The following is a 55,641-nucleotide window of genomic DNA, read 5'->3' as shown; positions in this document are numbered from 1 at the left end:
CCAGCTCGCCCTTGCGGGTCTTGGCCGTGCGAACGGTGACCTTGGTGACCGGGTCGGAGAACGCCGTGGCGTTGTCCAGCAGCTCGGCGATGAGGTGCACGAGGTCGTTGACCGCGCGCCCCTGGACGGTGAGCTCCGGGGTCTGGCCGACCTGCACGCGGGCGTACTGCTCGACCTCGGAGACCGCGGCGCCGAGCACCTCGGCGGCCGGGACGGGCCGGGTCAGGCGCCGCGAGAGGTCCGTGCCCGAGAGAACCAGCAGGTTCTCCGAGTTGCGGCGCATACGCGTGGCGAGGTGGTCCAGCTCGAACAGCGAGGCCAGCTGGTCCGGGTCCTGCTCGTCCTGCTCCAACCGGTCGATCAGGTTCAGCTGGCGTTCGACCAGGGCCTGCGACCGGCGCGACAGGTTGACGAACATCGCGTTGACGTTGTCACGCAGGAGGGCCTGCTGGGCGGCCAGTCGCACCGCTTCACCGTGCACCGCGTCGAACGCGCGCGCCACCTGACCGACCTCTTCACGCGTGTGCACCGGCACCGGCTCGACGGCGTGCTTCGCCGCCTCCTCCGGGTTCGGGTCCGCGAGGATGCGCTCGACCGCGTCGGGGAGTCCGTGGTCGGCGACGTCGAGGGCGGTGCGGCGCAGCGTGCGCAGCGGGTTGAGGATCGAGCGGGCGACGAACAGCGCCATCAGCAACGCGAGTGCGAGGAACGCGAGGACCAGGGCGGACGCGAGGTACGCCTGGGTCCTGGTGTCACCCGCGGTCTGGTCGGTCTTGTTCTGCAGCTGTTCGATCAGCAGGTTCTCGACGTCACGGGTCAGGTTGACCGTCAGCGTGGCGGCGATGTCCCACTTCTCGGACGTCAGCTGGGTGAAGTCCTTCTTGCCCGTGCTGGACTGCTGGTTGATCGCCGATTCCTGCATGTCGTTCGCGGTGTCGACGATGAGGCCGGTGACGGTGTCGTCGTAGATCTTGGCCTGGTCGGGCGTCGCGGACTTGCGGAAGTCGTTTCGAGCGGCCTGCAGCTCGGCGTCGGCTGCCTGCAGGGCACGCAGCTGGGCCGGCGTGAACGCCTTGCGCTGGAAGACGTCGAGGAGAATCGCCCGCTTGAGCGACTCCTCCTCCTTGATCCGCGCGATGGCGTTCGTGGTCAGGTGCAGTCGCACCAGCTCGGGGTCGTTGATGTCGGTGAGCGTCTGCTCGCCGAGGTTGATGAGCGTCTCGATGGACTCCGAGTAGGTGCGCTGGACGGCCTCGGCGGGGTACTGCGTGTCGCGCACCGAGTTGCGGAGGCTGTTCAGGCGGTTGAGCTGTTGGAACGCGACCTGGAACCGCTCGACGGCAGCCGGGTTCAGGTCGGAGCTCAGTTCGGCGATCCGGTTGTTGAACGCCTCGCTGGTGTCGTTCACGCGGCGCAGCTGGCGCTCGAGGACGACCCGGTCGACCTTCTTGTTCGACGCCACGTAGCTGACCGACAGGTCGCGCTCGCGCTGAAGCTGCTGAACCAGGTCCGCGACCGCTGTCTCCAGGCGGATCTGGTTCGCGAGGTTGTTGAGCTCCGTCGCGGCCTGGAGGTCGCTGCGCACGCGCAGGCCACCCAGGACAAGTGCACAGACCGTCGGGATCAGCAGAACGGCGAGCAGCTTCGTGCGCAACCTCCAGTTGCGCAGCCGCCATCCCGCTGAGCGGGCAGGTCCTGAACCGGGTCCGGTCCCCGTGTCGGTCTTCACCGGGTCCGGTGTCGCCGTCATGGTGCCGTTACCCAGCGCAGCCAGTCCGTCACCCGATTCGGGCCTTTCGGAGCGTGTGGTGTCACCCACGCCAAACTGGCTGGGACCTCTCTCACGTCGGGCCACTCTGGGCTTCCTCTTCCAGCAGCAGTGTCCCGGTCTCTCCCCAGGACCGAGCATGGACTCGTCAAACGGGCCGAATTGCAGCACAGAGGTTGTTCGCCCGGTGAGGCGCCCTACCCCGTCTGAAGACACGTTGGTCTACTACGACCTGTGCCACCCGGCGGGGAGCGTAATGGCCACCCCCTCCTCGGGGGAAGTCTCCAGAAGCACTCACCGTATCGAGACGGGGTGTCCTTTCATACGTTCAGGTGGTTAACATCCCCGGTCGTCGGCATCCCTCAAGTCTGTCCGAACTCCCAGTTGGGACTGCGAACGACCTGGTCTGTGTCGACACTCACTGATCAACTTGATGTTACTCAAGGCCTACCGGCGAGAGGTGCCATGGCTACCCGAGCCAAAGCTCTGCGGCTTGTCGCAGTGCTCATCACGTGTGTTCTGACCGCGAGCTGCGGCCTGTTCGGAAGTTCGTCGAACGGCGGCACGGCAGACGTCGAGAAGAACACCCTGCGCATCGGCGTGCTGCCGGTCGTCGACGTCGCCCCGCTGCGGATCGCGCTGAACGACAAGCTGTTCGAGAAGGCCGGTCTGCAGGTCACCCTGGTGACCCAGCCCAGCGAGGCAGAGGCCATCAAGCAGCTGGACACCACGCTGGACATCACGTGGGCCACGCACGTCAGCCTCTTCCGCTCCGTCGCCGAGGGCACGGAACTGCAGCTGCAGGGCGAGGCCTACCAGGCGGGTCAGAACTCGATGGCGCTGGTCACGGGCGCCAACTCGACCTACGACGACCCCGGCAAGAACGCGGCGCCGACCATCGCCGTGAACAGCGAGACCGACATCGGCGCGCTGACCACGCGTGCCGTGCTGGACACCGCCGCGGTCGAGAAGCAGAAGATCAAGTTCCGGCCGATGCCGTTCGCCGAGATGGAGAACGCGCTGAAGTCGAGCACGGTCGACGCCGCCTTCATGATCGAACCGTTCATCACGAAGGCGCAGCGCAGCATCGGTGCGAAGATCCTCACCGACACCGCGCGGGGTCCGACACTGGACTTCCCGATGTCCGGCTACGCGTCGTCGAAGAAGTTCGCCGAGGCGAACCCGAAGACGCTCAAGGTGTTCCGCGACGTGCTGCGCGAGGCCCAGCAGCGGGCGCAGGCCAACAAGCTCGCCGTGCAGGACTCGCTGACCAGCTACGCCGACGTCGACCAGCAGACCGCGGCCCTCGTGTCCGTGGGCACGTTCCCGCTGTCGCTGAACCCGATCCGGCTCCAGCGGGTCGCCGACATGATGGACACCGAGGACGTGCTCTCGGGCCGTCTGGACGTGCAGCAACTGCTACCGCCGGGCACCACGAACTAGCGCCGCGAAACCAGATGTTTCGAAAGTTTCCCGATCGCTTGTCATGAGACATGAGAAAGGCGGGCCGTCACCGGCCCGCCTTTGTCAGTTGCCCGTCACTTGCCCTCGACGGCGGTCACGCAGTACGTGATCCCCGGCGTCGGCTCGGCGTACGAGACCGCCGTGGCCTCACCGCACTCGGCGGTCGCGGCCTTGACGACCTTCTCGATCTTGAGGATCTTCTGGATGGCGAACTCGTTGGGCGCCTTCGGGCACTCGACGGCCTTCATGCCCTCCATGTTGATCTTGACGATCTCCTCCTGGTAGCACTTGCCCTCTTCGAGCTTCTCGACGAGGCAGAGCTTCAGCGAGGAGCTGCGGCGACCGGACTCGGTGTACTCGGCGTAGTCGTCGCTCGGGCACGCCTCGCTGGTCGAGTTCATGGCCTTGGCGATGAAGTAGTTCGCCTCGGTCGAACCGCAGTCGACCTTCTTGTACTTCGGGCTGATCGTGGTGCCCGTGACGCTCGCGCAGTCGCCGGCCTTGGCCGACGGCTCCGTGATGCTGCTCAGGCCACCGCTGATCAACATGCGCACCACGATGAACGCGCCGACCAGCACGACGACACCGACGATCGAGCCGATGATCTTGCCGGCGCCACCCTTCTTCGGCGGCGGGCCGTACGGCATCGGCTGGCCCATGGGTCCGCCGGGCGGCATCTGGCCGGGCGGCATCTGACCGGGCGGCGGGCCGTACTGACCGGGCTGACCCGGCTGCGCGTACGGGTCACCGGGCATACCCGGCTGACCGGGCTGGCCCTGCGGCTGGGCGTACGGGTCGGCGGGGTAGCCCTGCTGGGGCATTCCCTGCGACGGCGTGTAGGGCTGCGGCGGCTGCTGACCGTAGGGCTGCTGGGGCTGCCCACCGGGAGGCGGGCCGTAGGGCCCAGGCTGCTGCGGGTAGTTGGGGGTGGTCACTGGATTCCTCTCCGATGGGTCGTGCGAAAGACGCCGGAACCGAAGCCTTGGACGGGCTCCGGTTCCGGGAAGCTGTTGCCAGTCAGTCGTCGGCGCGCCTCTTGCCGTTTCGCACGCATGCTCCGAACGGCCCACGCCCCCCGACATGGCCGCAGGAGAGGTTGCCACGCGGCGAGGGAATCCGCCTGCGCTTTACAGAACCGTTACTGCCGCTTGGACCGGCTCACCGAGCTGCGATGCAGTAGGTCAACCTGACCTCGGGAAACGCCCGGATCTGCTCGCCCGTCGCGCACGCCGGCGCGGGCACCTCGGAGCTGACCCTGGTCACCCGGAACGTGTCGCCGCCGCAGTCGACCGCGTTGACGTCGTAGACCGGACTGGCCTCGTCGTAGCAGTCGTCCTCGTCGTACCGCGGGACCAGACAGAACCTGATCTTCGGGTCGATGAACCGCACGGGCACCCAGGCCGCGTCGGCGGGGTTCGGGCAGCTCTCGGTCCTGGCGACGGTCCCGGCGACCACGTAGTTCGCGTTGGGCGCCGCGCAGTCGACGGCGTTGTAGCGACCCTCGCCGACAGCACCGGTGAGGAACGCGCAGTCGCCCGCCTTCGGCTTCTGGATCGGGGTCAGGAACTCGGTCAGGCCGTAGATCACGACGGCCGCGACGACCAGGGTCACCCCGTAGGTCAGGACCCGCTTCCCCACGCTCGACCTCGGTGCGGCCGGACCGTCGTTCATCACGCGCAGAGAGTGCCATGTGGACGAACGGGCGGTGTCCGCAATGCGCCAGTACGGTCCGCATTGCACCAAACAGAGCAACCTTCGGAGAGTTGGCAATGCACAAAAAAGCCCGTGCACTTCTGCTGAGCACGTTCGCCCTGACGAGCCTGGTCGTCGTGACCGCGCCCGCCGCGCACGCGGACACCTTCTCGCAGGTGGGCTACGCAAGCGGGAGGGGCAGGCAGGTGTACCTGTGGCGCAACGACACGACCGGGTGCCTGCACGCGCAGGGGAAGAGCATGCGCAACGGCGACAGGGTGATGCTGCTGGCGAGCATGGGCGGAAACGTCTCCGCGCCAGCCAACGCCGACGGCGTCTCGGTCAACACGCCGTCCCGCTGCACGAAGGCCGGCACGGACTACAACGGTTACATCGACCTTCTCGGCAGTGAGGAAGGACCGATGACCGGGTCGTACCGGAACTTCTAGGGCTGGCGGTCGCCGCGCTGCAGGCAGAAGGTGACGGCGGGTTCCGGGAAGACCGCGGCGCGCGAATCTCCGCAGGCGGCGCCGTCGGTCTTGCCGGCGACCACCTTGGCGACCTTCACCGAGTCCTTGGTCGTGCAGTCGACCTTGGCGATGCCGGTGTCGGGGTTCTGGCCGTAGCAGGCGCCCTCGACGAAGTTCGGCATGAGGCAGAACGTGGAGTCGCCCGTGTAGGTCGAGTAGTCCATGCCGCCGTCGGGGCACTTGTGCTCGTTCCACTGCAGGATCTTGGCGATCTTGACGTTCGCCTGCTCCGACCCGCAGTCGAGGGCCTGGTACTTCGGGTTGTCGAGCGCGCCGGAGATGCGCGCGCAGTCACCGACCTGGGCGGTCTTGGCCACGCCGCCGAGCTGGTTCAGCACGAATCCGCCGAGCAGGGCGAGTGCGAGGACAACGGCGATACCCAGGCCGACCTTCTTCATGGCCTGGGTATCGGCGCCGGACGGTCATGAACTCAACCGAGTTCACCCGATCAGGAGTCTCCGTGCACGCCCATGCAGTAGACCGAGGCCGGTTCGCTGAACCGCAGCTCGCTCGACCCGTCGGGACAGACCGTGCCCTCCTCGGGCAGGCCGTCGACCTTCTTCACGATCTTCACCGGCGACTCGGTGCTGCAGGTCTCCTTCTTGAACGCACCGTCGTCACCGGAGGTGTAGCAGTTGCCCTCGGCGAGGTTCGGCATCAGGCACATCACGTCGCCGCCCGCGTTCACCGCCTCGTAGATGCCCTCGGCGGGACAGGGGTCCTCCGCGCTCTTCAGCACGGCCGCGACCCGGTGCGTGGCCGCTACGTCGCCGCAGCTCTTCGACGAGAGGTTCCACTCGCCGTCCGGCTTGTCGACGTCCTTCGGCGACGCGCTGACGCAGTCGCCGACCTTGGTGCCGTTGAGCGCGGTCAGCGCGTACACGCCGCCGCCGACCAGGATGACCGCCAGCACGGCCACGATGACCGGCTTCAGCCACTTGTTCTGCTTGGGCGACTCGTCGGTCTCGGTCTCCTCGGGAGCCGGTACCGCGGTTTCGGTCTCCTCGGGAGCCTCCACCTCGGTTTCGGTCTCCTCCGAAGCCGGCTCCACCTTGGCCGGTGGCTCGACGGGATCAGTCGACTCGGTGCTCATGCGCGAGAACGTACGACACGTCGTGTTGGCTGGGTGTGTCGCCTCTCACTTGTTATCGCCAGTTGACGCAGGTCGAACACGTTTGGCGTCGTCAGGGAGACTTGTACGCGTGACCGATGGCCCACTGATCGTCCAGTCGGACAAGACGCTGTTGCTCGAGGTCGACCACCCACTCGCGAACGACGCGCGGACATCCATCGCGCCGTTCGCCGAGTTGGAGCGGGCGCCTGAGCACGTGCACACGTATCGCGTGACGCCGCTGGCTTTGTGGAACGCCCGCGCGGCCGGGCACGACGCCGAGCAGGTGGTCGACGCGCTGGTGCGGTTCAGCCGCTACCCGGTGCCACAGCCGTTGCTGGTGGACGTGGTGGACACGATGAGCCGGTTCGGGCGGTTGGTGCTCGCCAACAACCCGGCGCACGGGCTCGTCCTGCACTCCAACGACCGCGCGGTCCTAGAAGAGGTGCTGCGCAACAAGAAGATCGCGCCGATGTTCGGGGCGCGGATCGACGACGACACGGTCGTCGTGCACCCCAGCGAGCGCGGGCGGCTCAAGCAGCTGCTGCTCAAGGTGGGCTGGCCGGCTGAGGACCACGCCGGGTACGTCGACGGCGAGGCGCACCCGATCGAGCTGGAGGAGAACGACTGGAAGCTGCGCGACTACCAGCGGCTCGCGGCGCAGGCGTTCTGGGCGGGCGGCAGTGGCGTCGTCGTGCTCCCCTGCGGCGCGGGCAAGACGCTGGTCGGCGCGGCGGCGATGGCCGAGGCGCAGGCGACCACGCTGATCCTGGTCACGAACACCGTCGCTGGCAGGCAGTGGAAGCGCGAGCTGATCGCGCGCACCTCGCTCACCGAGGAGGAGATCGGCGAGTACTCGGGTGAGCGCAAGGAGATCCGGCCGGTCACGATCGCGACCTACCAGGTGATCACCCGCAAGTCGAAGGGCGAGTACAAGCACCTGGAGCTGTTCGACTCGCGCGACTGGGGCCTGATCGTCTACGACGAGGTCCACCTGCTGCCCGCGCCGGTCTTCCGGATGACCGCGGACCTGCAGAGCCGCCGGCGGCTGGGGCTCACCGCGACGCTGGTGCGCGAGGACGGCCAGGAGGGCGACGTCTTCTCGTTGATCGGGCCGAAGCGGTACGACGTGCCGTGGCGCGACATCGAGGCTCAGGGCTGGATCGCTCCCGCCGAGTGCACCGAGGTCCGGGTGACGCTGACGGACAACGAGCGGCTGCAGTACGCGACGGCGGAGCCAGAGGAGCGCTACAAGCTCTGCTCGACCGCGCGGACGAAGATCCCGGTGGTCAAGCGGGTGCTCGACCAGCATCCCGACGAGCCGGCTCTGGTGATCGGTGCTTATCTGGACCAGCTCGACGAGCTCGGGGAGGAGCTGGACGCACCGGTGATCAAGGGATCGACGAAGAACAAGGAACGCGAGGAACTGTTCGACAAGTTCCGCAAGGGCGAGCTGCGCACGCTCGTCGTGTCCAAGGTCGCGAACTTCTCCATCGACCTGCCGGAGGCGTCCGTGGCCATCCAGGTGTCCGGCACGTTCGGGTCGCGGCAGGAGGAGGCCCAGCGGCTCGGCCGGATCCTGCGCCCCAAGGGCGACGGCCGGCAGGCGCACTTCTACTCGGTCGTCTCGCGCGACACGCTCGACACCGACTACGCGGCGCACCGGCAGCGGTTCCTGGCCGAGCAGGGTTACGCGTACAAGATCGTCGATGCGGACGACCTGGTCGGATGACGTTCTGGTGGATGTGGGACCCGGCTGGGACCGTGCCTGTGCGGCGGTTCCGGTCGGAGGAGTCGCTCGCCCGGTCGGCGCCGGACACGCAGGTCGTCCGGTCGGACGACTTCACCTGCCCTGATCAACGCCGCCGCGCCACCGCCGTGCGTGCGGACTTCCTCCGCGTGACCGGTGATCCGGTGCAGGTGGCGTTGGTCGAGCAACGGCTGTGGACGCTGCTCGTGGCGCTGCGCCGGGCTCAGCCGCTCCGCGACGCGCTGGCGACCGCCGTGCCCAAGGCGGGGCGGGCGGCGCTGGTCGCGGAGCCGTCCCGCGAACTGGCCGAGTTCGACCGGCGGTTCGACCGGTTCGCCGGGGCCCTCCAGGTCCTCATCACCGACCCGACCCCCGAGCAGCTGCGCCACACCGCCGCTCTGGATTAGGCGTCTGCAAGTACCGCCAACAGGGCGGCTGGTGGTACTTGCAGACGCCTTTAAGCCAGGTGCTTGACCTGCTGGCCGTAGCGGGCGCCCTGGTGCACCGTCACCGTGCCGTCCGTTGCGACCTCGCAGGGGTTGTTCGCCGTGCACTGCTCACCGTTGTCGTTGCCCGTGCTGTGCACACCGACGACGGTGACGCCGTCCTTGAGCACGATCGGTGAGCCCGAACCGCCGTGCGACGGCCCGCACGCGGGGTCGTACCTGTAGGCGTTGTCCTGCGTGTAGCCCTCTTCGCGGAGATGCGGGACCACGGCCTCGATCGTGCAGCTGAAGCGCTGGCCGTTGCCCGACGAGATGATGTCGACGCGTTCACCTGGCTGGGCGGACCTGTCGGCGAGCTTGAAGATCTTCACGCCCTTCGCGTACAGCTGCGCGTAGGTCTGGTCGAGGCGGAACAACGCGGTATCGGTGCCCGTCATGGTCGCGTAGACCAGCTTCGTCGTCCTGGCCTTCGCCTGGAGGTAGCCCTGGCGGTCGCCGATGGTCACCGGGAGCTCGATCGCCACGTCCCTCAGCGTCTGGCCTGGGGCCGGGCGTTCCGGGACGCAGTGGCCGTTGGTGAGCAACAGCGCCGGGTCGCTGAGCTTGCTGTGGCCGGTCCTGACCACGGACGCCGAGCAGATGCCTCCTGCCGACGCGGCGCCTTCGAGGTTCGGCACCGGGGTGTCCGGCGGGTTGACCTTGCCGGTGACGACGTCGTCGATCCAGCCCTTGAAGTAGTCGACGTCGGTGTACATGACCGGCCGGTCGTCGCCGCCGGAGCCGCTCACGAGGCCGGCGAGCACCCAGCGGTCACCGTCGCGAACGAGTCCGGGTCCGCCGGAGTCCATGTTCGTGGCGGCCACGCTGCCGTCGAGCGCCCCGATGCACAGTTCGCGATCAGCGTGAATGCCGTCGCAGGCCGGTGTGGGCTGGATGATCGTGTCGGCTTCGCGCAGCTTCTTCGGGTAGCACTCGGGTGCGCGGCGGTCACAGGTCATGCCCCAGCCGAGGATCCGCACCTTCGTGCCGTCGGCGGGCCGCGCCGACGGCAGTGCGACGGGCTTGGTCTTCGCGGGCTTCTTCAGCTTCAGCAGCCCGATGTCGCCGTCGTGGACCGGGTACTGGGTGTAGGTGATGAACCGCTCGACCGCGATCACCTCACCACCGCTGCCCGCGTCCGTCGTGCCGAGGCGGACCGTCCAGTCCCGCGGCCTGCCGACCTGGGCGCCGCTCGGGTTGTTCTTCGTGCAGTGACCGGCGGTGACGGCCCAGGTCGGCGCGACGAGGGTGACGCCGCAGGTGTGGCCGTCCTCGCGCGGTGAGTCGGGCCGCTGCAGAGAGCCGGAGAACGGGTAGGGCCGGGGAGCTTCGACGCCGCCGCGGATGGCCGACGCGGGGGCCACAGTGTTGATCATTGCGACGACCGCGAAGATCGCGGTCAGCAGTACTTTTCGCATGTCGCAGAGGGTTTCGAATCCGTGTGCGCGTCAGGTGATGGCTTCGCAACAACTGCGCACGGGTGGTCGTTACGCAACGATGACGTCGCAAGAACGTCCTCATGAGACCCGTCGGGAAGGCTGGAGGGCATGCCGCGCGTACTGCTGATCGAGGACGACGAGGCGGTCCGCGAGGGACTGTCGCTCGCCCTGACCTACCAGGGACACACCGTGGACGCGGTGCGCACGGGCGAGGAGGGCCTCGAGTTGCTGGGCAGCGTCGCACCCGACGTGGTGGTGCTGGACCTGATGCTGCCGGGCGTGGACGGGTTCGAGGTGTGCAGGCGCATCCGGGCGTCCGGCGACCTCCCGATCATCATGCTCACCGCGCGCAACGACGACATCGACGTCGTGGCCGGTCTGGAGGCCGGTGCCGACGACTACGTGGCCAAACCCGCGCAGGCCCGCGTGCTCGAGGCGCGGATCCGCGCGGTGCTGCGCCGCTCGTCCGTTTCCGTGCCCGAGGTCGTGGCCGAGCGGTACGGCGACCTGACGATCGACCGCGAGGGGCTCGTGGTGACGCGCCTCGGCCGGCCGGTGTCGTTGGCACCGACCGAACTGCGGTTGCTGCTGGAACTCTCGTCGTCGCCCGGCCGCGTGATGTCCCGGCAGCAGTTGCTGGAATCGGTGTGGGACCAGGGCTATCTCGGCGACTCGCGGCTCGTCGACGCGTGCGTGCAGCGGCTGCGTTCGAAGATCGAGGACGACCCGGCCGCGCCTCAGTACGTGCAGACCGTGCGGGGCTTCGGCTACCGCTTCGGACCACTGTGACCCTGCGGCTGCGGCTGCTGCTCGCGTTCGCGTTGCTGAGCATCGTGACCGCCGTGGCGGTGGCCGGCGTCGGCTACGTGCGAGCGCGTGACGCCGTCGTGCAGCGCGCCCAGGACAACGCCGTCATCGAGACCACGAACCGCGTCGAACAGCTCTACCCCCTGCCCGCCCGGCTCGACGCGGCCGCGCTGGAACGCATCGCCGGCCGGGTGTCCGGGCGGGAGGGAACGGCCCTGGCACAGGCACAGGGCGTGGTGGCGGGCTCGATGGACTCCTCGGTGATCACTACCGAGCTGCGTTCACTGGTCTCCACCGGACGCGTCGGCTGGCAGCGCGTGCCGTACCAGGGCGGGGTGTGGCTCGTGGTCGGCATGCAGCTGCGGGTGACGTCCGGCGGTTCGTCCGGTGTCGAGGTGTACGTGCTGCGGCCGTTCACCTCCGAGATCGAGTTCGTCGCCGAACTGGCCCGCAACGCGTGGCTGATCGGCGGCGCCGGCCTGTTGTTCGCGCTGGGCCTGGGCTTCCTGGCCGCACGCGGCGTGCTGCGCCCAGTCCGCGAACTGCAACTGGCGGCCTGGAAACTCGGCCAGGGCGACCTGACCGCACGGGTGCCGGTGCGCGGACGCGACGAGCTGGCGTCCGTCGCCTCGACCTTCAACAGCACAGCCTCGTCGTTGGAGCACTACGTAGGTGAGCTGCAACGGATGGAAGCGGACGCACGGCGGTTCGTCGCCGACGTGTCGCACGAACTGAGGACTCCCCTGGCCGCCATGACCGCCGTGACCGACGTGCTGGACGCCGAGACGGGCTCGCTGCCAGGCGTCGCCGGGCAGGCCGCGCGGCTGGTGAACCGGGAGACGCTGAACCTGACGCGGCTGGTGAACGACCTCATCGAGGTGACCCGGTTCGACTCGGGCACCGCGGCGCTGGCCCTGGACGACGTCGACGTGGCCGAGGTGATCCGCGCGTCCCTGCGGATGCGCGGCTTCACTGGCGTGACGACGACGCTGCCCACCGACGTGCGGGCGCGGCTGGACCCGCGGCGGCTCGACGTGATCGTGGCGAACCTGGTCGGCAACGCGCTGCGGCACGGCTCGCCACCGGTCTTCCTGACGCTGTGGATCGAGGGCTCGTCGTTGGTGATCTCGGTGGGCGACTCCGGCCCCGGCCTGCCCGACGCCGTCCTGCCGCACGTGTTCGCGCGGTTCTACAAGGCCGACTCGGCGCGCGGACGGTCCGAGGGCAGCGGCCTCGGCCTGGCGATCGCGTGGGAGAACGCGCGGCTGCACGGCGGCACGCTGGTCGCGGCGAACCGGCCGGGCGGCGGCGGGGCGCTGTTCACGCTGCGGCTGCCGCTGGGAGGTGAGCGGTGAGGCCGAAAACTGTCGGTGCTGCCTGGGACAATGAAAATAGGGGGACCCCCTGGAGGGGACCCCTGCGCGAGCTTGGCCTCGCGGTGCTCGTGCTGGCCGTCCTCACCGCGTGCGGCATCCGCACCACCGAACCCATCCCCGGCCTCGAAGCGCCCAGCGGCCCCGTCGAGAACACCTCGCCGTCGGTCTACTGGGTCGCCGGCGGCCAGGTCGTGCCGGTCAACCGCCCGCAGGCCAGCCTGAGCGGCTACGACGTCATCTCCCTGCTCGCCCAGGGCCCCACCGTCGCCGAGCAGAGCCGCGGCTTCACCACCGAGGTCCCGTTCGACGCGGCGCCCGCCACCGTCGACCGAGTGGTGAACGGCCTCGACGTCACCATTTCCAGCGACGTCTCGCAGCTCAGCCCCGCAGCCGTCCAACAGATCGTGTGCACCCTTCTCGGCGTGCAGCCCGTCGGCAACGTGAACCTGCGCGGCGGCGGCCATTCGCTGGAGTTCCAGAAGTGCGCTTGAATCGGCGCGTGCACGTCTACTCCATCCCGATGCGTTCCCGGTTCCGCGGCATCACGCAGCGCACCGGACTGCTGCTCGAAGGACCGGCCGGGTGGGGCGAGTTCTGCCCGTTCGAGGAGTACGACGACGACGAGTCCATGCCGTGGCTCGCCTGCGCGCTGGAGGCGGCTCACGACGGCTGGCCGACGCCGGTTCGTACCCGGATCCCGGTCAACTGCACAGTGCCGGTGGTCAGCCCCGAGAAGGCACACGCGATCGTGGTGCGCTCGGGATGTTCGACGGCGAAGGTGAAGGTCGCGGAGTCCACACTGGCCGAGGACTGCGCACGGCTAGAAGCGGTGCGGGACGCGTTGGGGCCTCACGGGTTCGTGCGGGTCGACGCGAACATGCTGTGGGACGTCGACACGGCCGTTGCGGCGATCAAGGCCATGGACAAGGCCGCTGGTGGTCTCCAGTACGTGGAACAGCCGTGTCACACGCTGGACGAGCTCGCGGAGGTCCGCCGGCGGGTCAGCGTGCCGATCGCGGCGGACGAGTCGATCCGCAAGGCCGAGGATCCGCTCAAGGTGGCGGTGTCGGGTGCCGCGGACATCGCGGTGATCAAGGTGGCGCCGCTCGGGGGCGTGCGGAAGGCGCTGGAGGTGGCCGAGGCGTGCGGGCTGCCGTGCGTGGTGTCGTCGGCGCTGGAGACGTCGGTGGGGATGGCGGCCGGGGTCGCGCTGGCGGCGGCGTTGCCCGAGCTCGACTACGCGTGCGGGCTCGCGACGCTGTCGTTGTTCGAGGGTGATGTCACGAGCGACTCACTCATGCCGGTGGACGGCTATCTGCCGGTGCTGGCGAAACCACCCGTGCCGGACCGCGTCGAGGGGTTCGAGAGCGATGCGCTCACGAAGGCCTGGACCGATCGGTACGACAGGGTGCTGAGCAAGCTCAATCAGCAGAGCTGATCGACGTCGATCGTCAACGGGAACGGATCAGTGGTCTTGTAGGCGACAGCTTCGGCCGGTGCTTCCTGATAGCCGAACGCACCCGCGAGATGCATGGCGGCCAGCGAAACCGGCTTTTCGACATCGATGATCCAGTAGTACGGAATGCCGGCGTCGGCGTACTCGTCGCGTTTGATCCTGTAATCGGTACGTTTGGAGCTCGGCGACAAGATCTCGACCACGAGCACCACCTCGGATGCGCGAAGCAAACCGCCTTCGCGGTCTACCCTGTCGATTTCGGCCTGACTGACCACGACGACGTCAGGCCGCCGCACGAAGCCAGGCTTGTCTGCTGGTGCCAGTTCCAGGTTGATGTCGATGTCAGGAATCACCCGGTGACCACTGGGCACCTGGACTCGAAGTTGAGCGAGCAGCTCGAGCAAGATGATATTGTGGCGCGGGTTGGGACTGGGGGTCACGATGAGACGGCCTTCAACCAATTCTGTATAGCCGTCTTCGGTTTCTCCGAGTGCGGCGTACTGAGCAACGGTCAGCAGACTCGTTGCAACAGCAGAAAGACGCCTCGGAGGCCTATCGGGTAGTGCGGTCACTGCGTCTCCTTCCGTCTCAGTCACCGTCGCACATGGAGACGCTCCAAACTGTCCCGCATTTCCACACCTTCGGCTGATCAGGGCTTGGCCCTCGCGAGTCCCTGCCCGTTCGCCCCCATGCTGAACACCACACCCTCGGTCCGGTTGATCGCCTCGGTCCGCCGCGCCGTGGCCGGCACCCGCGTCAGGTCCACCAGCCGGATCGGCGGCCCCAGCTCGACCAACGTCGGCGTGTAAGACGCCTCGACCACGGTCCACCCCTCGGCACGCTGCTCGAACTTGAACCGCGCGATCGCCCCCTCCTCGGTCACCCCACGAGGTTCGGCGTGCCGGGCGACCTCGTTGCCGAGCCCGTAGGCGACCCACTTGGTGCCGATCTTCTCGAACGGCTGCACCACGTGCACGTGCGTGCCGATGATCAGATCCAGGGCGGGGTCGGCCAGCAGTTGGCGGGCCAGGGCCTTCTGCTCCGCGGTCGCCTCGTGCTGGTACTCGTTGCCCCACTGCACGGACAGCACGACGACCTCGGCGCCGGCGGCACGGGCGGCGCGTGCGTCGGCGAGGATCTTTTCGGCGTTGATCTGGTTCGCGCGCCACGGCTGGGGCAGCGGGATGCCGTTGAAGCCGTAGGTGAACGACAGCTGGGCCACTCGTACGCCGCCCGCGTCCAGGATCAGCGGCGCCGCGGATTCCTCCTGGGTGCGGAACGAGCCGGTGTGCTTCAGGCCGACGGCGTCCATCGCGTCGAGAGTGCTCGTGATCGCCGAGACACCGCGGTCCAGCGTGTGGTTCGAGGCGGTCGAGCAGGAGTCGTAGCCCACGTCGACCAGGCCTTTCGCGACCTCGGGCGGGGCCAGGAAGGCGGGATAGCCGAAGAACGGGCCCTCTTTCGGCCCCAGCGGGACCTCCAGGTGGCACAACGAAAGATCGGCCTTCAGGGTGTCCTTGATACCGGACAGCAGGGGCTGGTAGTCGCGTCCCGCCGGACCCCCGTCGGCCACGGCCTGGTCGGTCAGCGCCGGGTGGATCAGGATGTCGCCGCCCGCGGTCAGCGTGAACGAGCGTGGCGGGGGCGGACCCGTGGAGGTCGGCGACGAAGGCGTCAGCGGCGCGGACGTGATGACGACGGGCGAGCCGGTGCACGCGGATAGCAGAAAGCCGGTGGCCAGCAGGAATGCCGACCACCGGGCCGCACGCCTCAGCGCTGCCGCCTGCGTCGCAGGACCACGAGCAGCACGACGGCCAGCACCGCGGCCGCAATGGGTAGCACGCGCTTCAACACCGGAACGCCTGCCGTGTCGATCAGATCGATCGGCTCGTCGGGGACCACTCGGAGATGCTGCTGTTGCGCCACCTCGTCAGGATCCACTGAACCCAGCGTGCTCGCCAGGCATTCCGCGAACTGGTCGACGAGCTTGCCGCTGACCTCGGAAATCAGTCCGCGGCCGAGCTGCGCCGGACGGCCCGTCACGCTCAGATCCGTCTCGACCTCCACCGTGTCACCCACTTGGAACGTGACAACAGCGGACGCCGTGCCGTTGCCGCGGGTGTCCTTGCCGGCGGCTTTCATGACGGCGCGGCGCAGCACGGGATCGATCTCCACGAACTCGCCGCTCCCCCGGTACAGCAGTTGCACCGGGCCGAGCTTCACCTTCACCTCCCCGCTGAACGTCTTGCCGTCGACCGAGGTCAGCGTGGCGCCGGGCAGGCACGGCGCCACGCGTTCCGGGTCGATCAGCGCCTCCCAGACCTCCTCGGCCGGGGCGGGCGCGACGAACGAGTGCGTCAGCTTCATCCCGCTACCGCCGCCGTCAGCGCGCGGTCGGTCAGCACCCGAGCCAGGTTGTCCTTGTAGCCGTCGCCCGAGGAGGCCCGCAACGCCGCATCGGAGATCACCGAGGCCGAAACAGGCTGTCCGACCAGCGCGGATTCCACGTCGACGGCACGCACCGGTCCGGAACCGACGTTGGTGAGACCCACCCTGGCAGCCGCGATCGTTCCGCCGCTGACCTGCACGGCCGCCGCGACCGCGACGATCGACCACGCCTGCGCGACGCGGTTGAGCTTCTCGTAGTGCGCGCCCCAGCCGGTGTACTTCGGCACGCGCACGTCGATCAGGATCTCGTCGGGCCCGAGCGCCGTCTCGAAGTAGTCGACGAAGAACTCCGCCGCGGGCACCTCCCGCCGGCCACCAGGGCCGGCGATGATCATCACCGCGTCCAGCGCCAGCGCCGGTGCCAGCAGGTCGCCCGCCGGGTCCGCGTGGCACAGCGAGCCGCCGAACGTGCCGCGGTGCCGCACCTGCGGGTCCGCCACGGTGTCCGTGACCAGCCTCAACAGCAACGCGTGGTCCTGGATCAGGTGATCGCGCTGCACCTCGTAGTGCGTGGTCATCGCACCGATGAGCAACGAGTCGCCGTCGTCGCGCACGCCCGTCAGCTCGGTCAGCCCGCCGATGTCGATCAACGCCGTGGGCGCCGCCAGCCGCATGCGCAGCACCGGCACGAGCGACTGCCCGCCCGCGATGATCTTCGCGTCCTCGCCCTCGTCGGCGAGCATCCGCACGGCTTCGTCCACAGAGGACGGGAACAGGTACCTGAACTCCGCCGGGATCACGACTGTCCTCCCTGCGCGTCGATCGAACCGAGCCCGCCCGCGGCCGGCGCCGAAGCGTCCGCGGCGCGGCCCTGCAGCGCGTTCCACACCCGCTCCGGCGAGCACGGCATCTCGATGTCCCGCACGCCCAGGTGCCGCACGGCGTCCAGCACGGCGTTCACCACCGCCGGTGTCGAGGCGATCGTGCCCGCCTCGCCGACTCCCTTGGCGCCCAACGGGTTGGACGTCGCCGGCGTCGAAGTGCGCGCCGTGATGAACCCGGGCAGGTCGGCCGCGGACGGCACCAGGTAGTCCGCGAACGTCGCCGTGGTCAGCGTGCCCATCTCGTCGTGCACGGCCTCTTCGAACAACGCCTGCGCGATGCCCTGCGCCAGGCCGCCGTGCACCTGACCGTCGACGATCAACGGGTTCACCACGGTTCCGACGTCGTCCACGGCCACGTACAACCGGATCTTCACCATGCCGGTCTGGGTGTCGACTTCCGTTGCGCACAAATGGGTTCCGTGCGGGAACGAGAAGTTGTCCGGGTCGAACGTGGCATCGGCGTCCATGCCGGGCTCCATGCCCTCGGGCAGGTCGTGCGCCACGTGCGCGGCCAACACGACGTCACCCAGCGTGCGAACCGTTGAGGTGCCACGCACCGAGAAGGATCCGGAGGCGAACTCCACGTCCGCCTCGTCGCACTCCATCATGTGCGCGGCCAACGTCCGTGCCTTGGCGAGCACCTTGTCCGCCGCGTGCACCAACGCGGTGCCACCCACGGCCAGCGAACGCGAGCCGTAACTGTCCATGCCCTTGTGCGACGACGCCGTGTCGCCGTGCAGCACCTCGACGTCCTCGAACGGCACGCCGAGCCGGTCCGCGACGATCTGCGACCACACCGTCTCGTGACCCTGTCCGTGCGGCGACGTTCCGGTGATCACCTCGACCTTGCCGGTGGGCAGCATCCGGATCGACGCGGTCTCCCAACCGCCTGCGCCATAACGCAAAGCGCCCAGCACCCTGGACGGAGCCAGGCCGCACATCTCGGTATAGGTGGAGATTCCGATGCCGAGCTGCACCGGATCACCAGAGGACCGCCGCCGTTGCTGTTCCTCCCGCAGCGATTCGTAGTCGAACAACTCCATCGCACGAGCCGTCGCGGCCTCGTAGTTGCCGGAGTCGTAGGTGAGCCCGGCGACCGTGTTGAACGGGAACTCCTCGTGCTTGATCCAGTTCATCTCGCGGATCTTCATCGGATCCATGCCCAGCTCGGTCGCGAGCTCGTCCATCATCCGCTCGATGGCGAACGTGGCTTCCGGCCGGCCGGCACCGCGATAGGCGTCCGTGGGCACCTTGTTCGTGAACACGTTGGTGCACACGAACCGGTAGGCCGCGAACTTGTAGATCGCGTTGAACATGAACGCGCCCAGGATCGGGATGCCCGGCGTGACCAGCCGCAGGTACGCGCCCATGTCGGCGAGCAGCTCGACCTTGAGCCCGGTGACGGTGCCGTCGCGGCGGGCGGACAGCGTGACCTTCTGGATCTGGTCGCGGCCGTGGTGCGCGGACAACATCGACTCGGTGCGCGATTCGGTCCACTTCACCGGACGGCCCATCCGCCGCGCGACCAGCAGGCACAGCAGCTCTTCCGGGGTGACCTGGAGCTTGCCGCCGAACCCGCCGCCGACGTCCGGCGCGATCACCCGGATCTTGTGCTCGGCGATGCCGCTGACGGCCGAGAGCATCCAGCGCAGGATGTGCGGGATCTGCGTGGCCGACCAGATCGTGAACATGTCCGCGCTCGGGTCCACGACGACCGACCGCGGTTCCATGAACGACGGGATCAGCCGCTGCTGCCGGAACGTCCGCTCGATCACGACCTCGGCCGAGGCGATCTCGTCCTCGACGTTGGTGCCGCTGCCGGCCTCGGCGGAGTCGAAGATCCACGTGGCGCTCTTGTTCGTGCCGAGATCCGAGTGCACCAGATCGTTGTCCCGCAAGGCTTCTTCCAGGTCGAGCACGACCGGCAGCTCGTCGTAGTCGACGTCGACCGCGGCCAGCGCGTCCGCGGCGTGGTAGGCGTTGTCGGCGATCACGAGCGCGACGGCCTCACCGGCGAAGTTGACCTGGTCCACGGCCAGCGCGGGCGCGGGAGGCGCCAACATGTCCTCGGTGATCGGCCAGGCGCACGGCAGCGAGCCCTGCTCGGCGGCGAAGTCCTCGCCGGTCAGCACGACGGCCACGCCGGGCATGGTGGTCGCCCGGCTGCAGTCGATGTTGCGGATGCGGGCGTGGGCGACGGGGCTGCGCAGCACGGCCATGTGCAGCATGCCGGTGAGCTGGATGTTGTCGGTCCACCTGGTCCGACCGGTGATCAGGCGCGCGTCCTCCTTGCGGAGCCGGGCTTTGCCGACTTCCGGTTCCGCTGTGGCGGTCACTCGCCACCTACCGGCTGCTTCGCCGCGACGGTCTCGTCGCTGTGCTGTTCGATCCTCGGGCCGGCACCCGGCTTCATCCGCTGGGCGGCGTCCTGCACCGCGCGGACGATGTTCTGGTAGCCCGTGCAGCGGCAGAGGTTGCCCTCCAGGCCCTTCCGCACGGTCTCGTCGTCGGGATCCGACTCGTCGGCGAGCAGGTCGATCGCCTGCATGATCATGCCGGGCGTGCAGAAACCGCACTGCAACGCGTGGTTGGCCCGGAACGCCTCCTGCACGGGGTGCAGCCGGCCGTCACGGGCGAGGCCTTCGATCGTCGTGACGTCGTGCCCGTTCGCCTGGACCGCGAACATCTGACACGACTTCACGCTGTGGCCGTCGAGGTGCACCGTGCAGGCGCCGCAGTTTCCGGTGTCGCAGCCGACGACGGTGCCGGTCTTGCCCAGACGCTCCCGCAGGTAGTGGACGAGCAGGAGCCGGGGTTCGACCTCGTCGGCGTACGTCACTCCGTCGACGTTGACCGAGATGTGCATGAAACCCTCCCGTGCTTTATCGAAACGGCGGTGGGCCTTCTTCTTTCTTAGTGACGAGGGTCACTTCAGCCTCCTCCCCGTTTGCGAGTTCAACAACCCGATCAGTGGTGGATCGGTTCACCAAGATCGACCAGACGACGGCCGGATCCCTTCCACCGCAAGGAAATGATCTCGGCGGCGATCGACACCGCGGTCTCCTCCGGCGTCCTGGCACCGAGATCCAGGCCGATCGGCGAGGCCAGAACCTCCAGCTCGCTCTCGGCCAACCCGGCTTCCCGCAACCGTTGCAGCCGATCTTCGTGCGTGCGCCGCGACCCCATGGCGCCGACGTAACCGACCTTGAGTCGCAGGGCGACCTCCAGCAGCGGCACGTCGAACTTCGGGTCGTGCGTGAGAACGGCGATGACGGTGCGTTCGTCGAGTTTGGCCGCCTCGCGCTCCAGGTAGCGGTGTGGCCAGTCCACAACGACCTCGTCCGCCTCCGGGAAACGGCTGTGCGTGGCGAACACTGGTCGCGCGTCGCAGACGGTCACGCGGTAGCCGAGGAACGCGCCGAGCCGTGCCATGGCGGCGGCGAAGTCGATCGCGCCGAACACCAGCATGCGCGGCGGCGGTTCGAACGAGTTCACGAACACGCTCATGCCCTCGCCGCGCCGCTGACCGTCCGGGCCGTACGTCAGCACACCGCTGCGTCCGCTGGCCAGCATGCCGCGTGCGTCGTCCGTGACGGCGTCGTCGATCCGTGAGCTGCCGAGACTGCCGGCCCGCCGATCCGGCCAGACGACCATGCGCCGGCCGATGCCGTCCGGGTGCTCGACGACTGTCGCGACCGCCACCGGTTCCTCGGCGCGGACCGTCTCCACCACCTCACCGAGCTGCGGAAACGTGTGGGCGTTGATCTTCTCGACGTAGATGTCGATGATCCCGCCGCAGGTGAGCCCGACCGCGAACGCGTCGTCGTCGCTCACCCCGTACCGCTGCAGGACCGGGTCGTCGCTGGACTGCGCCAGGTCGTACACAGCCCCTTCGACGCAGCCGCCGGACACGCTGCCGATCGCCTCGCCACCCTCGGTCACCAGCATCGCCGCCCCCGCCGGCCGCGGCGCCGAGCTGAAGGTCGCGACCACGGTCCCGACGCCGACGGTCTCGCCGTTCGCCACCCGTTCCGCGAGGTCGAACAGGACATCACGCATGGCGCACTTCCTTCAGCAGTTCTTCCAACGCGTGCACGCTGTGGCCGGCGACCATCCTGTCGACGTGCGGGAGCGCCGCCACCACGCCACCCTGCACCGGCCGGTAACCGGGCTTGCCCGCGTGCGGGTTGGCCCAGATGACCTTGTGGCTCACCCGTCTCAGCCTCACCATCTCGTTCGCCAGCAGCGTCGGGTCGCCACGTTCCCAGCCGTCGCTGAACAACACGACCACCGCACCTCGCTGCCGCCACTGCTGGTTGAACCGCCGCAACGCCTCACCGAGCCTGGTGCCGCCCTCGTAGTCCGGGATTGCCCTTCCCGCCGCTCGCAACGCACGTTCCGGATCGCGCTCGCGCAGCTGACGGGTCACCCTGGTGAGCCGCGTGCCGATCGTCCGGACCTCGACGGGCATGGCGTGCGCGATCACGTGCGCGAACCGCAGCAAAGCGTCGGAGTAGGCGGCCATCGAGCCGGACACGTCGATCAACAGCACCAGCCTGCGCGCCTTCACCCCACGACGGCGGTGCCGCGGCAGCGCGATCTCACCACCGATCTCGATCATCGCGCGGACCGTGCGGGCCAGGTCCATCCGGCCACGACGGGCCTTCTTCAGCCTGCGTGATCGTCTGCGCGGCGGAAGGGGCTTCAACCGCTGGATCAACGGTGCCGCGTTGAACTCGGAGATGTCCTTGTGGCGCAACACTTCCACTTCGGAGGCCGCCACACCGACCGTCATCGAGTCGAGCTCGACCGTCGAACGCGGCCGGGGCGGTGTGCCGCCGAAGTACGCGCGGTAGGCGGCGTCGTAGCGCGGCAGGTCGTCCGGGTCGGCGCACAACGTGAGGCGCCCGGCCCAGTACAGGTCGACGTGCGCGGTCGCCCGCAGGAACGCCTGGACGCGATCGGGCCCGCACTGGAGTCCCGCGCCCCGCAGGACGCGCGTGAACCCCACGCAGGCTTCCGTCACCCCACGATTGTGCTCCCGATCACGCGATCCGCGTCCTCCCGGTACTTCAGCACGGCTCCGAGCGTCGTCACGTCCGGTTCGGTGCGACCCAACGCCTGCAGCGCCCGCGCCCAGTCCAGCGACTCCGCGACACCGGGTGGCTTCAGCAGGTCGAGGCCGCGCATCTTCCGCACGGCCTCCGCGACCTGCTGCGCGAGCCGTTCGTCCAGGCCGGGCAGGGTGCGGCGGAGGATCGCGACTTCCCGTTCCAGGTCCGGGTGCTCCAGCCAGTGGTAGAGGCAGCGGCGCTTCAACGCGTCGTGCACCTCGCGGGTCCGGTTCGAGGTCAGCACGGTCAGCGGCGGCGTCGTGGCCCTGATCTCGCCGAACTCGGGGATGCTGACGGCGTTCTCGGACAGCACCTCCAGCAGGAACGCCTCGAACTCGTCGTCCGCCCGGTCGATCTCGTCGACGAGCAGCACGCACGGAGCGTTCTCCAGCGCCCGGAGCAGCGGCCGGGCGAGCAGGAACCGTCGCGTGTAGAGCGAGGCCTCGTCCACTTCGCCGCGGGTCTCCAGCACGCGCAGGTGCATCAGCTGACGCGGGTAGTCCCAGTCGTACAGGGCCTGGGTGGCGTCGATGCCCTCGTGGCACTGCAGCCGGATCAACGGCACGTCCAGCGTGGTGGCCAGCGCCAACGCCAGCGAGGTCTTGCCGGTGCCGGGTTCGCCTTCGAGGAACAGCGGCCGGCCCATCCGGACCGCGAGGAACGCCGCCGTGGCGATCCCACCGTCCGGCAGGTACCCGGCGCGGTCGAGCCCTGACGCCAGTTCCTCAGGGGACTGCATGCCCCACAGAGTAAGCCCCCTTTAAGGTGGGCTGATGGGGTCAGTGAAACAGGTCCAGGTCACGTTCGACTGCGCGGAACCCGTGCGCGTCGGCCGGTTCTGGTGCGAGGTGCTGGGGTACGTCGGACCGTCCGAGCACGACGACGACTCGTGGTTCGCCGCCGGCGATCCCTCCGGGGTCGGTCCGCGGCTGTTCTTCCAGCGCGTGCCCGAGGGCAAGATCGTCAAGAACCGGGTGCACCTCGACGTGCGGGTCGGCACCGGGCTGGTGGGCCAGGAACGCCTCGACGCGCTCGAGGCCGAGTGCTCCCGGCTGGTCGCGCTCGGAGCGGTGCGCGGGCAGCTGCTGCTCGCCGACGAGGACAACGAGTCGTGCCAGAACATGCAGGACGTCGAGGGCAACGAGTTCTGCCTCGACTGAACCCCTGAGAACCCGGCCCGGTTTCAGGGTCGGGTTCCGGGTGGTCACCGATGTGCCGGTGGTGGAATTCGGCGAATCTTGAGCCATGACGAACAACGTGCTCAACGAAGCCACTGACCAGGTCAAGAAGCTCCGCCGCAGCCGGAGCGACAAGATGATCGCCGGTGTCTGCGGCGGCATGGCCAAGATGATCGGCGTCGACGGCGCGATCCTGCGGATCATCCTGGTGGCGGCGACGCTGCTCGGGTTCGGCACCGGAGCGATCCTCTACATCGCCGCCTGGATCCTCATGCCCGAGGAAGACGTTGCGATGTGATCGACATGGACATCGGGAACACACAGGTAGCCGTTGGCAGGGGTGGGGGACGCCACCCCTGCTGATCAGCGCGGGAAGCCCGGTACACCGGGAAGCCGCTGCCACGGGAGTGGGCCGTCGAGGGGTCGGTACTCCACCCCCAGTGCGTCCAGCCTCGGGAGATGGTGCTCGGCGAGCCGCCGCACGAACTCCGGATCCTTCTCCGCCGGGGACCACATGACCTCGGCGAACGCGGCCAGCCTCGGGAACGCCGCGTAGTCCACCCGCCGGGCCGAGTCGAGGTGCTCGGTCCAGATGTTCGCCTGCGCGCCCAGCAACCGTCCGGGTTCGTCACCCGTGAGCTCGGCTGGCACCGGATCCCAGGCGTAGACGTCCTCCAGTGTGGTCACCGTCCCCACCGGAATCGGTTCGTCGGGCGACTCCGACTGCCGGTAGTCCAGATAAACGTGCTGTTCAGGGCACATCACCACGTCGTGGCCCTCACGCAGCGCCGTGACGCCGCCTTCGACACCGCGCCAGGAAGCGACGATCGTGCCGCCCGGCAACGGACCGGACTCCAGGATCTCGTCCCACCCGTACGGCCGCCGTCCACCGCGCACGATGTGCTTCGCGATCGCCCGGACCAGCTCGCCTTCGTGGCCGGGCGCCTCGTCGCCGCCGAGCCCGATGACCTCGGACGGGAACACGTCCATCAGTTCGTCGAACACGTTCCGATAGAAGTCCACTGTGGACTCCTCGGTGTTCAGCACGCGTTCGTTGACGCCCCAGTCGGTCCAGACACCGCCGCCGTGCACGCCGAGTTCCGGATAGGCCGCGATGGCCGCCTGCGAGTGGCCAGGGATGTCGATCTCGGGGACCACCACGATGTGCCGCGCCCGTGCGTACTCGACGATCTCCCGCAGGTCGTCCTGCGCATAGAAACCGCCGTGCGGACGCCCGGACATGCCGGCCGAACGCCGGTCGCCGAACCGCGAGTCCTCCCGCCACGACCCGACCTCGGTGAGCTTCGGGTAGCGCCTGCACTCGAAGCGCCAGCCCTGGTCGTCGGTCAGGTGCAGGTGCAGGACGTTGAGCTTGTGCGCGGAGAGCAGCTCGACATATCGCAGCACCTCCCGCTTGGGCAGGAAGTGCCGTGACACGTCGAGCATCACGCCGCGCCACGGGAACCGCGGGTGGTCGACGATCTCGCACGCGGGGATGACCGTCGGTTTCTCGCCCGCCGCCCGGAACGCCTGCGGCCCCAGCAACTGCCGCAGCGTCTGCAGCGCGTTCATCTCGCCGGCCTCGTCGTGCGCCTCGATCAGCACACCGTCCTCGCTCGACGACAGCCGATAACCGCCGGCCGGGCCGTCGACGAGAACCGTCTCCCAGCCCCGGTAGGCACAGAGTCTTCCGCCGTCCACGTAGGACACCGGACGCGGCAGGAGGTTCATCCCTTCACCGCCCCTGCCAAGCCGGACACCAGACGACGCTGCACGAGCACGAAGAAGATCAGCACAGGGATGGTCATCAGGGTGGAGCCCGCCATGATCGCGCCCCAATCGTTCTGGTCGGGTTTGACGAACACCTGAAGAGCCAGCGGCAGGGTCTGGTTCTCCACGGCCGAGATGATGAACGTCTTGGCGAACAGGAAGTCGTTCCAGGCGTGGATGAACGACAGCACCGACGTCGCCACCAGGCCGGGCGCGACGAGCGGGAACAGCACCTGCCAGAGGAACCGGAACCGCGAGGCGCCGTCCAGGGTGGCGGCCTCCTCCAGCTCCACCGGCACCGCGGCGACGAAGCCGCGCAGCATCCAGATCGCGAACGGCAGCCCGAACGCCAGGTGCACCAGCACGAGCGAGCCCAGGTGGTTCAGCCCGAACGCCGGAACGCTGTCGCCCACGGACCGCATCAGGAAGAACAGCGGCACGGTCAACGCCTCGACCGGCACCATCTGCACGACCAGCAGCATGATCAGCAACGTGGTGCGGCTGCGGAACCGGAACCGGGTCAGCGCGGTCGCGGCCAGGAACGAGATCAGGATGCTCAGCACCACCACGATCAGCGCGACGATCACGCTGTTCATGAAGTAGCGCCCGAAGTTCGCGACGGTCAGCGCGCGCGTGAAGCTGTCCAGCGTCGGCCTCGTCGTCCACGGCACCGGGTCGGCCGAGATGATCTCGTCCTCCGGCTTGAACGCGCTCAGCACCATCCAGAACAGCGGGAACGCGACGACTCCCGCGATGACGAGGACGAGGCCCTCGGTCAGCCGGCGCCTCACAAGACCTCCCCGGACCGCCGCAGCGCACGGAGGTAGAACATCGTGATCGCCAGCAGCAGCACGGTCATCACGACACCGATCGCCGCGCCCAGGCCGTACTCCGACGCCGCGAACGCCTGTTGGTAGGCATAGACGTTGAGCACGAGGTTGCGCCCGGCGATACCGCCGCCGTTGGTCATCACGTAGATCTGCGTGAACACCTTGAAGTCCCAGATGATCGACTGGATCGTCACCACGAGGATGATCGGCCGCAGCAACGGCAGGGTGACGCTCCAGGCCGTGCGGAACGCCGAGGCGCCGTCCAGTGCCGCCGCCTCCAGCACCTCGCCGGGGATCGCCTTGATGCCCGCGTAGAGCGTCACCATGACGAACGGGAACGAGCACCAGATCACCTGTGCCGCAACGAGTCCGAACGCCGTCCACTTGTCGAACGTCCAGGAGAAGCCCTGGATGCCCAGGACCTCGTTGACGAACCCGAAGTTCGCGTCGAACAGGAAGAGCCAGATCGTCGAGCCGGCGACCGCGGGCGTGGACCACGCGCCGAGCGCCGCCAGGAACAACGTCATCCGGACCCAGGTGCGGACCCTCGTGGCGAGGATCGCGAGAAAGGCGCCCACCAGCAGCGTGCCGACCACGCAGACCGCCGCGAACGCGACGGTCTGCCCGAGCACACCCCAGAACTGCTGGTCCCCCAACAGCTTCTGGTAGTTCCCGAGCCCCAGGAAGGTGAGCGGAGCTCCCCCGCTCACCTGCTCCTGGCCGTAGTCGTAGAGCGAGATGAGCACCAGCTGGTAGATCGGGTAGGCCAGCAGACCCCCGAGGACCAGCAGCGCTGGAGCCAGGTAGGCGAACGCGGTCCGCCCCTGGCCTTTGGCGGTCATGCTCACGAGGCGAAGGCCGCGTTCATCGTCTTGGCCGCGTCGGCGGTGGCCGTGTCGACGTTCTTCGCGCCGGTGACGACCTCCTGGATCATCGTCGGCACCACGGTCTGCGCCTCGATCTTCGCCCACGCCGGCGTGACGGGGACGAACTTCGTGCCGGACTGCAGGGTCTTGGTGAACGGCTCCAGGAACTTGTCGGAGTCGCTGACCTGCTTCTGCACATCGCTGAAGGTCGGCAGGTTGCCCATCGCCGTGTACATCTTCTGCTGGTACTTCTTCGACGCGAGCAGCTGCGTGAACTCGTTCGCGAGCGTCTTGCGCTGAGTGCCCTTCATGACCCCGAGCAGGTTGCCACCGGCGAACGCGGGCGCGATCGAACCCGCACTCTTGCCGGGCAACGGCACGACGCCGTACTTGCCCGCAGCGCTGCTGGCGTCGACGGACTTGCGGTTGAAGTCGCCGCCGATGGTCATCGCGGCCTTGCCCGCGCGGAACTGCTCGACGCTCGCGTCACCGCCGTTGCCCGCACAGGTGGCCGGCGGGCAGATGTCGTCCTTGATCAGCTCGGTGTACTTGGCGACGCCGGCCTTCGCCTCGGCGCTGTCGATGGTGGCGGTGAACTTGCCGCCGTCGGACTTGGCGATGTCACCGCCGTTCGCCCAGATGAACGGCAGCGCGGCGAACAGGTACTTGCCGCCGGCGGAGATGCCGATCAGCTCGGGCTTGCGCTGCCGGATCTGCCGGGCCAGCGGCGCGATCTCGTCGAGCGTCGCCGGCGGCTTGAGGCCGAGCTCGGTGAACACGTCGGTGCGGTAGTAGAGCGCGCGGACGCCGACGAACCACGGCACGCCGTACGTCTTGCCGTCGACCTTGGCCGTGTCGAGGATCGTCGGGACCAGATCCTTGGACTCGCTCCAAGAGCTCAGGTCGAGCTCCGAGAAGCCACCCGCGGAGACGTAGCCCGCGAGGTCGGTGTTGCCGAACTCGGCGACGTCCGGGGCGCTCTTGGGGTCGCTGAACGCGGCCTTGAAGCGTTCCGCCCGGCTGGACACCTGGATGTACTGGACATCGACGGTGACACCGCTGTGCCGGCCCTGGAACTCGGAGATCGCCTCCTTCACGACGGCTTCCTTCGGGCCGCGGTTGACCTCGTCGAACAGCCAGACCCGCAGCTGCCCGGTCTTCTCGTCCGTGCCTGAGCCGGTCGGCCCCGACTGCACCGGGGCGCAGGCGACCACCGCGCCCACGCCCAGCACAGCCACGATCGTCTTCAGCCTCATCGCGCCCTCCGATTGCACATGTTGCAACGGCCATTTCACAGGAAGCAACGTGACTGTAGAACGGTCCAGGGCAAGGGTCTAGACCAGACGATTGACCCATTCCCGGACCGAGGCGGAGTCGACCGGCGAATCCCACCCCGAAGGACGGACCGCGCTGCCAACGTGAAATCCGCTCACGCCCGCTGCCAGCAGTTCTTCGACGTGGCGCGTTTGCAGTCCGCCGCCGACGAGCAGCGCGGGAGGAGCCTGGGCGACCAGCTTCTTCAGGTTCTCGATGCCGTCCTCGACCCCCTTGGGGCTGCCGGCGGCCAGCACCGTGTCGCACCCGAGGGTCTGCGCGACCACCCAGGACCGGAACACGTCCGCGGAGTTGTCGAGCGCGCGGTGGAACGTCCAGGCGCAGCCCTCCAGTTCGGTGACCAGGTTGAGCGTGACGCCCTCGTCGATCTCCCCCTCGGCGTCGAGGAAGCCCAGGACGAACTCGGTGGCGCCCGCCTCCCTGAGCTCCCAGGCCTGCCGGCGCAGCTGCTTGAGGTTGCGGGGCGCGAACCCCTCCGCGTCCCTGAGCATCACGCGGACGGGCAGATCGGTCGCGTTCCGCACCTCCCTGAAGGTGGCGACGGACGGGGTCAGGCCGTCGGAGGCCATCTCGGCGACCAGTTCCAGCCGGTGCGCGCCGCCCGCCTGCGCAGCCTCGGCGTCCTTCGCGTTCAGTGCGATCACTTCGAGAATCGGCATGGTCTAGACCATAACGGCGATTCGGGAACACGGCCGCGACATGTGCTTTCGTGAATCCGGAGCGAGAATGGTGGTTCGTGCGTCTGAAGCGTTGTATCTGCTCGCCTGAGTTCCGCTCTTTTCCAGTGAGCGCTCAGTTCAGGCGTGGAGCACGTGTCGGTCGGTTCGAGGGGTGCCGGCCGGCACAGGCTCCCAACACTGGCGGCCCGTGACTCGGAGGGGGAATCACGGGCCGCTGGCGTACCCGGAGGAAGATGAGGTCCGACGTGGCGGTGATACTGCTCCATTCGAGTGAATTTGGTATCTACCGCCCAGTCAGCCCTTCATGAGTTGGCGGACGGCGCTGACAGGGCGGCCGATCGGAGGTGCTGCATGGACGAGCTGCACACGGCGGATGACCGTCCGCCGTGGGACGGGCTTGAGGGCACCGAACGGCACGCGGTGTGCGTGGCGGCCGCACGTGAGGGCAACCGTCACGCGCTGGACGTCCTCGTGACCGAGCTGACCCCACTGCTGTGGCACGTCGCCCGCGGCCAGGGCCTGGACAGGGCCGCCGCGGAAGACGTCGTGCAAACCGTGTGGCTCGCGTTCTTGAAGAACATCGAGAACATCAACGAGCCAAAAGCCCTGGTCGGCTACCTGGTGGTCACGACGAGGCGTGAAGCACGCCGAACCTGGACACCCAACAAGCGTGAAACGCACCTGTCCGACGAATTCGCCGAACAGCTCGAGTCCGACACCGGCCTGCCCGAGGACGTGACGCTGATGGACGACCGCGACCGCAGGTTGTGGCTCGCGTTCGGCCGCCTGACCACGAGGTGCCAGGAACTGCTTCGACTCACCGTGCTCGCGGGGCGCGCGGAGTACCGAGCAGTCGCCGAGGCCCTGGCCATGCCCCACGGCAGCATCGGTCCGACCAGGGGACGGTGTCTGACACTGCTGCGCAACTACCTGGAGACGGAAGGAGGATCGCGGTGAACGAGATCGACCCGCGCGACGACCGCAGGGGCCTTGAGGACACCGCCGTCCTCTCCGAACTGAACAGGCTCGTGGACGAACTGGACCCACCGCCCGCCGACCTGGTGGACCGGGTGAAGTTCGCGATCGCCTTGGAATCCCTGGACGTGGAAGTCGCCCGGTGGGAACGCGCGGGCTCGTTCGCCGGTGTGCGCGGCGGACAGACCGGCACGATCACGTTCACCGTCGACAACCTCACCCTGATGGTGAACTTCACCTCGACCGGGTCTCGCCATCGCATCGACGGGTGGCTGGTCCCGGCTGGGGAGCACGAGGTCGAGGTCAGAGTGGCCGACCACAAGTCCACGAGCACGCGCGCGGACGACGGCGGCCGCTTCGTGCTGCCGGACGTGCCGGCCGGGACCACGCAGATCCTGGTGCACTTGGTGAACTCGCGCGGCGAACCGGGCCGGACAGTGGTGACACCGACGATCATGCTTTAACAGCGGGAGAACTGGGGTTTCTGGGGTTTGAGGTCTTGGCGTGCCTCGGCAGCAGCAGCGGAGTGCCGAGCAGCAGCACGCCGGAAATGGTGATCGCGGCGAGCGGACTCGTGCACGTCGCGAGCACGCCCCACACCACCATCAACGCGGCCTGCGTGAGTTTGGTGGCGACGCTCCACGTGCTGAGAACCCTGGTGGCGTGGCCCGCGGGGGTCCGGTGCAGGCGCTCGGTCGCGTAGATCGGGTTGAAGACACCCATGCACGTGATCAACAGGCCCTCGACGACGATCACCGTGACGAGTCCGGGAACGCCGGGCTGGACGAACGCGAGCCCGAGCGGGAAGACCGACCGCAGCCAGCCGGACACGGCCATGACCCGCTGCCGGCCGTAGCGCCCGACCAGCCGCGCGGACAGCCTGGCGCCCGCGAGGCCGCCCAGTGCCGGGAGACCGAAGGCGAGGCCGTACTGCCACGCCGGGAACCCGTACTCGCCGAGCAGCAGTACCGCCATGAGCGGGGCCGTGGCCATGATCAGGCCGCCGACCGTCACGGAGTTCAGGAACAGCCGCAGCAACACGTGATCGCGGCGGATCAACCGCCAGCCGGCCAGCAGGTCGGTCCTGCCGGTGCTGGTAGTCGCGACATCGCTGCCCCGGATGCGCCGGACCGCGAACGCCGACAACAGGTAGCTGACGGCGTCGACGAGAACGGTGACGACAGGGCCGAGCAGCCCGATCAGCGCGCCACCGAGCGGCGGACCGGCCGCGGTCGCCGCCCAGCTCGTGCTCTCGAACCTCCCGTTCGCCGCGAGCAGCCGGTCCTTCGGGACGAGGTGCTTCAAGTACGCGCCGGACGCGGCGCTGAAGGCGATGTTGGCGGCGCCGCACACGACCGAGACGATCAGCAGCTGGCCGTACGTCAGCAGACCGGCGAAGTGCGCGATCGGCAGGCTCACCAGAGCGAAGAACCTGACGAGGTCCATCGCGACCATCACCGGACGCTTGGCCCTGCGCTCGCCCCACGGTCCGAGAGGGAACGCGACGAGCGCCGCGACCGCCAGGCCGGCCGCTTCCAGCAGCGAGACCTCGAACGCCGACACGTGCAGTACCTGCACCGCGATGAGCGGAAACGCCCCGAACGCGAGCCACGTGCCGTACGTGCTGATGGCGTAGGCGGACCAAAGCCAGCGGAACCCGGAAGTCACGCCTCAGATCCCACTCGCCGGCTCCAGGCAAGATCAAACAACCGTCTCCCGGCGCGCCACAACCATCGGTTGTCCGTGCTTAGGGTGGTTCGGTGGACTCCGAGGCAGTGCGTTCGTTCGTCGTGGCGGCCGAGCTGGGCCAGGTGCAGCGCACCGCCGACGAGCTGGGCGTGACCCAGCAGGCCGTCTCGAAGCGGATCGCCGCCCTGGAACGAGAACTGGAGGTCCGCCTCTTCGTCCGCACCGCACGCGGCGTGGAACTGACGCCCGACGGCAGGGCGTTCCTCCCGCACGCACGTACCGTCGTGGCAGGTGTCGACCGCGCGATCGCCGCGCTCCGGCCGCGGGCCCTGCGGATCGACGTACTCGGCTTGCGCAGCGCTCAGGCCGTGGTGCTGCACGAGTACTGGCGATCGAACCCCGGTGTCGAGCTGGACGTGACCTCGCTCCGGCTCAACGACCCGCACGAGGTGGCCGCCCAGGTCGCGGCGGGCAAGGTCGACGCGTCGTTCCGTTCCGTCGTCGATCCGGCCGCGCTGCCACCCGGCGTGCGGATGATCCACGCCTTCGACTCACCGGCCGAGTTGCTGGTCGGCCCGCACCACCCGCTCGCGTCGGCGCGCACGGTGACCCCGGCACAACTGGGCGAGTTCCGGATCTGGGTACCTGGCATCGCGCCGCGCAGCGAGTGGGCGGAGTTCTACGACGAGCTCGTCACGACGTTCGACCTCCGGGTCGACGCGGCCGGCCCGCACTTCGGGGACGAGGTGCTGCTCGACACCCTCGCGGAGTCCGCCGAGGTGGCGACCCTGGTCGGCTCGCGCGACCGGTACACCTGGCCTGCCGGGCACGACCTGCGGCGCATCCCGGTGGTGAATCCGACGATCGCGTACCCGATCTCGTTGATGTTGCCCAGCGCGAGCCCGCATCCGCGGCTGCGCGGGGTCATCGAGCATCTCGCGGGACTGCCGCCGCTCACCGGACCGGTGTGGCGGCCTTCCTGGGCGGTGGCGGCGAGGGCGTGACCCTGGGCGAAGCAGAAATGCCGAAGGGCCCGGCTCGCCGAAGCGAGCCGGGCCCTTCAGAGCAATCAAGCGGCGGGACTCAGAAGTCCATGCCACCGGCGTCCGGCGCGGCCGGAGCAGCGTTCTTCTCCGGCTTGTCCGCGACGACAGCCTCGGTCGTCAGGAACAGCGCGGCGATGGACGCGGCGTTCTGCAGCGCGGAACGCGTGACCTTGGCCGGGTCGATGATGCCCGCGGCGACCAGGTCCTTGTACTCGCCGGTCGCGGCGTCCAGGCCCTCGCCCGCAGGCAGGGACTTGACGCGCTCGACCACGACGCCACCCTCAAGGCCGGCGTTGATGGCGATCTGCTTCAGCGGAGCCTCGACCGCAACCTTCACGATGTTGGCACCGGTCGCCTCGTCACCGGTCAGACGCAGACCCGCGAAGGCAGCCTCGGCAGCCTGGAGCAGCGCGACGCCACCACCGGCGACGATGCCCTCCTCAACCGCGGCCTTGGCGTTGCGGACGGCGTCCTCGATGCGGTGCTTGCGCTCCTTGAGCTCGACCTCGGTGGCCGCGCCCGCCTTGATGACGGCGACGCCGCCGGCGAGCTTGGCGAGGCGCTCCTGGAGCTTCTCGCGGTCGTAGTCGGAGTCCGACTTGTCGATCTCGGCGCGGATCTGGTTGACGCGGCCCTGGATCTGCTCCGCGTCGCCCGAGCCCTCGACGATGGTCGTCTCGTCCTTGGTGACGACGACCTTGCGGGCCTTGCCCAGCAGCGAGATGTCGGCGTTCTCCAGCTTCAGGCCGACGTCCTCGGTGATGACCTGGCCACCGGTGAGGGTGGCGATGTCCTGGAGGATGGCCTTGCGGCGGTCACCGAAGCCAGGCGCCTTGACGGCGACGGACTTGAAGGTGCCACGGATCTTGTTCACGACCAGGGTCGCGAGGGCCTCGCCCTCGACGTCCTCGGAGATGATCAGCAGCGGCTTGCCGCCCTGCATGACCTTCTCCAGGAGCGGGAGCAGGTCCTTGACCGTGGAGATCTTGGAACCGAACAGCAGGATGTACGGGTCCTCGAGGACCGCTTCCTGACGCTCGGGGTCGGTCACGAAGTAACCGGAGATGTAGCCCTTGTCGAAGCGCATACCTTCGGTGAGCTCGAGCTCGAGACCGAGGGTGTTGCTCTCCTCGACGGTGATGACGCCTTCCTTGCCGACCTTGTCCATCGCCTCGGCGATGAGCTCGCCGATCGTGGCGTCAGCGGCGGAGATGGACGCGGTAGCAGCGATCTGCTCCTTCGTCTCGATCTCCTTGGCGTTCTTCAGCAGCTGCTCGGCGATGGCCTCGACGGCCTGCTCGATGCCGCGCTTGAGGCCCAGCGGGTTGGCGCCGGCGGCCACGTTGCGCAGACCCTCGCGCACCAGAGCCTGGGCGAGAACGGTCGCGGTGGTGGTGCCGTCACCGGCGACGTCGTCGGTCTTCTTCGCGACTTCCTTGACGAGCTCGGCCCCGATCTTCTCCCACGGGTCCTCGAGCTCGATCTCCTTCGCGATGGAGACGCCGTCGTTCGTGATCGTCGGCGCACCCCACTTCTTCTCGAGCACGACGTTGCGGCCCTTCGGGCCGAGCGTCACCTTGACGGCGTCAGCGAGGGTGTTCATACCCCGCTCGAGACCGCGGCGGGCGTCCTCGTCGAACGCAATCATCTTGGCCATTGCGGTGTGTTCCTCCGCCTTTGTGGATTCTTGGGCCACTGCGGGCCGGCAGAGCCCACAGCGGAACACGATGCGAGTGGCCAGGTTGGTGCCCGCGACGGACGACTCCCCCGTCGTTCAACGGAGTTGCCTCACCGCCCTAGCTCACTTCTCTGGCACTCGACCGAGCCGAGTGCTAGTTCGTGTTTAGCACTCGGACACGGCGAGTGCAAGCGAACCGGGGCCGAACTCAGCGGGAGGTGCGCACCGGCACAGAGGTCGGCAGCGGCTTCTTCGAGGTCGGCTCGTCGCCGATGTTCAGCGTCGGCGAGGAGTTCGTCTTGGGCTGGCGCGCGGGCTCGTCCCGAGGCGTCAGGATCAGGACCACGATGATGATCACCACGATCGCCACCGCGGCCGCGATGACCGGCGCCAACCAGGCCGGCCGTTCCTTCTTGCCCGACGTGAACGCGCTCACGCCCACCTGGTTCGGCGGGCGCAGCCGGACCGGGTCCTGCAACGGCTGCTGCTGGTAGCCGCCCTGGTACGGCCCCTGCTGCACGGGCATCGGCCCGGACTGCGGCGTCTGCACCGGGATCGAGCCGGACGCGGGTCCGAGTTGAGCGGGAGCCGAGCCCAATGCGACTCCGGCGAGAGCGACGCGCGCGGCGGCCACCAGCTCGGCGCAGTTCGCGTACCGCTGCGACGGGTCCTTCGAGGTGCCCTTGCGGATCACCTCGTCGATCGCCGGCGGCAACGCCACGAGCTGCGACAACGCCGGGACGACCTGGCCGAGGTGGCCGGCGATGACCTCCTGCACGCCGCCCTGGAACGGCGGACGGCCGGAGAGACACGCGAACAACATGCAGGCCAGCGCGTACTGGTCGGTGCGGCCGTCGACGGGCTCGCCGCGCAGGTGCTCCGGCGCCGCGTAGGTCGGCGAGCCGAGGAAATCACCCGTTCGAGTGCGGTGGCCGGTGGCGCCGCGACGGGTCAGGCCGAAGTCGGCGACGTAGACGTGCTCGCGCACGCCTTCCTTGGTGGTCACCAGGACGTTGGCCGGCTTCACGTCGAGGTGCACGAGGCCCTTGCCGTGCAGCATGTCGAGCGCTTCCGCGACCTGCGCGAGCAGCCTCAGCGTGCGCTCGGGGGTGAGCGGCCCCTCCTTGATGTGGCCGGCGAGGTCCTGGCCGTCCACGAGCCGCATGGCGATGTACAGCAGGCCGTCGACCTCGTCGAAGTCGTACAGCGGCACGATGTTCGCGTGGTCGATGGCGGAGGTGTTGCGCGCCTCGTCGACGAACCGCTCGCGGAACTCCGCGTCGGGTGCGAGGTGCTCACCGATGACCTTGAGCGCCACCTTGCGGCCAAGTCTCACGTCCGTGGCCCGGTAGGTCACGCTCATGCCACCGCGGCCGAGCACGCCGTCGATCCGGTAATGCGCGATCCGCCGCCCGCTCAGGTCCTCCGACACGCCAGGCAGCCTAACGTCCGGCGAGATCGACTTGCGGAGGGTTCGCCGAAGCTGTGATCAGGTCGTCGTCATCCGGCGCGGCGCACGTCCGAAGCCTGGCTGCGTCCGTCCCGTCCGGCCTGCACCTCGAACTCCACCCGGTCGCCCTCGGAGAGGGTCCGGAAACCTTCCATCTGGATCGCCGAGTAGTGCACGAACACGTCGGGCCCGCCGTCGGTTGCGATGAAGCCGTATCCCTTTTCGGAGTTGAACCACTTGACGGTACCGAGAGCCAAGGCGTCCTCCTTCAGATCACGCAAGCAGAACGCAACGCTAAGAGAAGAAAAGTCACGCGGATACCTCCTTACGGAGTCATGAACGCGAGCTGACTCCGTTGGCGCGCAACCAGGTGGTGAGTCGCCGGGGTCCCCGCGTCTGGGTCAGCACGGCACCGGGACCGGCAAAGTCGAACACCAAGCCCTCGCCGGTGGGAATCGATTGCGCGCCATCAGGTGCGGAAGGCCGGAGGCGGCATTGCACGGTGTCCGCGAACGCTACGACGTGATCGCTGCTGATGGTCACCGCCTCGCCCGCCTCGAGCGTCACGAGGTCCAGCGCGCCGTAACAGGCGAGCACCACCGCGCCCTTGCCGTGCGCGTAGTTCAGGAAGCCTTCGACACCGCCGAAGAGCGCTTTCATCGGCGGCGCCTCGGGGTTCATCGCCACCGTGCTGCTCGACGCGATCCAGCTCTGCCGGGCGAGGCACCAGCCGTGCGCGCCGTCGAGCTCGACGAGGTGCAGGTCGCCGGGCAGCACCGGGGCCGAGTCGATCCAGCCGCCCTCCGCGCCCGCCGTGCACAGCGCTACCGCCTTGTCGCCCGCGCCTTTCACCTCGACCGTGAGCCCGTAGCTCGTGGCCGCGATGGTCAGCGGGTCGACCAGCACCAGCTCGCCGGGTGCGAGGACGAGTCTCGCCACGCCGAACGTCGGTGTGTGCCTGGTCCGGACCTGCACGAACAACACCTCCACGGATGAACTGGGCCAAGCGATCGTCACGACCACGTGGACGTTGGCAGTATGCAGTCGTGTCTCCCACCACCGTCGCCGAACACCGCCAGCGCGTCGCGGAGCTCGTCGGGCTCATGCCCGTGCTGCAGCTACCGCTCGACGAATGCCTCGGACTGGTGCTCGCCGCCGACGTCATCGCGCCCGTCTCCCTGCCACCGTTCGACAACTCCGCGATGGACGGATACGCCGTGCGCGCGGCCGATCTCGCCGGGGAACTCCCGGTCCGGCTGCCGGTCGCCGACGACATCCCCGCCGGGCGCGTCGAGCTGAACCCGCTGGCACCCGGCACCGTGCAGCGGATCATGACCGGCGCCCCGGTGCCGCCCGGCGCGGACGCGGTGGTCCAGGTCGAGTGGACCGACGGCGGCACGGAGACGGTGACGATCAACCGGGCCGTCACGGCGGGCACGAACATCCGGACCGCGGGCGACGACGTGGAGAAGGGCGACGCGGTGCTGGTCGCGGGCACGGTGCTGCGCCCGTCCACGCTCGGCCTCGCCTCCGCGCTCGGCCACCCCGAGCTCCCGGTGCGCCGCCGGCCGCGGGTGCTGGTCCTGTCCACGGGATCCGAGCTGGTCGAGCCCGGCCAGCCGTTGCAGCCGGGTCAGATCTACGAGTCCAACGGCATGATGCTCGCCTCCGCCGTGCGGGACGCGGGAGGCGTCGCGGTGCGGCTGCGGTTCGTGCCGGACGACGTGGAGGAGTTCCACCGCGCGCTGGCGCCGTACCTGAGCTCGGTGGACGTGATCGTGACGTCCGGCGGGGTCAGCGCGGGCGCGTACGAGGTGGTCAAGGACGCCCTGGCCAGCCACGACGTGCGGTTCACCAAGGTCGCGATGCAGCCGGGCGGACCACAGGGCGCCGGCACGTACGAGGGCCTGCCGGTGCTGACGCTGCCGGGCAACCCGGTGAGCGCACAGGTGTCGTTCGAGGTGTTCGTGCGGCCCGCGCTGCTGGCGTCGATGGGGCACACACAGGCCGAACGCCCGACCGCGCGGGCAACCGTGTCGTCCCCGCTGACGTCTCCAGCGGGGAGGACGCAGTTCCGGCGTGGCCTGTACGACCCGTCGTCCGGCCAGGTCGTGACGCCGGTCGGCGGGCCGGGGTCGCACCTGCTGTCGGCGCTCGCGCTGTCGAACTGCCTGATCGAGGTGCCGGAGGACGTCACCGAACTGGCGGCGGGGGACGAAGTCACCATCAGACACCTGCAGTAGACGGAGGCCTGGGGGAATGAGAGCGGCACTCGCGCTGGTGATGCTCGCGGGATTCTTCGTGCTCGCGGTGGCGCTCGCGGGAGGCCTGACGGCGATCGCGATCTGGCGGTTCTCGATCGGCGATGCCGAGGGCGGCGTCTGGATGCTCGTCGTCGCGGTGGGGCTCGGCGGCCCCGCGCTCTGGGCGACGCTGCGGGCGTTCTTCGCACGGCCGGAGCCGAGCGGGTTCCGGATGGCCCGCGAGGCGCATCCCGAGCTGTGGCGGCACGTGGACGAACTGGCGCGGCTCGCCGGCACGCGCGGTCCCGACGACATCCGGCTGGTCGACGGCGCGAACGCGGCCGTGTGGGAACGCCGAGGTGTGCGCTACCTGGAACTGGGCCTGCCGCTGGTGGCCGGGTTGAGCGTCGGCGAGCTGAGGTCGGTGCTCGCCCACGAGTTCGGCCACTACGGCGGCGGCCACACCCAGCTGTCGGCGATGACCTACCGGGCGAAGCTGGCACTGCAGCTCTCCCTGCGCGGGGACCGCGTGTTCGGGCTGCTCAGCGCGTGGGCGCACCTCTACGCGCTGGTCGCCGCGTCGGAGAGCCGTGACCACGAGCGGTTCGCCGACGAGGTGGCCGTCGCCGCGGCGGGCCGGGACGCGGCGCGCAGGGCGTTGCTGCGCAGCGGACCGGTGGGTGAGGCGTGGAACGACTACCTCACGTCTTACGTGTCGCTCGCGCTCATCGCGGGACGCACGCCGCCGTTGCTCGAAGGCTTTCGCTCCTACCTCGACCACCCGCGCCGCGTGCACGAACTGCGCGAGCTGGAACGCCGGATGGCAGAGCTGGAGCCGACGTCGGTGTTCGACAGCCACCCGCCGATCCGCGAGCGGGTGGCCACGATGGCCTTGCTGAGCAGCGGAGACGCGCCGATCGACGACCGGCCGGGCTGGACGTTGCTCTCGGGCATCCCGCCGGAGGCGACGTCACAGCTGGTCGGCGTGGAGGGCCCGGCGGCGACGTGGGAGGAGCTCGTCGGGTTGAGCGGCGCCGCCCAGGTGCGCCGCTACGCCGACGCGCTGCGGCACGCGGGCCGGGTGAGCAAGGTCGGCGAGACCCTGGCGGGCGTGCTGGCGGCGTTGGAACGGGGTGAGCTGCACCAGCTCACCGGCCGGCCGGTCGACGCCTCGCTCACCGCCGAGCAGGTGCACGAGGCCGCCGTCGAAACCGTGACGGAACTGCTCGCCTGCACAGTCGCCGACCAGCTGGTCTCCGCTAACCGCGCGATGCTGGAACTCAACTGGGGCGGGATGTTCGTGCTGCGGCTGCCCGACGGAGCTGCGATCTACCCGGATGATCTCGTGGCACCCGCGGTCCGTGACGCTAATCGGGTCCCCGAAGTGCGACGCCAGCTGCAAGCCATTGGCATCAACGGACTGTGACGGAACGCTCACCCAGCGACGTTGTTCACCCCATGTGACGGGGATTACACTGGCTGCAGGTGCCGGTCGGCACGTGCATTCGTCGGGGGATGCACGAGCCGACCGGCCACTTGCTTTCCCGGCAGGGCTAGTGGGCGGTTTGGCGTGTTGGCGTAGCGTGATGCCGCCCGACATCCACGGAAGCTACGGAACCCACAGACACGATGAGCAGCGAGAAGCCCGTCTCTCACTTCCTCGAACTCGCCCGCGGCATGGTGCCGCCGATGCACCCGGCTGGACGCCCGTTCGTCGCCGGCGCGGCGATCGCGACCCTCCTCGTCCGGCTGCGCTTCAAGCGGCTGGGCGTCGTCCTCGCCCTGGTCACGGCGTGGGTGGCGTGGTTCTTCCGCGAGCCGAAGCGCGTGACGCCGACCCGCCCGAACCTCGCGGTGGCTCCGGCCGACGGCACGGTCTCGCACGTCGTCGACGCCGTCCCGCCGGCCGAGCTCGGTCTCGGCTCGCAGCCGATGACGCGCGTCAGCGTGTTCCTCTCGGTCTTCGACGTGCACGTGCAGCGCGTGCCCGCGGACGGCGAGGTCGTCCAGGTCTCGTACCACCCCGGCAAGTTCCTCTCGGCCGACCTCGACAAGGCGTCCGAGGAGAACGAGCGCAACACCGTGTGGCTGCGCACCGTCAACGGCCACGACCTCGTCGTCGTGCAGATCGCCGGCCTGGTCGCGCGTCGCATCGTGTGCGAGGTCGCCGAGGGCGAGAAGGTCACCGCGGGCCAGACGTACGGCCTGATCCGCTTCGGCTCGCGCGTGGACCTCTACGTGCCGCGCGGCAGCCGCGTCCTGGTCGAGGCCGGCCAGCGCACCATCGGCGGGGAGACCGTCCTCGCTGAGCTCCCGGAGGCCTGATGGCGCCCAGCGGGCCCGGCGTTCGCCTCCTGCCGAACGCGATCACGGTCCTCGCCATGTGCTCGGGCCTGTCCGCCGTGCACTTCGCGAACGTCGGCATGTGGGGCGCGGCCATCGCCTCGATCGCGGCAGCAGCCGTGTTCGACGGCCTCGACGGCCGCATCGCCCGCCTGCTGGACGCGACGTCGAAGATGGGCGCCGAGCTCGACTCGCTGGCCGACGCCATCTCGTTCGGCGTTGCGCCCGCCCTCGCGATCTACCTCTGGAAGTTCGAGGGCAACAGGGCAGGCTGGGTCATCGCGCTGATCTTCGCGGTCTGCATGGTGGTCCGCCTGGCCCGCTTCAACACGTTGCTGGAGAAGGAACAGCCGCCGTTCGCGAAGGAGTTCTTCGTCGGCGTCCCCGCTCCGGCAGGCGGCCTGTTGCTGCTGCTGCCCCTGATCATCGAGGAGCAGGTCCGCACCGACGGCTGGTGGAACGACCCGATCGTCGTCGGCGTGTGGACGGTCGTCGTCGCGATCCTGCTGGTGTCACGCATCCCGACCCTGTCCGTGAAGACCGTGAAGGTGCCGCCGCGCGCGGTGGCCCCTCTGCTGGTCCTCATCGGACTGCTGGCCGCCGCGGTCATCACGTACCCGTTGGTGGCGCTGATCATCGCGATGGTCGTGTACCTCGGGCACCTGCCGTACTCGGTGCGCCGGTACATGTGGCTGTCCAAGCACCCGGAAGCGTGGACCGTCACGGGCGTCGAGCGCCGCGCGATCAAGCGCGCGCACGGCGTGGCAGCCCGCCGGCTCGGCCTGCGCCAACCGCTGCACGGCCGTGTGGCCGGTGCCGCGATGCGCGCGGTGCGTCGCCCACGGCGTGACGCCTCCACGGCTGCGGCTGCGGAGGGTGCGGCGCCGACGGCCGGTAACCGCCGTCGGTCCTGGCGCCAGATCGGGCTTCGCCGGCACCACAAGCCGTAAAAGCTCGCGCTCCCGATCTTGTCGGTGGCGCGGAGCACGTTGAAACGCAGGGGTTCCCAGCTCAAGGCAGGGCCCCGGCAAAGTCCCGTCAGGCCATCCGCCTGGCTGGCGATGGCGTGTGCAAGTACCACCAACCCAACATCAACAAGCACTTTGCTACTACCAACTGGCCTCGTCGATCCAGCCGCCACACCGCGCCCGGCCCATCTGACGAACATGTTGGGTGTAGTTGGCGGCGATTTGATCAAGAGTTGGTAGTACTTGCAGACGCCCACCAGCAGAAACGACTTTGCCGGGGCCTTGCCCTGGAGGGGGACCCCTGCGTCAGCTTCGGAACCCGGTGATCAGCGCGGCGGTCTAGAGTCGTCGACGTGATCACGCTGACGGCTCGCCTGTCCCCGTCCGCACTGGACACCCGGCGCGGCGTCGTCCGCCTCCACCCCGAGGTGCTCGACGCCTTGGGGCTGCGAGCGTGGGACGCCGTGAAGCTGACCGGTGCCCGCGTGAGCGCCGCCCTGGCCGCCGCCGGCGAGCAGCCTCCCGGTGTGGTCCTGGTGGACGACGTCACGCTGACGAACCTGGGCGTGGTCGAGGGTTCCGAGATCGTCGTGGCTCCCGTGCAGGTGGCGGGCGCGCGCTCGATCACCGTGGCCGGCTCCCGGCTGGCCAGCACCGCCCTGACGCCCGACCACGTCCGGTTGGCGTTGACCGGCAAGGTTCTCACCGTCGGCGACAACGTGAGCCTGCTTCCCCAGGACCTCGCGCCGCCGCCCGGCGCCAACGTCTCCGAGACGCGCCGCAAGCTGTCCAACGCCATCGGCATGACGTGGACCAACGAGCTCATCACCATCACCTCGACCGACCCGGCGGGGCCGGTGGCCGTTCAGCCCTCCAGTGTCGTGGGCTGGCGTTCGGCCTCGGCTCCCGCGGCCGAGATGACCCCGGTCGTGGTGCAGGAGAAGCACGAAGCTCTTCCCCTCACCGACCTGGTGGGCCAGAAGGACCAGGCCCGGCGGTTGACCGAGTGGCTGGAACTGATGTTCCGGCAACCGGAACTGCTCACCAAGCTCGGCGCGTCCGCACGGCTGGCCGCCATGGTCAGCGGTCCGGAAGGCGTGGGCAAGGCGACGTTGGTCCGTGCGGTGACCCACTCGGTGGGCGCGTCGATCGTCGAGCTGGCCGCGCCGAGCATCGGGGTGCTGGAACCGGGCGCGATGGCCAAGCAACTGGGCGACGCGATCGCCGGGGTCCCGGCACAGCCGACCGTCCTGCTGCTCACCGACGTCGACGCGCTGCTTCCCTCGACGCCTCCCCCGGTCGCGACGGTCGTGCTCGACATCCTGCGCACCGCCGTGTCCCGCCCGAACCTGGCGCTGGTGGTCACCTCCGCCCGCGCGGAGTCGGTCGACGCCCGCCTGCGTGCGCCTGATCTGGTGGACCGCGAGCTGACCCTGCCCCTCCCGGACGGGGCTACGCGCACCGAGCTGCTGCGGGTGCTGCTGCGCGACGTCCCGCTTGAGTCCGAAGTGGACTTGGGCGCGGTGGCCGAACGCACGCCCGGGTTCGTGGCGGCCGACCTGTGCGCCCTGCGCCGTGAGGCCGCGGTGCGAGCGGCGCTGCGCCAACGTGACGTGGCAGAACCCCGTGTGGGACAAGAGGATCTGCTCGGCGCGCTCGGCACTGTCCGCCCGATCTCCATGTCCGCCTCGGACACCATCCAGACCGGCGGGCTGACGCTGGACGACGTGGGCGACATGAAGGAGGTCAAGCAGGCCCTGACCGAGGCCGCGCTCTGGCCGCTGCGCTACCCGGACTCCTTTGCCCGCCTGGGCGTGGCACCGCCGCGCGGCGTGCTGCTGTACGGGCCGCCGGGATGCGGCAAGACGTTCCTGGTGCGCGCGCTCGCGGGCTCTGGCCAGTTGAACGTCCTGACCGTCAAGGGCGCCGAGCTGATGGACAAGTTCGTGGGCGAGTCGGAACGCGCTGTGCGTGAGCTGTTCCGCCGGGCCGCCGACGCCGCGCCGGCGTTGGTGTTCCTCGACGAGGTGGACGCGCTGGCCCCGCGCCGCGGTCAGTCGTCCGACTCCGGTGTGGCGGACCGGGTCGTGGCCGCGTTGCTGACCGAACTGGACGGCGTCGAACCCCTGCGCGACGTCGTGGTGATCGCCGCGACCAACCGCCCGGAGCTGATCGACCCCGCACTGCTGCGGCCTGGCCGGTTGGAGCGCCTGGTGAACGTGCCGCCGCCGGACGCCGAGGCCCGCACCGAAATCCTCAAAGCCTCTTCCCGCAACACTCCGCTCGCGGGCGACGTGGACCTGGCCGCACTGGCCGCCGAGCTGGACATGTACTCGGCGGCGGACTGCGCGGCCCTGGTGCGCGAAGCGGCGCTGACGGCGATGCGGGAGTCGCTGGACGCCGCCGAGGTGACCCAGGCGCACCTGGCCAAGGCGCGGAAAGTCGTGCGGCCGTCGCTCGACCCGGCCCAGCTGGCGGCGCTGGCGGCCTACGCGGCGAACCGCTCCAGCTAGCGGGTCCGGCGGTGGATCCCCTCCACCGCCGGGCACTCACTTGCTCTTGGACGGGCCCTGGTAGTCGTTGGTGACGATCAGGATGATGCCCGCCGGCGACTTCTCGATCCCGGTGAACCGAGGCTCGACCCGAGCCCGCAGCGCCGCCGCCAGCTCCTTGGCCGAAGCCTCTTCATCGGTCCCGGGCCGGTAGTACACGGTCGTGGTGGGGATGGTCCCCTGCGAGTAGTTGCCGGTGTCGGCGACGGTCCACCCGCTGGCCCGCACCTCGTCCGAGGCCTTCGAAGCCAGCCCGGTGATCGTCGAGTTGTTGTAGACCCGGACAGGAACCTTCGCCGCACCCGGCTGAGTCACCGGCGGAGGCGGCGGCTGTTCAGCGGAAGAAGCCGGCGGAACCGTCGTGGTGGTGGCGGCCGGCGGCGCGGACGACGCCTCCGTCGGCACGGTGGTCGGCGACCCGGTGGTCGTATGGGGTGGCGGCGCGGTGGAACTGCCCTCGGCGGAAGGTGGTGTGTCGGACCCACCACCGAACAGGCTGACCACACCGATGATCAGGGCCACGGCGGCGACGCCGAGCAGGGCGAACCCGGCGGCCTTGGCCGGACGGGACGGGCTGGCGGACTCGGGGGAGGTCATCAGTCCTCGGTGCTCCTGGCGCGTGCGCGAACCCTCTGGCGGCCTGTCCGCACGCCACGCAATCGTTTGACCAGCATCGGATCGGCAGCCAGCGCAGCTTCCTTCTCAACAAGAGCGTTGAGCAGCTGGTAGTAGCGAGTGGCCGACATGTCGAACAGTTCCCTGATGGCCTGTTCCTTGGACCCCGAGTACTTCCACCACTGCTTCTCGAACGCCAGCATCGTGCGTTCGCGGCTGGTCAGCCCGTCAGCGGAGGTAAGCGCCTCGGCGTGATCCATCTGGCTCCCCACGGTCGCCACACCATCTCAGGTGCGGGCAATTCAATCACGTGATCGTTCCAACCTACCGCGCGACACCGACAGTTTTGGACCGCTTAAAGTCTGACCATGGCCGTGCATCGCATCCGCATCGCTGGTGACCCCGTGCTTCACAACCCGACGCGTGAGATCACCGAGTTCGACACCGAGCTGAAGACGCTCGTCGACGACATGTTCGAGACGATGGCAGCCGCTCGCGGAGTCGGGCTCGCGGCCAACCAGATCGGTTTCGACCTGCGGGTCTTCGTGTACGACTGCCCGGACGACGAGGGCGTGCAGCACCGCGGCGTGATCGTGAACCCGGTGCTCGAGACCTCCGAGATCCCGGAGACCATGCCGGACCCGGACGACGACTTCGAGGGTTGCCTGTCGGTGCCCGGCGAGGCGTACCCGACCGGACGCGCCCACTGGGCGAAGGTGACCGGCCAGGACCTCGACGGGCAGCCGTTCGAGGTCGAGGGCACCGGCTTCTTCGCGCGTTGCCTGCAGCACGAGACCGACCACCTCAACGGCTACCTGTACCTCGACCGGCTCATCGGCCGGTACAAGAAGGAGTCGAAGCGGATGCTGCGCGACAACGAGTGGGGTGTGCCGGACCTGTCCTGGGACCCGGCAGACCCCGCGAACTTCGACGACGAGGACGACGACTAAGGCCGGAGCACCGACTCCACCTGCGCCAGTTCGTCCGCCGTCAGCGGTCCGAACGCCAGCGCACCCGCGTTCTCCTCGACCTGCTCCACCGTCCGGACGCCCGGAATCGGGATCAGCCGGGGAGAACGCGCCCAGAACCACGCCAGCGCGCCCTGCACCAACGTCCTGCCACCGGACGTCAGCACGTCCCGCACGGCCTCCCGCGCCCGGAAGTACTCCGGTGAGGGCTTCCCGTCGACGAAGAACCGCAGCCACGACGGGTTCGTGACGCGCACGTCGTCGGCGGGCAGCTCGGTGAACGTCTCCCGCGCCAGCAGCCCCATCGCGAGCGGACGCCGGCACAGCACCGCGAAGTCGCCCGCGTACATCTCGGGGTTGTCGAACAGCAGGTTGATGTCGGCCTGAGCGGCGACGCCGTGCTCACCGGCCGCGAAGAACCGCGCCCGCTCGACGTCGTCCGTGCTCCACCCGTACGCGCGGATCTTGCCCGCGGCGACCAGCGCCTCGCACTCGTCCCGCAGCAGCGCGGCCTCCTCCAGCGGCAGGTCGCCGATGTGCAGCTGGTACAGGTCGATGTAGTCGGTACCCAGTCGCCGCAACGACCCCTCGACGGCGCGGCGCAGGTACTCGACAGACCCCTCGTTCCCGGTCATCCGACGCGACTCCGCGTCGAACCCGCAACCCCACTTGGTCGCGATCGACACCTGGTCACGCATGCCCGCAAACGCTTGCCCCACGAGCGTTTCCGCGTGCCCGCACCCGTAGACGTCCGCGGTGTCGAACAGCGTCACGCCCAGTTCAACGGCCCGCTGCAACGCCTTGATCGACTGCCCGTCGTCGGCAGGCCCCCAGCCGACCGGCGCACCGTCCGGGCCCGAGAACGGTCCACCCATGGCCCACGTGCCGAAACCCATCTTGCCCAGATCCGTCATGGGCACCAGCGAACATCCTGGAGCGCACTCCAGGTCAACCAGCCGCTTCCAGAAAAATAAAAACTGTTGCTCCGATCGGCGACCATCAAGGCATGCCACTCGAAAACATCGTCGCCTTCGTGGCGGCTTCGTTCCTCATCGCACTGTCGCCCGGACCTGGCACGGCCATGGTCCTGCGACAGTCGGTGCACGGGCGAAAAGCCGCGCTGGCGACGGTGTTCGGCATGGAGGTCGGCGTCGCGTGCTGGGCCGTCGCCGCGGCTCTGGGCCTGTCCGTCCTGCTCACGGCGTCCGAGATCGCCTACCACGCGCTGCGGATCGTCGGCGCGGTCTTCCTGATCTACCTGGGCGTCAAGGCCCTGATCAGCAAGAGCCTGCCCTCCGACGAGCCTCCGCCGGCCAGCCACGCGTTCCGCAGCGGGTTGATCGTGAACCTGGCCAACCCGAAGCTCGGCGTGTTCGCGATCTCGTTCCTACCGCAGTTCGTGCCTGCCGGGGAGGCCGGCCAGAGGGTTCTGCTCTTCCTCGCCATCGGCTGGGTGCTGATCGACACCGTCTGGTACCTGATCATCGCGTCGATCCTGCACACCATCCGCGGCTGGCTCAGCCGTCCGCGGGTTCGTCCCGCGCTCGAGAAGCTGTCGGGCGGCGTGCTGCTGGCGCTCGGAATCCGGCTGGTACTCAACCCGCGTTGAGATCGGGTTGCCCCGGCGCCAGAACAGCTCGGGCAACCCGGCCAGCTCGTCGAGGGTGTGGCACGCGGCCATGGACGCGTAGCCGCCGGCCAGCACATGCGCGCGAACGCGGTCGAGACGACCGAACTCGATCACCTCACCGGCGATCAGGAACGGCAGCACCAGCTGCCAGGCCTGCACCACCGCCGGCCGGCGCCGGTGGGGTGCGCGCAGGGCCGCGCGGGCGACTCGTAACAGGTGCTCGTTCGCGCTCATCGTGTACGGGTGCGCCGAGTGGTCCCAGTTCCACCGGCGCTCCTCGGTGACCGCGCACCGCACGCACTCGACCGGTCCGGTGCCGAGCTCGGCACCGCAGCGGGAGCACGCCAGCAGCGTCATCGCCCAGTCGACGCACGTCCACGGGTACTGCCCGACGTCGGCGGAGGTCACCAGCTCGGCCAGCTCCCGGTCCGCCAGCTGGGACGACGTTCGCAGGGCCTCCCAGTCCGCGAGCCAGAACTGGTCGAGCAGTTCCGCGCAGAAACCGCAGTCGGGGTAGCCGCGACCTGCGAGTTCACCGCAGGAAGGGCATGCCGAGACCACGGCGGGACGTTGACCGCGACGCGCGCCGGGCGGGAACGGCTGATGATCCGCCACGAGAGAGAAGGTTAGGGGCAAACGACGGCCTTGGCAGCTGCGGCACGCGCTGACTATGGTCGGGTCTCGACAACTCAACACAACGCGGGAGCTCGCGCCTGAGCGGGCTGAGAGGGTGACTGGCAGTAGTGCCGGTGTCACCGACCGCCTGAACCTGACCGGGTAATGCCGGCGTAGGGAGGAATGTCGTGACGGCACTTGACGACCGTTCGGTCAAGCCCAGCGTTACCACCGGCCCGATCTCGGGCTCCCGCAAGGTGTACCGCGATGGTGTGCCTTTCCGCAGGGTGGAACTGACCAACGGCGAACATGTCGATCTGTACGACACTTCCGGTCCGTATACCGACGACAACGCGACCATCGACGTCCACAGTGGACTTCCCGATCTGAGGTCGGGGTGGATCGCCGCACGGGAACCGATCAACGGAGCTGTCAGCCAGCTCGCGTACGCGAAGGCCGGGATCATCACCCCGGAGATGCGCTACATCGCGGTGCGCGAGAACCTCGACGCGGAGTTCGTCCGCAACGAGGTCGCCATCGGGCGTGCGGTCATTCCGTTGAACCGCAAGCACCCCGAGGCCGAGCCGATGATCATCGGCAAGAAGTTCCTCGTCAAGATCAACGCCAACATCGGCAACTCCGCCGTGTCATCGTCGATCGAGGACGAGGTCGAGAAGATGGTGTGGGCGTCCCGCTGGGGTGCCGACACGATCATGGACCTGTCCACCGGCAAGCGGATTCACGAGACGCGCGAGTGGATCCTGCGCAACTCGCCCGTGCCGATCGGCACCGTGCCGATCTACCAGGCGCTGGAGAAGGTCAACGGCGATCCGGCCTCACTGACGTGGGAGATCTACCGCGACACCGTGATCGAGCAGTGCGAGCAGGGCGTCGACTACATGACCGTGCACGCGGGCGTGCTGCTGCGGTACGTGCCGCTGACGGCCAAGCGCGTCACCGGCATCGTCTCGCGCGGCGGGTCGATCATGGCCGCGTGGTGCCTCGCGCACCACAAGGAGAGCTTCCTCTACACGCACTTCGAGGAACTCTGCGACATCCTGCGCGCCTACGACGTGACGTTCTCGCTGGGTGACGGGCTGCGGCCGGGTTCCATCGCGGACGCCAACGACGCGGCGCAGTTCGCCGAGCTGAAGACCCTGGGTGAGCTCACGCACATCGCGCGGGCCAAGGACGTCCAGGTGATGATCGAGGGCCCCGGCCACGTGCCGATGCACAAGATCGCCGAGAACGTGCGGCTGGAGGAGGAGTGGTGCGGTGAGGCGCCGTTCTACACCCTCGGCCCGCTGGCCACGGACATCGCGCCGGCGTACGACCACATCACGTCCGCGATCGGCGCGGCGCAGATCGGCTGGCTGGGCACCGCGATGCTCTGCTACGTCACGCCGAAGGAGCACCTCGGCCTGCCGAACCGGGACGACGTGAAGACCGGCGTGATCACGTACAAGATCGCCGCGCACTCCGCCGACCTCGCCAAGGGCCACCCCGGCGTCCAGGACTGGGACGACGCGCTGTCCAAGGCGCGCTTCGAGTTCCGCTGGGAAGACCAGTTCAACCTGTCGCTCGACCCGGACACCGCGCGCTCGTTCCACGACGAGACGCTCCCCGCGGAACCGGCGAAGACGGCGCACTTCTGCTCGATGTGCGGGCCGAAGTTCTGCTCGATGAAGATCACCCAGGACGTGCGGCGCTACGCCGAGGAACGCGGACTGTCCACAGTGGAGGCGATCGAGGCGAGCATGGCGGAGAAGTCCGACGAGTTCGCCGACACGGGCAACAAGGTCTACCTTCCGGTCGTGGAGACTTCGTGACCGGGACACCACCGAGGGTCCTCACCATCGCCGGAAGTGATTCCGGCGGTGGTGCGGGTATCCAGGCCGACCTCCGCACGCTCTTCGCGTGCGGAGTGCACGGCTGCGTCGCCCTGACGGCCGTGACGGTCCAGAACTCCTTGGGCGTCACGGGAGTTTCCGAGATCCCGGCGGACGTCGTCGCCGCGCAGATCATCTCGGTCGCCGAGGACATCGGGCTGCAGGCCGCGAAGACCGGCATGCTGGCCTCAGCTCGGATCATCGAGGCGATCACGCCCGCGCTGGACCGCGTCGGCATCGGTCGTGGCTCGAAGACCCCGTTCGTCGTCGACCCCGTTTCGGCGTCGATGCACGGCGACCAACTGCTGGCCGACTCGGCGCTGGACGCGTTGCGGGGCTTGCTCTTCCCACGCGCGACGCTGGTGACGCCGAACCTCGACGAGGTGCGGCTGATCACCGGGATCGCGGTGAAGGACCGCGCGGACCAGCGGGTGGCAGCGGAAGCGTTGCACGCCTTGGGACCGGAGTGGGTGCTCGTGAAGGGCGGCCACATGTGGGACGACCCGGAGTGCCTCGACCTGTTGTACGACGGCCGCGAGTTCATCGAACTGCCCGGCCCGCGTTACGACGTGAAGCACACGCACGGCAGCGGTGACACCCTCGCGTCGTCGATCAGTTCGGCGCTCGCTCGCGGTGCGTCGGTGCCGGAGGCCGTGCGGTTCGGCAAGGACTTCATCGTGAAGTCCGTCGCGGCCGCCTATCCTCTGGGCGCCGGCGTCGGCCCGGTGTCGCCGTTCTGGAGCCTCGACAGGTAACGGGCGTACATCGCCTTCAGGTCGGTCTGCTCCGGATCGAGCAGCCAGACCGTCAGCGCGCCTTCCAGGAACGCGATCAGCTCCACTGCGGCCGCTTCGCCCCACTGTGCGGCGAAGTGGCCGCGGAGCATTCGATTGCGTTCGCGGAAACGCCGCGTGATCTCGTCATCGCGTGCCAGGTGCTCGGCCTGCAGCACCGTGTGCAACGTCGCCAAACCCTTGTGCGCCATGGTGTGTTCGGCGTCTTCCAGCAACGCCGTGACGAGGTCTTTCGATGACACGCGCGCTGCCGCCCGTGCGTCGAACTCGTCGAGAACCGCCTTGAGCAGGTTCTCCTTGGACCCGAAGTGGTGGATCACCGCGGACGGCGTGACGTCCGCCTTCTTCGCGATGGCCGCGACGCCCGTGCCCGCGTATCCGTTGGTACCGAACAGTTCTATTGCGGCGTCAACGATCTCGCGACGTCGCTCGACGCCGCGCTGCTGCACCTGCCCCTTGATCCCAACGATGGAAAAAGACTAGCGGCTGTCATTATGCTGAACAACCATGCAGGAAAATGAGGTCAGAACAGAGCTGGTCATCCCCGCGCCGATCGACGACGTGTGGCGGCTGCTCGTGGACTTCGCCGGCTATGCGAAGTGGAACCCCGTGATGGAATACACGCAGGTGGATGGCTTGCACACCAAGGTGAAGGCGGCCAAGGGCACGCCGTTCGAGCGCGACTTCGACGGCGAGATCACGTCGATGGAGCCGTTCGTGCTGGCGTCCCAGGGCGGCGACCCGGAGATGTTCTTCGGCCGCCACCGCTGGGAACTCAGCGAAACCGACGGCGGCACCCACCTGGTCAACGTCGAGGAGTTCACCGGCCCGATGGCCGCCGACGTGCTGACGCAGACCCGCGAGGTGCTCGTCGCGGAGTTCGACGCCTTCAACCAGGCGCTGCTGCAAGTCTTCGCCGACGAGCGTTCGTAGCGCTCTCAGAGATCCGGGTTCGCCGCGAACAGGATCTCCAGCACGTCGTCGCGTTCGAGCATGGCGGCACACCAGGCGAAATGACCGTCAGCCCCGTCCACGCCGAAGGCGTTGGCGGTCGCGATCGCATAGGCCGCCCGGTAGAGCAGCATGCGTGCAAGGGAATGGCCGCGCTGTTGCGCCAGCACGGCCATCAGCGCGTCGTCGGAAGCACGGGCGCCAGGACCGTACATGTCGAAGATCCCGGCGGCGATCGACGCCTCGAAGGTGTGGTCGCCCGCCGTGGTGAGGAAGCTCCAGTCGATCACGGCGGTCACCCGGAACTCGTCGTCCACCAGGATGTTCGCCGGGACGAGGTCCCCGTGCACGATCCGGTCGGGTGCCGGCGGCACCCGCTCCAGCAGACGGTGCACGCACGCCAGCTTGCGATCGAAGTCCGTGATCCTGGCGCGCAGCACGTCGGCGTGAGCGGCGGCCCGCCGCTCGACCAGCGCCGCCAGCGCCTCCGTCCAGCGCTCATGTCGCGCCCACAACGACGTGCTCTCCTCCAGCACGGTCAATGCTCGCGCCGCAGGACCGGCCTCCGTCCCCGCCAGCCCCGCCACCACCGCCAGCGCGGCCTCGTGCGCCACCGCCAGGGGAATCCGTTCGTCCTGCAGCGAATCCGACAGCGGGGTGCCGGGCAGCCGGCGTTCGAGCGTCACCGCGTGCCCGTCCACCTCGTCGACCTGGAGGATCAGCGGCGTCGCGTACGGCAGGTCCTGGGCGAGCAACTCCTGCTGGAACTCCTGTGTCAGCAGGAGATCAGCCGGCCCGCGCCGGAACCAGGCCTTGCCCACGAACCCGTCGCCCAGGTCGTGGACGACGCCTTCCACGCCACGTCCGAGGAGAACGACGGCAGGATGCCCCTGCGCGCGGAAGTGATCCGCCCAGCGGTCGTCCTGATTCACCTCGGCGCTACTTGGACTCATCGCCTACCAGGGTCTCCAGCGCGTCCAGCGCGTTCACCAAAGCCGACACGTGCTCGGGAGTGAGCTGCTCGATCCGCCGCTGCAACTCGCGCACCCGCGCGGACCGCACGCCCGACACCATCGTCTCGCCCTCGGGCGTGGGGGTGGCGAGCCAGGCGCGGCCGTCCTGCGGATCCGGTTCGCGCTTCACGTAACCGGCCTCGACCAGCGCGGCGACGATGCGGGACAACGTCGGGGGCGCCACGCCTTCCTTGTTCGCCAGGTCGCCCAGGCGCATGGGACCGCACCTGGCCAGCGTGGCGAGCGCGGAGACCGCGCCGGGGCCGAGTCCGGGGGAACCGGTGCGTCGCAGCAACCGGGCCAGCCGGCCGATCGCCAGGTACAGACGCGCGGTCGCGTCCTCGACCTCGGCGTCAATGGGGGCCGTCACGGCTTGTCGTCCTCCTCGGCGGGGATCAGGTAATGGTCAATCATCCCCCAACACGTGAGTACCCAAGGTAGCGACTCAAAGACCTGGCGAAGACGCTTGGGCCCAAAAGCGCTGCGGAATCCGGCCTGCCAACCGCGCCAGCCTTCCGCCCTCGACCGCACAACGCATGGCGGCGCCCATCCGTTCCGGGTCCTGCGCTCGTGTGACCGCGGTCGCCAGCAACACCGCTGAGCAGCCGAGTTCCATGGCCAGCGCCGCATCGGACGCCGTGCCGATGCCCGCGTCTAGAACTACTGGAACAGAAGCTCTGGAAGTGATGAGCTCGATGTTGTGCGGGTTGCGGATGCCGAGTCCTGTCCCGATCGGCGAACCGAGCGGCATGACCGTGGCGCAGCCGATGTCCTGGAGCTTCAACGCCAGCACCGGATCGTCATTCGTGTACGGCAGTACCACGAATCCGTCGTTGACCAACCGCTCGGCCGCGTCGAGCAGCTCGACCGGGTCCGGCAGCAAGGTCTCCTCGTCGTGCACGACCTCGAGCTTGACCCAGTTCGTCTCCAACGCCTCGCGCGCCAGCTGTGCGGTCAGCACGGCCTCGGCGGACGTGCGGCAGCCGGCGGTGTTCGGCAGGACCTCGATTCCAAGGCGCCGCAACAACTCCAGCACGCCGGTCTGACCGGCGGCGTCCACCCGGCGCATCGCCACGGTGGTGAGCTCGGTGCCGGACGCCACCAGGGCCCGTTCCAGCACGGAGAGGTTCGCGGCACCGCCGGTGCCGGTGATGAGCCTGGACCGGAACTCCCGGCCCGCGATGATCAACGGGTCGTCCACGTCAGCCTCCCTGGACCGCGGTCAGCACCTCGACCACGCCGCCGTCCGGCACGATCGTCCTGTCCCACAACGCTCTTGGTACGACCGCACCGTCGAGCGCCACGGCCACGCCCTTGTCCGGCGCCCCCACCAGCGATACCACCGCGGCCACCGACGTACCGTCGTCGAGGTCCCGAGAAGTGCCGTTGACCTGTGCTTTCACGAACTTCCTCCCTCAAGCAGCCCGACCACGAGACGAGCGGTGTGCGGGGCCAGCAGCAGACCGTTGCGGTGGTGGCCGGTCGCGGCGATCACGCCGGGTTCGAGCCGGCGCACGATCGGGACGTTGTCGGGACTGCCCGCGCGGAACCCGACGGCGGCCTCGGTCAGCGTGTACTCGGCGATGCCCGGCAGCACGGTTTCCGCGTCCCGCAACAGGTCTCGCACCCCTGCGACGGAAACATCCGTGTCGAACCCCACTTCGTACTGGGTCGCGCCGACGACCAGTCCGTCCGATCGCGGCACCAGATACACCGGTCGCCCCGAAACCAGAGCGCGGATGGTGTGCCGAGGGGGCGGCAAGGCGCCAGGCCGATGCGTCAGCCGCAGAATCTCACCCTTGACCGGCCGGATCACGTCGCGCAGCGCGGGATGCAAACGGCCGCTCCACGCCCCGGCCGCGATCACCGTGACCCGTCCCTCCACATCGGACCGCACGCCGAGGTCGACGCATGCCTTCCACAGTGCGGAAAGCAGCGCGCGGTTGTCGACGGCGAGATCACCCGACGCGTACACGCCACCACGAACCGCGGGGCCCAGCGACGGTTCCAGCGCACGGATCTCCCGTGAGGTCAGCAACTCCCCCGCGTGCCGCAGGTCGGCGAGGTCACCAGGCTGGGTGCCGACCGCCAGCGTGCCCGCGGTGAACAGCTCGACGCCGATCGACGCGGCGAAGTCCGGCCACATCGCCAGGGCCTCGACACCCTGCGCCACCACGGCTTCCTCGCCCGGCCACGCCTCCGTCAACGGCGCGAGCATCCCGCCCGCGACCCGCGATCCCGCGTGCGGCGAACCCTCGTCGAAGACGGAAACCGAGTAGCCGGCCCGTGCCGCGAACAACGCGACGGACAGGCCGATGACACCGCCACCCCGGACGGCCACTTCCACACTGCTCAAGGCATTCACGCTCCCTGCGCCGGCATGACCCGGATCAGGTTCGACGGTCGGAGCGAACCACGCTCCCTCTCAGCCCGGTTTTCTCCAGGCTCCCGTGCGGACCGCCATCAACATAACGGTTAACGTGCGTACGTGCCAGGACTCGACGGAAACCTGATCAGGCAACGACTCGCCGACGCCACGCTCTACCTCTGCACGCCGAACCGGCCTGATCTGGCCGAGTTCGCGGACGCGGCCCTCGCCGGCGGCGTCGACATCATCCAGTTGCGGGACAAGTCACTCGAGGCGAAGCAGGAGATCGAGGCGATCGAGATTCTCGCCGAGGCGACCGAGCGCCACGGCAGGCTGCTCGCCGTTAACGACCGCGCGGACATCGCGCACGCGGTCGACGCCGACGTGCTGCACCTCGGCCAGGACGACCTGCCGGTGCCGCTCGCCCGCAGGATCATCGGCGACGAGGTGGTCATCGGCCGCTCCACCCACGACATCGACCAGATGTCCGCGGCGGCGGTGGAACCCGGCGTGGACTACTTCTGCACCGGGCCTTGCTGGCCGACCCCGACCAAGCCCGGCCGTCCGGCGCCCGGACTCGACCTGGTCCGCGCCACGAAGACCGACCGGCCGTGGTTCGCGATCGGTGGCATCGACCTCACCAACCTGCACGAGGTGAAGGAGGCCGGAGCCACCCGCGTGGTCGTCGTCCGGGCCATCACCGACGCCGAGGACCCCCGCGAGGCGGCCGAGTCGTTCAAATTTGAACTTGATCGTTGAAATTTGAACTAAGAGGCGTACGCTCGAAGACGTGAGCGCACCAGTGCTGTACCTGAGCCACGGAGCACCCCCGCTGGCTGACGACGAGAAGTGGACCAGAGAGCTCAAGGACTGGTCCGCCACGCTGCCGCGCCCGGAGGCCGTGCTCATGGTCTCCGCGCACTGGGAGGAG

General features: G+C 68.8%; 61 protein-coding genes and 2 riboswitches (2 of these 63 running past the window's edge). Of the genes, 27 read left to right on the top strand and 34 right to left on the bottom strand.

What is annotated here, in order from left to right; all coding sequences use genetic code 11:
- Positions 1 to 1,750 carry the 5' portion of a nitrate- and nitrite sensing domain-containing protein gene (locus tag B0F77_RS10515; RefSeq protein ID WP_245847935.1) on the bottom strand. Its footprint begins 1,589 nt before the window's first position, so 1,750 of the gene's 3,339 nt are visible here — the first part of the coding sequence; its start codon is at positions 1,748 to 1,750; its stop codon lies beyond the left edge, outside the window.
- Between the two features lie 483 nt (positions 1,751 to 2,233).
- Here B0F77_RS10515 and B0F77_RS10510 point away from each other — a divergent pair, with 483 nt between their 5' ends.
- Positions 2,234 to 3,211 carry an ABC transporter substrate-binding protein gene (locus tag B0F77_RS10510; protein ID WP_086662621.1) on the top strand — a complete coding sequence of 326 codons (978 nt, stop codon included), beginning with the start codon at positions 2,234 to 2,236 and terminating at the stop codon, positions 3,209 to 3,211.
- 95 nt (positions 3,212 to 3,306) lie between these two features.
- On the opposite strand, the gene B0F77_RS10505 is transcribed toward B0F77_RS10510, so the two are convergent.
- Positions 3,307 to 4,167, bottom strand: coding sequence for an LppU/SCO3897 family protein (locus B0F77_RS10505; protein ID WP_086662620.1), 861 nt, complete (start codon positions 4,165 to 4,167; stop codon positions 3,307 to 3,309).
- A 223-nt stretch (positions 4,168 to 4,390) separates the two neighbouring features.
- Entirely contained in the window at positions 4,391 to 4,870 is a 480-nt protein-coding gene (locus tag B0F77_RS10500) for an LppU/SCO3897 family protein (RefSeq protein ID WP_143466665.1), read from the bottom strand.
- Positions 4,871 to 5,001: 131 nt separating this feature from the next.
- Between B0F77_RS10500 and B0F77_RS10495 the strand changes: the two genes are divergently transcribed.
- The gene (locus B0F77_RS10495; protein WP_086662618.1) at positions 5,002 to 5,373 is read left to right on the top strand and encodes a hypothetical protein; all 372 of its coding nucleotides are present in this window, start codon (positions 5,002 to 5,004) and stop codon (positions 5,371 to 5,373) included.
- On the opposite strand, the gene B0F77_RS10490 is transcribed toward B0F77_RS10495, so the two are convergent.
- Positions 5,370 to 5,852 carry an LppU/SCO3897 family protein gene (locus B0F77_RS10490; RefSeq protein WP_086662617.1) on the bottom strand — a complete coding sequence of 161 codons (483 nt, stop codon included), beginning with the start codon at positions 5,850 to 5,852 and terminating at the stop codon, positions 5,370 to 5,372. The two genes, B0F77_RS10495 and B0F77_RS10490, sit on opposite strands and share 4 nt — an antisense overlap.
- Positions 5,853 to 5,902: 50 nt before the next feature.
- Complete coding sequence (locus B0F77_RS10485; protein WP_086662616.1) at positions 5,903 to 6,547, bottom strand: hypothetical protein; 645 nt, start codon at positions 6,545 to 6,547, stop codon at positions 5,903 to 5,905.
- A gap of 109 nt (positions 6,548 to 6,656) precedes the next feature.
- On the opposite strand from B0F77_RS10485, the gene B0F77_RS10480 reads away from it, so the two are divergent.
- Together B0F77_RS10480 and B0F77_RS10475 are read left to right on the top strand one after the other, a co-directional pair.
- On the top strand, positions 6,657 to 8,297 hold the full coding sequence (locus B0F77_RS10480) for a DNA repair helicase XPB (RefSeq protein ID WP_086662615.1): 1,641 nt from the start codon (positions 6,657 to 6,659) through the stop codon (positions 8,295 to 8,297).
- Positions 8,294 to 8,722 (top strand): hypothetical protein, encoded by a 429-nt coding sequence (locus tag B0F77_RS10475; RefSeq protein ID WP_086662614.1) that lies wholly within the window; start codon positions 8,294 to 8,296, stop codon positions 8,720 to 8,722. Before B0F77_RS10480 ends, B0F77_RS10475 begins: the two co-directional genes overlap by 4 nt.
- Before the next feature lie 50 nt (positions 8,723 to 8,772).
- On the opposite strand, the gene B0F77_RS10470 is transcribed toward B0F77_RS10475, so the two are convergent.
- Positions 8,773 to 10,218, bottom strand: coding sequence for a trypsin-like serine protease (locus tag B0F77_RS10470; RefSeq protein WP_086662613.1), 1,446 nt, complete (start codon positions 10,216 to 10,218; stop codon positions 8,773 to 8,775).
- A gap of 129 nt (positions 10,219 to 10,347) precedes the next feature.
- Here B0F77_RS10470 and B0F77_RS10465 point away from each other — a divergent pair, with 129 nt between their 5' ends.
- The 4 genes from B0F77_RS10465 (at position 10,348) to B0F77_RS10450 (ending at position 13,860) form a co-directional block, all read left to right on the top strand.
- On the top strand, positions 10,348 to 11,028 hold the full coding sequence (locus B0F77_RS10465; protein ID WP_086662612.1) for a response regulator transcription factor: 681 nt from the start codon (positions 10,348 to 10,350) through the stop codon (positions 11,026 to 11,028).
- Positions 11,025 to 12,401 carry an ATP-binding protein gene (locus tag B0F77_RS10460; protein WP_086662611.1) on the top strand — a complete coding sequence of 459 codons (1,377 nt, stop codon included), beginning with the start codon at positions 11,025 to 11,027 and terminating at the stop codon, positions 12,399 to 12,401. Before B0F77_RS10465 ends, B0F77_RS10460 begins: the two co-directional genes overlap by 4 nt.
- Positions 12,402 to 12,484: 83 nt before the next feature.
- Complete coding sequence (locus tag B0F77_RS10455; RefSeq protein ID WP_086662610.1) at positions 12,485 to 12,913, top strand: GerMN domain-containing protein; 429 nt, start codon at positions 12,485 to 12,487, stop codon at positions 12,911 to 12,913.
- 8 nt (positions 12,914 to 12,921) lie between these two features.
- On the top strand, positions 12,922 to 13,860 hold the full coding sequence (locus tag B0F77_RS10450; RefSeq protein ID WP_086662609.1) for an o-succinylbenzoate synthase: 939 nt from the start codon (positions 12,922 to 12,924) through the stop codon (positions 13,858 to 13,860).
- On the opposite strand, the gene B0F77_RS10445 is transcribed toward B0F77_RS10450, so the two are convergent.
- From B0F77_RS10445 to B0F77_RS10405, 9 genes are all read right to left on the bottom strand, one after another.
- Complete coding sequence (locus B0F77_RS10445) at positions 13,848 to 14,450, bottom strand: Uma2 family endonuclease (RefSeq protein ID WP_086662608.1); 603 nt, start codon at positions 14,448 to 14,450, stop codon at positions 13,848 to 13,850. The two genes, B0F77_RS10450 and B0F77_RS10445, sit on opposite strands and share 13 nt — an antisense overlap.
- A 77-nt stretch (positions 14,451 to 14,527) precedes the next feature.
- Positions 14,528 to 15,652, bottom strand: coding sequence for a CapA family protein (locus B0F77_RS10440; protein ID WP_425435648.1), 1,125 nt, complete (start codon positions 15,650 to 15,652; stop codon positions 14,528 to 14,530).
- Positions 15,649 to 16,245, bottom strand: a complete 597-nt coding sequence (locus tag B0F77_RS10435; protein WP_086662606.1) for an SRPBCC family protein — start codon at positions 16,243 to 16,245, stop codon at positions 15,649 to 15,651. The genes B0F77_RS10440 and B0F77_RS10435 overlap by 4 nt, the downstream gene beginning before the upstream one ends.
- Positions 16,242 to 17,066, bottom strand: coding sequence for an FAD binding domain-containing protein (locus tag B0F77_RS10430; RefSeq protein ID WP_086662605.1), 825 nt, complete (start codon positions 17,064 to 17,066; stop codon positions 16,242 to 16,244). The genes B0F77_RS10435 and B0F77_RS10430 overlap by 4 nt, the downstream gene beginning before the upstream one ends.
- Positions 17,063 to 19,486: a xanthine dehydrogenase family protein molybdopterin-binding subunit gene (locus B0F77_RS10425; protein ID WP_086662604.1), complete on the bottom strand. Its 2,424-nt coding sequence runs from the start codon at positions 19,484 to 19,486 to the stop codon at positions 17,063 to 17,065. Before B0F77_RS10425 ends, B0F77_RS10430 begins: the two co-directional genes overlap by 4 nt.
- Positions 19,483 to 20,016 (bottom strand): (2Fe-2S)-binding protein, encoded by a 534-nt coding sequence (locus B0F77_RS10420; RefSeq protein WP_086662603.1) that lies wholly within the window; start codon positions 20,014 to 20,016, stop codon positions 19,483 to 19,485. Before B0F77_RS10420 ends, B0F77_RS10425 begins: the two co-directional genes overlap by 4 nt.
- A 101-nt stretch (positions 20,017 to 20,117) precedes the next feature.
- Positions 20,118 to 21,209: an XdhC family protein gene (locus B0F77_RS10415; protein WP_086662602.1), complete on the bottom strand. Its 1,092-nt coding sequence runs from the start codon at positions 21,207 to 21,209 to the stop codon at positions 20,118 to 20,120.
- On the bottom strand, positions 21,202 to 22,176 hold the full coding sequence (locus B0F77_RS10410) for a vWA domain-containing protein (protein ID WP_086662601.1): 975 nt from the start codon (positions 22,174 to 22,176) through the stop codon (positions 21,202 to 21,204). Before B0F77_RS10410 ends, B0F77_RS10415 begins: the two co-directional genes overlap by 8 nt.
- The gene (locus B0F77_RS10405; protein ID WP_086662600.1) at positions 22,173 to 23,003 is read right to left on the bottom strand and encodes an AAA family ATPase; all 831 of its coding nucleotides are present in this window, start codon (positions 23,001 to 23,003) and stop codon (positions 22,173 to 22,175) included. The genes B0F77_RS10410 and B0F77_RS10405 overlap by 4 nt, the downstream gene beginning before the upstream one ends.
- A 34-nt stretch (positions 23,004 to 23,037) precedes the next feature.
- Between B0F77_RS10405 and B0F77_RS10400 the strand changes: the two genes are divergently transcribed.
- A complete protein-coding gene (locus B0F77_RS10400) occupies positions 23,038 to 23,424 on the top strand; it encodes a VOC family protein (RefSeq protein ID WP_086662599.1) in 387 nt (128 codons plus the stop codon).
- A gap of 85 nt (positions 23,425 to 23,509) precedes the next feature.
- Positions 23,510 to 23,740 (top strand): PspC domain-containing protein, encoded by a 231-nt coding sequence (locus B0F77_RS10395; RefSeq protein ID WP_086662598.1) that lies wholly within the window; start codon positions 23,510 to 23,512, stop codon positions 23,738 to 23,740.
- Positions 23,741 to 23,805: 65 nt separating this feature from the next.
- On the opposite strand, the gene B0F77_RS10390 is transcribed toward B0F77_RS10395, so the two are convergent.
- The 5 genes from B0F77_RS10390 to B0F77_RS10370 form a co-directional block, all read right to left on the bottom strand.
- Positions 23,806 to 25,173 (bottom strand): beta-N-acetylhexosaminidase, encoded by a 1,368-nt coding sequence (locus B0F77_RS10390; RefSeq protein WP_086662597.1) that lies wholly within the window; start codon positions 25,171 to 25,173, stop codon positions 23,806 to 23,808.
- Positions 25,170 to 26,003, bottom strand: coding sequence for a carbohydrate ABC transporter permease (locus B0F77_RS10385; protein ID WP_086662596.1), 834 nt, complete (start codon positions 26,001 to 26,003; stop codon positions 25,170 to 25,172). The genes B0F77_RS10390 and B0F77_RS10385 overlap by 4 nt, the downstream gene beginning before the upstream one ends.
- Entirely contained in the window at positions 26,000 to 26,884 is an 885-nt protein-coding gene (locus tag B0F77_RS10380; protein ID WP_086662595.1) for a carbohydrate ABC transporter permease, read from the bottom strand. Before B0F77_RS10380 ends, B0F77_RS10385 begins: the two co-directional genes overlap by 4 nt.
- A 2-nt stretch (positions 26,885 to 26,886) precedes the next feature.
- The gene (locus B0F77_RS10375) at positions 26,887 to 28,164 is read right to left on the bottom strand and encodes an extracellular solute-binding protein (protein ID WP_086662594.1); all 1,278 of its coding nucleotides are present in this window, start codon (positions 28,162 to 28,164) and stop codon (positions 26,887 to 26,889) included.
- 78 nt (positions 28,165 to 28,242) lie between these two features.
- Entirely contained in the window at positions 28,243 to 28,902 is a 660-nt protein-coding gene (locus tag B0F77_RS10370) for a copper homeostasis protein CutC (protein WP_086662593.1), read from the bottom strand.
- A 372-nt stretch (positions 28,903 to 29,274) separates the two neighbouring features.
- Between B0F77_RS10370 and B0F77_RS10365 the strand changes: the two genes are divergently transcribed.
- Positions 29,275 to 29,880 (top strand): RNA polymerase sigma factor, encoded by a 606-nt coding sequence (locus B0F77_RS10365; protein WP_086662592.1) that lies wholly within the window; start codon positions 29,275 to 29,277, stop codon positions 29,878 to 29,880.
- Positions 29,881 to 29,885: 5 nt separating this feature from the next.
- Complete coding sequence (locus B0F77_RS10360) at positions 29,886 to 30,362, top strand: carboxypeptidase regulatory-like domain-containing protein (protein WP_166045729.1); 477 nt, start codon at positions 29,886 to 29,888, stop codon at positions 30,360 to 30,362.
- Here the strand turns inward: B0F77_RS10360 and B0F77_RS10355 are convergent.
- A complete protein-coding gene (locus B0F77_RS10355) occupies positions 30,352 to 31,566 on the bottom strand; it encodes an MFS transporter (protein ID WP_086662590.1) in 1,215 nt (404 codons plus the stop codon). The two genes, B0F77_RS10360 and B0F77_RS10355, sit on opposite strands and share 11 nt — an antisense overlap.
- Before the next feature lie 92 nt (positions 31,567 to 31,658).
- Between B0F77_RS10355 and B0F77_RS10350 the strand changes: the two genes are divergently transcribed.
- Positions 31,659 to 32,591: a LysR family transcriptional regulator gene (locus B0F77_RS10350; protein WP_086662589.1), complete on the top strand. Its 933-nt coding sequence runs from the start codon at positions 31,659 to 31,661 to the stop codon at positions 32,589 to 32,591.
- 79 nt (positions 32,592 to 32,670) lie between these two features.
- Here the strand turns inward: B0F77_RS10350 and groL are convergent, their stop codons facing one another.
- From groL to B0F77_RS10330, 4 genes are all read right to left on the bottom strand, one after another.
- Positions 32,671 to 34,290, bottom strand: a complete 1,620-nt coding sequence (gene groL / locus B0F77_RS10345; RefSeq protein ID WP_086662588.1) for a chaperonin GroEL — start codon at positions 34,288 to 34,290, stop codon at positions 32,671 to 32,673.
- Between the two features lie 229 nt (positions 34,291 to 34,519).
- Positions 34,520 to 35,743, bottom strand: coding sequence for a serine/threonine-protein kinase (locus tag B0F77_RS10340; protein ID WP_086662587.1), 1,224 nt, complete (start codon positions 35,741 to 35,743; stop codon positions 34,520 to 34,522).
- A gap of 68 nt (positions 35,744 to 35,811) precedes the next feature.
- Positions 35,812 to 36,018: a cold-shock protein gene (locus tag B0F77_RS10335; RefSeq protein ID WP_030470913.1), complete on the bottom strand. Its 207-nt coding sequence runs from the start codon at positions 36,016 to 36,018 to the stop codon at positions 35,812 to 35,814.
- Between the two features lie 76 nt (positions 36,019 to 36,094).
- A complete protein-coding gene (locus tag B0F77_RS10330) occupies positions 36,095 to 36,736 on the bottom strand; it encodes an AIM24 family protein (RefSeq protein ID WP_086662720.1) in 642 nt (213 codons plus the stop codon).
- A gap of 71 nt (positions 36,737 to 36,807) precedes the next feature.
- On the opposite strand from B0F77_RS10330, the gene moeA reads away from it, so the two are divergent.
- From moeA to B0F77_RS10305, 5 genes are all read left to right on the top strand, one after another.
- A complete protein-coding gene (moeA, locus tag B0F77_RS10325; protein WP_281252487.1) occupies positions 36,808 to 38,004 on the top strand; it encodes a molybdopterin molybdotransferase MoeA in 1,197 nt (398 codons plus the stop codon).
- A 16-nt stretch (positions 38,005 to 38,020) separates the two neighbouring features.
- Positions 38,021 to 39,430 (top strand): M48 family metallopeptidase, encoded by a 1,410-nt coding sequence (locus tag B0F77_RS10320; RefSeq protein ID WP_086662585.1) that lies wholly within the window; start codon positions 38,021 to 38,023, stop codon positions 39,428 to 39,430.
- A gap of 203 nt (positions 39,431 to 39,633) precedes the next feature.
- The gene (locus B0F77_RS10315) at positions 39,634 to 40,329 is read left to right on the top strand and encodes a phosphatidylserine decarboxylase (RefSeq protein ID WP_086662584.1); all 696 of its coding nucleotides are present in this window, start codon (positions 39,634 to 39,636) and stop codon (positions 40,327 to 40,329) included.
- The gene (gene pssA / locus B0F77_RS10310) at positions 40,329 to 41,297 is read left to right on the top strand and encodes a CDP-diacylglycerol--serine O-phosphatidyltransferase (protein WP_086662583.1); all 969 of its coding nucleotides are present in this window, start codon (positions 40,329 to 40,331) and stop codon (positions 41,295 to 41,297) included. The genes B0F77_RS10315 and pssA overlap by 1 nt, the downstream gene beginning before the upstream one ends.
- A 371-nt stretch (positions 41,298 to 41,668) precedes the next feature.
- Positions 41,669 to 43,828 (top strand): AAA family ATPase, encoded by a 2,160-nt coding sequence (locus B0F77_RS10305; RefSeq protein ID WP_086662582.1) that lies wholly within the window; start codon positions 41,669 to 41,671, stop codon positions 43,826 to 43,828.
- 36 nt (positions 43,829 to 43,864) lie between these two features.
- Here the strand turns inward: B0F77_RS10305 and B0F77_RS10300 are convergent, their stop codons facing one another.
- Together B0F77_RS10300 and B0F77_RS10295 are read right to left on the bottom strand one after the other, a co-directional pair.
- The gene (locus tag B0F77_RS10300; protein WP_086662581.1) at positions 43,865 to 44,464 is read right to left on the bottom strand and encodes a LytR C-terminal domain-containing protein; all 600 of its coding nucleotides are present in this window, start codon (positions 44,462 to 44,464) and stop codon (positions 43,865 to 43,867) included.
- Positions 44,464 to 44,742, bottom strand: a complete 279-nt coding sequence (locus B0F77_RS10295) for a DUF3263 domain-containing protein (protein WP_086662719.1) — start codon at positions 44,740 to 44,742, stop codon at positions 44,464 to 44,466. Before B0F77_RS10295 ends, B0F77_RS10300 begins: the two co-directional genes overlap by 1 nt.
- Positions 44,743 to 44,850: 108 nt before the next feature.
- Here B0F77_RS10295 and B0F77_RS10290 point away from each other — a divergent pair, with 108 nt between their 5' ends.
- Positions 44,851 to 45,432 carry a peptide deformylase gene (locus tag B0F77_RS10290; RefSeq protein ID WP_086662580.1) on the top strand — a complete coding sequence of 194 codons (582 nt, stop codon included), beginning with the start codon at positions 44,851 to 44,853 and terminating at the stop codon, positions 45,430 to 45,432.
- Here B0F77_RS10290 and B0F77_RS10285 read toward each other — a convergent pair.
- Complete coding sequence (locus B0F77_RS10285) at positions 45,429 to 46,364, bottom strand: aldo/keto reductase (protein WP_086662579.1); 936 nt, start codon at positions 46,362 to 46,364, stop codon at positions 45,429 to 45,431. The two genes, B0F77_RS10290 and B0F77_RS10285, sit on opposite strands and share 4 nt — an antisense overlap.
- Positions 46,365 to 46,456: 92 nt before the next feature.
- Here B0F77_RS10285 and B0F77_RS10280 point away from each other — a divergent pair, with 92 nt between their 5' ends.
- From B0F77_RS10280 to thiD, 5 genes are all read left to right on the top strand, one after another.
- Complete coding sequence (locus B0F77_RS10280) at positions 46,457 to 47,059, top strand: LysE family translocator (protein ID WP_086662578.1); 603 nt, start codon at positions 46,457 to 46,459, stop codon at positions 47,057 to 47,059.
- 57 nt (positions 47,060 to 47,116) lie between these two features.
- On the top strand, positions 47,117 to 47,293 hold the full coding sequence (locus B0F77_RS47805) for a ParB N-terminal domain-containing protein (RefSeq protein ID WP_158102659.1): 177 nt from the start codon (positions 47,117 to 47,119) through the stop codon (positions 47,291 to 47,293).
- Positions 47,294 to 47,360: 67 nt separating this feature from the next.
- On the top strand, positions 47,361 to 47,597 hold the full coding sequence (locus tag B0F77_RS47800; protein WP_158102658.1) for a hypothetical protein: 237 nt from the start codon (positions 47,361 to 47,363) through the stop codon (positions 47,595 to 47,597).
- A gap of 172 nt (positions 47,598 to 47,769) precedes the next feature.
- Positions 47,770 to 47,894: riboswitch (TPP riboswitch) on the top strand.
- Complete coding sequence (thiC, locus tag B0F77_RS10270; protein ID WP_086662576.1) at positions 47,884 to 49,524, top strand: phosphomethylpyrimidine synthase ThiC; 1,641 nt, start codon at positions 47,884 to 47,886, stop codon at positions 49,522 to 49,524. It overlaps the preceding riboswitch by 11 nt.
- On the top strand, positions 49,521 to 50,339 hold the full coding sequence (gene thiD, locus B0F77_RS10265; protein ID WP_086662575.1) for a bifunctional hydroxymethylpyrimidine kinase/phosphomethylpyrimidine kinase: 819 nt from the start codon (positions 49,521 to 49,523) through the stop codon (positions 50,337 to 50,339). Before thiC ends, thiD begins: the two co-directional genes overlap by 4 nt.
- On the opposite strand, the gene B0F77_RS10260 is transcribed toward thiD, so the two are convergent.
- Positions 50,282 to 50,827: a TetR/AcrR family transcriptional regulator gene (locus tag B0F77_RS10260; RefSeq protein WP_211293742.1), complete on the bottom strand. Its 546-nt coding sequence runs from the start codon at positions 50,825 to 50,827 to the stop codon at positions 50,282 to 50,284. The two genes, thiD and B0F77_RS10260, sit on opposite strands and share 58 nt — an antisense overlap.
- A gap of 58 nt (positions 50,828 to 50,885) precedes the next feature.
- Here B0F77_RS10260 and B0F77_RS10255 point away from each other — a divergent pair, with 58 nt between their 5' ends.
- Positions 50,886 to 51,311 carry an SRPBCC domain-containing protein gene (locus B0F77_RS10255; protein WP_086662573.1) on the top strand — a complete coding sequence of 142 codons (426 nt, stop codon included), beginning with the start codon at positions 50,886 to 50,888 and terminating at the stop codon, positions 51,309 to 51,311.
- A gap of 5 nt (positions 51,312 to 51,316) precedes the next feature.
- Here B0F77_RS10255 and B0F77_RS10250 read toward each other — a convergent pair whose 3' ends face one another.
- From B0F77_RS10250 to B0F77_RS10230, 5 genes are all read right to left on the bottom strand, one after another.
- Complete coding sequence (locus B0F77_RS10250) at positions 51,317 to 52,282, bottom strand: phosphotransferase family protein (protein WP_086662572.1); 966 nt, start codon at positions 52,280 to 52,282, stop codon at positions 51,317 to 51,319.
- Positions 52,269 to 52,712: a MarR family winged helix-turn-helix transcriptional regulator gene (locus B0F77_RS10245; RefSeq protein WP_245847934.1), complete on the bottom strand. Its 444-nt coding sequence runs from the start codon at positions 52,710 to 52,712 to the stop codon at positions 52,269 to 52,271. The genes B0F77_RS10250 and B0F77_RS10245 overlap by 14 nt, the downstream gene beginning before the upstream one ends.
- Before the next feature lie 75 nt (positions 52,713 to 52,787).
- Positions 52,788 to 53,543, bottom strand: coding sequence for a thiazole synthase (gene thiG / locus B0F77_RS10240; protein WP_086662571.1), 756 nt, complete (start codon positions 53,541 to 53,543; stop codon positions 52,788 to 52,790).
- Position 53,544: 1 nt separating this feature from the next.
- Positions 53,545 to 53,745: a sulfur carrier protein ThiS gene (gene thiS / locus B0F77_RS10235; RefSeq protein WP_086662570.1), complete on the bottom strand. Its 201-nt coding sequence runs from the start codon at positions 53,743 to 53,745 to the stop codon at positions 53,545 to 53,547.
- Positions 53,742 to 54,689, bottom strand: a complete 948-nt coding sequence (locus B0F77_RS10230; protein ID WP_342746788.1) for an FAD-dependent oxidoreductase — start codon at positions 54,687 to 54,689, stop codon at positions 53,742 to 53,744. Before B0F77_RS10230 ends, thiS begins: the two co-directional genes overlap by 4 nt.
- Before the next feature lie 3 nt (positions 54,690 to 54,692).
- Positions 54,693 to 54,804: riboswitch (TPP riboswitch) on the bottom strand.
- Between the two features lie 26 nt (positions 54,805 to 54,830).
- Here B0F77_RS10230 and thiE point away from each other — a divergent pair.
- Together thiE and B0F77_RS10220 are read left to right on the top strand one after the other, a co-directional pair.
- Positions 54,831 to 55,469 carry a thiamine phosphate synthase gene (gene thiE / locus B0F77_RS10225; protein ID WP_086662568.1) on the top strand — a complete coding sequence of 213 codons (639 nt, stop codon included), beginning with the start codon at positions 54,831 to 54,833 and terminating at the stop codon, positions 55,467 to 55,469.
- A 31-nt stretch (positions 55,470 to 55,500) separates the two neighbouring features.
- Positions 55,501 to 55,641: the start of a dioxygenase family protein gene (locus B0F77_RS10220; protein WP_086662567.1), read on the top strand. Its footprint extends 621 nt past the window's final position; the window shows 141 of its 762 coding nt (coding positions 1-141); its start codon is at positions 55,501 to 55,503; its stop codon lies off the right edge, out of view.

This window comes from Lentzea kentuckyensis (assembly GCF_002150765.1).
Lineage (GTDB): Bacteria > Actinomycetota > Actinomycetes > Mycobacteriales > Pseudonocardiaceae > Lentzea > Lentzea kentuckyensis.
The sequence above is the reverse complement of the archived record's forward strand: the minus strand, read 5'-3'. Positions and strand labels throughout refer to the sequence as shown.

Bases quoted from the DNA above. Each gene is read 5' to 3' on its own strand.
- B0F77_RS10510 (WP_086662621.1), top strand. From the start codon at position 2,234: ATGGCTACCCGAGCCAAAGCTCTGCGGCTTGTCGCAGTGCTCATCACG.
- B0F77_RS10495 (WP_086662618.1), top strand. From the start codon at position 5,002: ATGCACAAAAAAGCCCGTGCACTTCTGCTGAGCACGTTCGCCCTGACG.
- B0F77_RS10490 (WP_086662617.1), bottom strand. From the start codon at position 5,852: ATGAAGAAGGTCGGCCTGGGTATCGCCGTTGTCCTCGCACTCGCCCTG.
- B0F77_RS10485 (WP_086662616.1), bottom strand. From the start codon at position 6,547: ATGAGCACCGAGTCGACTGATCCCGTCGAGCCACCGGCCAAGGTGGAG.
- B0F77_RS10475 (WP_086662614.1), top strand. From the start codon at position 8,294: ATGACGTTCTGGTGGATGTGGGACCCGGCTGGGACCGTGCCTGTGCGG.
- B0F77_RS10470 (WP_086662613.1), bottom strand. From the start codon at position 10,218: ATGCGAAAAGTACTGCTGACCGCGATCTTCGCGGTCGTCGCAATGATC.
- B0F77_RS10465 (WP_086662612.1), top strand. From the start codon at position 10,348: ATGCCGCGCGTACTGCTGATCGAGGACGACGAGGCGGTCCGCGAGGGA.
- B0F77_RS10435 (WP_086662606.1), bottom strand. From the start codon at position 16,245: ATGAAGCTGACGCACTCGTTCGTCGCGCCCGCCCCGGCCGAGGAGGTC.
- B0F77_RS10420 (WP_086662603.1), bottom strand. From the start codon at position 20,016: ATGCACATCTCGGTCAACGTCGACGGAGTGACGTACGCCGACGAGGTC.
- B0F77_RS10415 (WP_086662602.1), bottom strand. From the start codon at position 21,209: ATGCGTGATGTCCTGTTCGACCTCGCGGAACGGGTGGCGAACGGCGAG.
- B0F77_RS10405 (WP_086662600.1), bottom strand. From the start codon at position 23,003: ATGCAGTCCCCTGAGGAACTGGCGTCAGGGCTCGACCGCGCCGGGTAC.
- B0F77_RS10400 (WP_086662599.1), top strand. From the start codon at position 23,038: ATGGGGTCAGTGAAACAGGTCCAGGTCACGTTCGACTGCGCGGAACCC.
- B0F77_RS10395 (WP_086662598.1), top strand. From the start codon at position 23,510: ATGACGAACAACGTGCTCAACGAAGCCACTGACCAGGTCAAGAAGCTC.
- B0F77_RS10390 (WP_086662597.1), bottom strand. From the start codon at position 25,173: ATGAACCTCCTGCCGCGTCCGGTGTCCTACGTGGACGGCGGAAGACTC.
- B0F77_RS10380 (WP_086662595.1), bottom strand. From the start codon at position 26,884: ATGACCGCCAAAGGCCAGGGGCGGACCGCGTTCGCCTACCTGGCTCCA.
- B0F77_RS10375 (WP_086662594.1), bottom strand. From the start codon at position 28,164: ATGAGGCTGAAGACGATCGTGGCTGTGCTGGGCGTGGGCGCGGTGGTC.
- B0F77_RS10370 (WP_086662593.1), bottom strand. From the start codon at position 28,902: ATGCCGATTCTCGAAGTGATCGCACTGAACGCGAAGGACGCCGAGGCT.
- B0F77_RS10365 (WP_086662592.1), top strand. From the start codon at position 29,275: ATGGACGAGCTGCACACGGCGGATGACCGTCCGCCGTGGGACGGGCTT.
- groL (WP_086662588.1), bottom strand. From the start codon at position 34,290: ATGGCCAAGATGATTGCGTTCGACGAGGACGCCCGCCGCGGTCTCGAG.
- B0F77_RS10320 (WP_086662585.1), top strand. From the start codon at position 38,021: ATGAGAGCGGCACTCGCGCTGGTGATGCTCGCGGGATTCTTCGTGCTC.
- B0F77_RS10315 (WP_086662584.1), top strand. From the start codon at position 39,634: ATGAGCAGCGAGAAGCCCGTCTCTCACTTCCTCGAACTCGCCCGCGGC.
- pssA (WP_086662583.1), top strand. From the start codon at position 40,329: ATGGCGCCCAGCGGGCCCGGCGTTCGCCTCCTGCCGAACGCGATCACG.
- B0F77_RS10300 (WP_086662581.1), bottom strand. From the start codon at position 44,464: ATGACCTCCCCCGAGTCCGCCAGCCCGTCCCGTCCGGCCAAGGCCGCC.
- B0F77_RS10295 (WP_086662719.1), bottom strand. From the start codon at position 44,742: ATGGATCACGCCGAGGCGCTTACCTCCGCTGACGGGCTGACCAGCCGC.
- B0F77_RS10290 (WP_086662580.1), top strand. From the start codon at position 44,851: ATGGCCGTGCATCGCATCCGCATCGCTGGTGACCCCGTGCTTCACAAC.
- B0F77_RS10285 (WP_086662579.1), bottom strand. From the start codon at position 46,364: ATGACGGATCTGGGCAAGATGGGTTTCGGCACGTGGGCCATGGGTGGA.
- B0F77_RS10280 (WP_086662578.1), top strand. From the start codon at position 46,457: ATGCCACTCGAAAACATCGTCGCCTTCGTGGCGGCTTCGTTCCTCATC.
- B0F77_RS10255 (WP_086662573.1), top strand. From the start codon at position 50,886: ATGCAGGAAAATGAGGTCAGAACAGAGCTGGTCATCCCCGCGCCGATC.
- B0F77_RS10250 (WP_086662572.1), bottom strand. From the start codon at position 52,282: ATGAGTCCAAGTAGCGCCGAGGTGAATCAGGACGACCGCTGGGCGGAT.